The sequence below is a fragment of the Terriglobia bacterium genome (assembly GCA_020072565.1).
GTDB lineage: Bacteria > Acidobacteriota > UBA6911 > UBA6911 > UBA6911 > JAFNAG01.
Genome location: JAIQGI010000028.1, coordinates 1 through 57,671, shown reverse-complemented (window position 1 = coordinate 57,671; position 57,671 = coordinate 1). Strand labels below are relative to the sequence as shown.

At 59.2% G+C, this 57,671-nt stretch carries 54 protein-coding genes and 1 tRNA gene (1 of these 55 running past the window's edge); 31 read left to right on the top strand and 24 right to left on the bottom strand.

Going from position 1 to position 57,671, the window contains the following annotated elements:
* The 4 genes from LAP85_17740 to LAP85_17725 form a co-directional block, all read left to right on the top strand.
* A protein-coding gene (locus LAP85_17740) for an aldehyde ferredoxin oxidoreductase family protein (GenBank protein ID MBZ5498246.1) crosses the window boundary here: on the top strand, window positions 1-489 show its final stretch. Its footprint begins 1,320 nt before the window's first position; only the last 489 of its 1,809 coding nucleotides appear in the window; the start codon falls outside the window, past its left edge; it ends in the stop codon at window positions 487-489.
* A gap of 161 nt (window positions 490-650) precedes the next feature.
* On the top strand, window positions 651-1,862 hold the full coding sequence (locus tag LAP85_17735) for an FAD-dependent oxidoreductase (GenBank protein ID MBZ5498245.1): 1,212 nt from the start codon (window positions 651-653) through the stop codon (window positions 1,860-1,862).
* A gap of 12 nt (window positions 1,863-1,874) precedes the next feature.
* A complete protein-coding gene (locus LAP85_17730; protein MBZ5498244.1) occupies window positions 1,875-2,630 on the top strand; it encodes a HesA/MoeB/ThiF family protein in 756 nt (251 codons plus the stop codon).
* Window positions 2,602-2,880, top strand: coding sequence for a MoaD/ThiS family protein (locus tag LAP85_17725; GenBank protein ID MBZ5498243.1), 279 nt, complete (start codon window positions 2,602-2,604; stop codon window positions 2,878-2,880). Before LAP85_17730 ends, LAP85_17725 begins: the two co-directional genes overlap by 29 nt.
* A gap of 121 nt (window positions 2,881-3,001) precedes the next feature.
* Here the strand turns inward: LAP85_17725 and LAP85_17720 are convergent, their stop codons facing one another.
* From LAP85_17720 to rph, 4 genes are all read right to left on the bottom strand, one after another.
* Entirely contained in the window at window positions 3,002-4,846 is a 1,845-nt protein-coding gene (locus tag LAP85_17720; protein ID MBZ5498242.1) for an asparagine synthase, read from the bottom strand.
* 485 nt (window positions 4,847-5,331) lie between these two features.
* Window positions 5,332-5,408: transfer RNA gene (locus LAP85_17715), tRNA-Pro, on the bottom strand.
* Between the two features lie 245 nt (window positions 5,409-5,653).
* Window positions 5,654-6,268, bottom strand: a complete 615-nt coding sequence (gene rdgB / locus LAP85_17710) for an RdgB/HAM1 family non-canonical purine NTP pyrophosphatase (protein MBZ5498241.1) — start codon at window positions 6,266-6,268, stop codon at window positions 5,654-5,656.
* Between the two features lie 143 nt (window positions 6,269-6,411).
* The gene (rph, locus tag LAP85_17705) at window positions 6,412-7,161 is read right to left on the bottom strand and encodes a ribonuclease PH (protein ID MBZ5498240.1); all 750 of its coding nucleotides are present in this window, start codon (window positions 7,159-7,161) and stop codon (window positions 6,412-6,414) included.
* 212 nt (window positions 7,162-7,373) lie between these two features.
* Between rph and LAP85_17700 the strand changes: the two genes are divergently transcribed.
* Window positions 7,374-8,117 (top strand): rhomboid family intramembrane serine protease, encoded by a 744-nt coding sequence (locus LAP85_17700; GenBank protein ID MBZ5498239.1) that lies wholly within the window; start codon window positions 7,374-7,376, stop codon window positions 8,115-8,117.
* A gap of 195 nt (window positions 8,118-8,312) precedes the next feature.
* On the opposite strand, the gene ftsZ is transcribed toward LAP85_17700, so the two are convergent.
* The 14 genes from ftsZ to LAP85_17630 form a co-directional block, all read right to left on the bottom strand.
* Window positions 8,313-9,485, bottom strand: a complete 1,173-nt coding sequence (gene ftsZ, locus LAP85_17695; GenBank protein ID MBZ5498238.1) for a cell division protein FtsZ — start codon at window positions 9,483-9,485, stop codon at window positions 8,313-8,315.
* A gap of 23 nt (window positions 9,486-9,508) precedes the next feature.
* Window positions 9,509-10,744, bottom strand: a complete 1,236-nt coding sequence (ftsA, locus tag LAP85_17690) for a cell division protein FtsA (protein ID MBZ5498237.1) — start codon at window positions 10,742-10,744, stop codon at window positions 9,509-9,511.
* Between the two features lie 20 nt (window positions 10,745-10,764).
* The gene (locus LAP85_17685) at window positions 10,765-11,706 is read right to left on the bottom strand and encodes an FtsQ-type POTRA domain-containing protein (protein ID MBZ5498236.1); all 942 of its coding nucleotides are present in this window, start codon (window positions 11,704-11,706) and stop codon (window positions 10,765-10,767) included.
* Between the two features lie 18 nt (window positions 11,707-11,724).
* Window positions 11,725-13,095, bottom strand: a complete 1,371-nt coding sequence (murC, locus tag LAP85_17680; GenBank protein ID MBZ5498235.1) for a UDP-N-acetylmuramate--L-alanine ligase — start codon at window positions 13,093-13,095, stop codon at window positions 11,725-11,727.
* Window positions 13,088-14,212: an undecaprenyldiphospho-muramoylpentapeptide beta-N-acetylglucosaminyltransferase gene (gene murG / locus LAP85_17675; protein MBZ5498234.1), complete on the bottom strand. Its 1,125-nt coding sequence runs from the start codon at window positions 14,210-14,212 to the stop codon at window positions 13,088-13,090. The genes murC and murG overlap by 8 nt, the downstream gene beginning before the upstream one ends.
* Before the next feature lie 303 nt (window positions 14,213-14,515).
* Complete coding sequence (gene ftsW, locus LAP85_17670; GenBank protein ID MBZ5498233.1) at window positions 14,516-15,619, bottom strand: putative lipid II flippase FtsW; 1,104 nt, start codon at window positions 15,617-15,619, stop codon at window positions 14,516-14,518.
* A gap of 12 nt (window positions 15,620-15,631) precedes the next feature.
* Window positions 15,632-17,008, bottom strand: coding sequence for a UDP-N-acetylmuramoyl-L-alanine--D-glutamate ligase (gene murD, locus LAP85_17665; GenBank protein MBZ5498232.1), 1,377 nt, complete (start codon window positions 17,006-17,008; stop codon window positions 15,632-15,634).
* A 31-nt stretch (window positions 17,009-17,039) separates the two neighbouring features.
* Window positions 17,040-18,149 carry a phospho-N-acetylmuramoyl-pentapeptide-transferase gene (gene mraY, locus LAP85_17660; protein ID MBZ5498231.1) on the bottom strand — a complete coding sequence of 370 codons (1,110 nt, stop codon included), beginning with the start codon at window positions 18,147-18,149 and terminating at the stop codon, window positions 17,040-17,042.
* Complete coding sequence (murF, locus tag LAP85_17655) at window positions 18,149-19,645, bottom strand: UDP-N-acetylmuramoyl-tripeptide--D-alanyl-D-alanine ligase (protein ID MBZ5498230.1); 1,497 nt, start codon at window positions 19,643-19,645, stop codon at window positions 18,149-18,151. The genes mraY and murF overlap by 1 nt, the downstream gene beginning before the upstream one ends.
* Before the next feature lie 13 nt (window positions 19,646-19,658).
* A complete protein-coding gene (locus LAP85_17650; GenBank protein MBZ5498229.1) occupies window positions 19,659-21,128 on the bottom strand; it encodes a UDP-N-acetylmuramoyl-L-alanyl-D-glutamate--2,6-diaminopimelate ligase in 1,470 nt (489 codons plus the stop codon).
* Window positions 21,129-21,139: 11 nt separating this feature from the next.
* A complete protein-coding gene (locus LAP85_17645; GenBank protein ID MBZ5498228.1) occupies window positions 21,140-23,245 on the bottom strand; it encodes a transpeptidase family protein in 2,106 nt (701 codons plus the stop codon).
* Complete coding sequence (locus tag LAP85_17640) at window positions 23,245-23,670, bottom strand: cell division protein FtsL (GenBank protein ID MBZ5498227.1); 426 nt, start codon at window positions 23,668-23,670, stop codon at window positions 23,245-23,247. Before LAP85_17640 ends, LAP85_17645 begins: the two co-directional genes overlap by 1 nt.
* 61 nt (window positions 23,671-23,731) lie before the next feature.
* Window positions 23,732-24,664, bottom strand: coding sequence for a 16S rRNA (cytosine(1402)-N(4))-methyltransferase RsmH (rsmH, locus tag LAP85_17635; GenBank protein ID MBZ5498226.1), 933 nt, complete (start codon window positions 24,662-24,664; stop codon window positions 23,732-23,734).
* Window positions 24,665-24,733: 69 nt separating this feature from the next.
* Window positions 24,734-25,174, bottom strand: a complete 441-nt coding sequence (locus LAP85_17630; GenBank protein MBZ5498225.1) for a division/cell wall cluster transcriptional repressor MraZ — start codon at window positions 25,172-25,174, stop codon at window positions 24,734-24,736.
* Window positions 25,175-25,501: 327 nt separating this feature from the next.
* On the opposite strand from LAP85_17630, the gene ychF reads away from it, so the two are divergent.
* The 14 genes from ychF (at window position 25,502) to LAP85_17560 (ending at window position 41,523) form a co-directional block, all read left to right on the top strand.
* Window positions 25,502-26,605: a redox-regulated ATPase YchF gene (gene ychF, locus LAP85_17625; GenBank protein ID MBZ5498224.1), complete on the top strand. Its 1,104-nt coding sequence runs from the start codon at window positions 25,502-25,504 to the stop codon at window positions 26,603-26,605.
* Window positions 26,606-26,799: 194 nt separating this feature from the next.
* The gene (locus LAP85_17620; protein ID MBZ5498223.1) at window positions 26,800-29,664 is read left to right on the top strand and encodes a BamA/TamA family outer membrane protein; all 2,865 of its coding nucleotides are present in this window, start codon (window positions 26,800-26,802) and stop codon (window positions 29,662-29,664) included.
* 9 nt (window positions 29,665-29,673) lie between these two features.
* Window positions 29,674-30,375, top strand: coding sequence for a hypothetical protein (locus LAP85_17615; GenBank protein MBZ5498222.1), 702 nt, complete (start codon window positions 29,674-29,676; stop codon window positions 30,373-30,375).
* On the top strand, window positions 30,372-34,295 hold the full coding sequence (locus tag LAP85_17610) for a translocation/assembly module TamB domain-containing protein (GenBank protein MBZ5498221.1): 3,924 nt from the start codon (window positions 30,372-30,374) through the stop codon (window positions 34,293-34,295). Before LAP85_17615 ends, LAP85_17610 begins: the two co-directional genes overlap by 4 nt.
* Window positions 34,296-34,376: 81 nt before the next feature.
* The gene (locus LAP85_17605; protein MBZ5498220.1) at window positions 34,377-35,054 is read left to right on the top strand and encodes a response regulator transcription factor; all 678 of its coding nucleotides are present in this window, start codon (window positions 34,377-34,379) and stop codon (window positions 35,052-35,054) included.
* Window positions 35,051-36,520 carry a hypothetical protein gene (locus LAP85_17600; protein ID MBZ5498219.1) on the top strand — a complete coding sequence of 490 codons (1,470 nt, stop codon included), beginning with the start codon at window positions 35,051-35,053 and terminating at the stop codon, window positions 36,518-36,520. Before LAP85_17605 ends, LAP85_17600 begins: the two co-directional genes overlap by 4 nt.
* 312 nt (window positions 36,521-36,832) lie before the next feature.
* Window positions 36,833-37,156 carry a 50S ribosomal protein L21 gene (gene rplU, locus LAP85_17595; protein MBZ5498218.1) on the top strand — a complete coding sequence of 108 codons (324 nt, stop codon included), beginning with the start codon at window positions 36,833-36,835 and terminating at the stop codon, window positions 37,154-37,156.
* Window positions 37,157-37,171: 15 nt separating this feature from the next.
* Window positions 37,172-37,429, top strand: coding sequence for a 50S ribosomal protein L27 (gene rpmA, locus LAP85_17590; protein MBZ5498217.1), 258 nt, complete (start codon window positions 37,172-37,174; stop codon window positions 37,427-37,429).
* Between the two features lie 109 nt (window positions 37,430-37,538).
* Window positions 37,539-38,543 carry a GTPase ObgE gene (gene obgE, locus LAP85_17585; GenBank protein MBZ5498216.1) on the top strand — a complete coding sequence of 335 codons (1,005 nt, stop codon included), beginning with the start codon at window positions 37,539-37,541 and terminating at the stop codon, window positions 38,541-38,543.
* 41 nt (window positions 38,544-38,584) lie between these two features.
* Window positions 38,585-39,271: a nicotinate (nicotinamide) nucleotide adenylyltransferase gene (gene nadD / locus LAP85_17580; GenBank protein MBZ5498215.1), complete on the top strand. Its 687-nt coding sequence runs from the start codon at window positions 38,585-38,587 to the stop codon at window positions 39,269-39,271.
* The gene (gene rsfS / locus LAP85_17575) at window positions 39,271-39,669 is read left to right on the top strand and encodes a ribosome silencing factor (GenBank protein MBZ5498214.1); all 399 of its coding nucleotides are present in this window, start codon (window positions 39,271-39,273) and stop codon (window positions 39,667-39,669) included. The genes nadD and rsfS overlap by 1 nt, the downstream gene beginning before the upstream one ends.
* 131 nt (window positions 39,670-39,800) lie before the next feature.
* A complete protein-coding gene (locus tag LAP85_17570; protein MBZ5498213.1) occupies window positions 39,801-40,268 on the top strand; it encodes a 23S rRNA (pseudouridine(1915)-N(3))-methyltransferase RlmH in 468 nt (155 codons plus the stop codon).
* 3 nt (window positions 40,269-40,271) lie between these two features.
* Window positions 40,272-40,628, top strand: a complete 357-nt coding sequence (locus LAP85_17565) for a TraR/DksA C4-type zinc finger protein (protein ID MBZ5498212.1) — start codon at window positions 40,272-40,274, stop codon at window positions 40,626-40,628.
* Window positions 40,629-40,725: 97 nt separating this feature from the next.
* A complete protein-coding gene (locus tag LAP85_17560) occupies window positions 40,726-41,523 on the top strand; it encodes a ComF family protein (protein MBZ5498211.1) in 798 nt (265 codons plus the stop codon).
* 118 nt (window positions 41,524-41,641) lie between these two features.
* Here LAP85_17560 and LAP85_17555 read toward each other — a convergent pair whose 3' ends face one another.
* The 4 genes from LAP85_17555 to LAP85_17540 all read right to left on the bottom strand — a co-directional run bounded on the left by LAP85_17555 (window position 41,642) and on the right by LAP85_17540 (window position 44,826).
* Complete coding sequence (locus LAP85_17555; protein MBZ5498210.1) at window positions 41,642-42,064, bottom strand: periplasmic heavy metal sensor; 423 nt, start codon at window positions 42,062-42,064, stop codon at window positions 41,642-41,644.
* A 21-nt stretch (window positions 42,065-42,085) separates the two neighbouring features.
* Window positions 42,086-42,577, bottom strand: coding sequence for a zf-HC2 domain-containing protein (locus tag LAP85_17550; GenBank protein MBZ5498209.1), 492 nt, complete (start codon window positions 42,575-42,577; stop codon window positions 42,086-42,088).
* A 271-nt stretch (window positions 42,578-42,848) separates the two neighbouring features.
* Complete coding sequence (gene queA, locus LAP85_17545) at window positions 42,849-43,886, bottom strand: tRNA preQ1(34) S-adenosylmethionine ribosyltransferase-isomerase QueA (protein ID MBZ5498208.1); 1,038 nt, start codon at window positions 43,884-43,886, stop codon at window positions 42,849-42,851.
* 7 nt (window positions 43,887-43,893) lie between these two features.
* Window positions 43,894-44,826 (bottom strand): YihY/virulence factor BrkB family protein, encoded by a 933-nt coding sequence (locus tag LAP85_17540; protein ID MBZ5498207.1) that lies wholly within the window; start codon window positions 44,824-44,826, stop codon window positions 43,894-43,896.
* 264 nt (window positions 44,827-45,090) lie between these two features.
* On the opposite strand from LAP85_17540, the gene folE reads away from it, so the two are divergent.
* Entirely contained in the window at window positions 45,091-45,645 is a 555-nt protein-coding gene (gene folE / locus LAP85_17535) for a GTP cyclohydrolase I FolE (protein MBZ5498206.1), read from the top strand.
* Between the two features lie 86 nt (window positions 45,646-45,731).
* Here folE and LAP85_17530 read toward each other — a convergent pair whose 3' ends face one another.
* Window positions 45,732-47,006 (bottom strand): hypothetical protein, encoded by a 1,275-nt coding sequence (locus tag LAP85_17530; protein MBZ5498205.1) that lies wholly within the window; start codon window positions 47,004-47,006, stop codon window positions 45,732-45,734.
* 195 nt (window positions 47,007-47,201) lie between these two features.
* Between LAP85_17530 and LAP85_17525 the strand changes: the two genes are divergently transcribed.
* The 7 genes from LAP85_17525 (at window position 47,202) to LAP85_17495 (ending at window position 53,435) form a co-directional block, all read left to right on the top strand.
* Entirely contained in the window at window positions 47,202-47,627 is a 426-nt protein-coding gene (locus LAP85_17525) for an ATP synthase F0 subunit B (protein MBZ5498204.1), read from the top strand.
* Between the two features lie 93 nt (window positions 47,628-47,720).
* Window positions 47,721-48,278: an ATP synthase F0 subunit B gene (locus LAP85_17520; protein MBZ5498203.1), complete on the top strand. Its 558-nt coding sequence runs from the start codon at window positions 47,721-47,723 to the stop codon at window positions 48,276-48,278.
* Window positions 48,275-48,817: an ATP synthase F1 subunit delta gene (gene atpH, locus LAP85_17515; protein ID MBZ5498202.1), complete on the top strand. Its 543-nt coding sequence runs from the start codon at window positions 48,275-48,277 to the stop codon at window positions 48,815-48,817. The genes LAP85_17520 and atpH overlap by 4 nt, the downstream gene beginning before the upstream one ends.
* 122 nt (window positions 48,818-48,939) lie before the next feature.
* Complete coding sequence (atpA, locus tag LAP85_17510) at window positions 48,940-50,484, top strand: F0F1 ATP synthase subunit alpha (protein MBZ5498201.1); 1,545 nt, start codon at window positions 48,940-48,942, stop codon at window positions 50,482-50,484.
* Window positions 50,485-50,499: 15 nt separating this feature from the next.
* Window positions 50,500-51,360 (top strand): ATP synthase F1 subunit gamma, encoded by an 861-nt coding sequence (gene atpG / locus LAP85_17505; GenBank protein ID MBZ5498200.1) that lies wholly within the window; start codon window positions 50,500-50,502, stop codon window positions 51,358-51,360.
* Between the two features lie 85 nt (window positions 51,361-51,445).
* Window positions 51,446-52,855, top strand: coding sequence for a F0F1 ATP synthase subunit beta (gene atpD / locus LAP85_17500; protein MBZ5498199.1), 1,410 nt, complete (start codon window positions 51,446-51,448; stop codon window positions 52,853-52,855).
* A 142-nt stretch (window positions 52,856-52,997) separates the two neighbouring features.
* Window positions 52,998-53,435: a F0F1 ATP synthase subunit epsilon gene (locus LAP85_17495; protein MBZ5498198.1), complete on the top strand. Its 438-nt coding sequence runs from the start codon at window positions 52,998-53,000 to the stop codon at window positions 53,433-53,435.
* Between the two features lie 170 nt (window positions 53,436-53,605).
* Here the strand turns inward: LAP85_17495 and LAP85_17490 are convergent, their stop codons facing one another.
* On the bottom strand, window positions 53,606-54,682 hold the full coding sequence (locus LAP85_17490; protein ID MBZ5498197.1) for a hypothetical protein: 1,077 nt from the start codon (window positions 54,680-54,682) through the stop codon (window positions 53,606-53,608).
* 566 nt (window positions 54,683-55,248) lie between these two features.
* On the opposite strand from LAP85_17490, the gene LAP85_17485 reads away from it, so the two are divergent.
* The 4 genes from LAP85_17485 to groEL form a co-directional block, all read left to right on the top strand.
* A complete protein-coding gene (locus tag LAP85_17485; protein ID MBZ5498196.1) occupies window positions 55,249-55,824 on the top strand; it encodes a hemerythrin domain-containing protein in 576 nt (191 codons plus the stop codon).
* Between the two features lie 8 nt (window positions 55,825-55,832).
* Complete coding sequence (locus LAP85_17480) at window positions 55,833-56,918, top strand: 4Fe-4S binding protein (protein MBZ5498195.1); 1,086 nt, start codon at window positions 55,833-55,835, stop codon at window positions 56,916-56,918.
* Window positions 56,919-57,080: 162 nt separating this feature from the next.
* On the top strand, window positions 57,081-57,377 hold the full coding sequence (groES, locus tag LAP85_17475; protein ID MBZ5498194.1) for a co-chaperone GroES: 297 nt from the start codon (window positions 57,081-57,083) through the stop codon (window positions 57,375-57,377).
* Window positions 57,378-57,436: 59 nt separating this feature from the next.
* A partial coding sequence (groEL, locus tag LAP85_17470; protein ID MBZ5498193.1) for a chaperonin GroEL occupies window positions 57,437-57,671 on the top strand: 235 nt, incomplete at its 3' end.

The window sequence follows — 57,671 nt, the reverse complement described above, 5'->3', positions numbered from 1 at the left end:
GCAACCAGCAACCGCGGCGGCTGCCATGTGCGCGGCTATATGACGGCCGTGGAAATCCTGGGGAATCCGGTGAAGCTCGACAACCTCGCCACAGAAGGCAAAGCGCAATGGGATATCATCTTCCAGAATCTCACCGCTGCCATCGATTCTTCCGGCATGTGCCTGTTTACCACGTTTGGCCTGGGCGGTGATGACCTGGCAGAACTTGTGAGCGCGGCGACCGGCTCGCTGTACACGACTGAAGAGTTCCTCCAGGCAGGCGAGCGCATCTGGAATCTCGAGCGTCTTTACAATCTGAAGGCCGGTTTTACCGCCAAAGATGACACGCTCCCGGCAAGAATGTTGAATGATCCCATTCCCGGCGGGCCGACCAAGGGATACGTAAACCGCCTTGATAAGATGTTGCCGGAATATTACACACTTCGGGGTTGGGACCCTGCCGGAGTACCCACTCAACAAAAGCTGGAGGCATTAGGGCTCAGGGTGTAACAGAGGCTGTTTCCACTATTTTGATGAAAAGCAAACGATCATCGCAGAAAGTGCGGTGGAATGCAGAGAGCTCGGGATTGAGGCCATCTGAGCCCTGCGTCCTCTGCTACCCTCCGCACCCCCCGAGTTGAGCTTTTGAGAGTCGAGGTAGGGAGACGATCTTGCGATATCTGATCATCGGCGGCGGGCCCGCCGGACTTAGTGCGGCGGCCACTCTACGACGCATAGAGGAAAAGAGCCGGGTGACAATTCTGGCCAAAGAGAAATTTCCACCCTATGCCAGGATTGCGCTTCCTTATCTCCTCACCGGGGCGGTGGAGGAGAAACGGATGTTTCTGCGTGTGCCCGCGGGAGTGGAGATGGCTCTGGGCGAGGAAGCGGCTGAGGTGAATCCTGAGAAGCTGGAAGTGAGGACCACCTCGGGAAAGAAACTCTGCTACGACAGACTGCTCATCGCCGCGGGTGCCGCGCCACTCCGGCCAGAAGTTGACGGCAGCCGGCTGCCTTTCGTTTTCACGATTCGGGATATTCCGGATGTGCGGGGAGTCCAGGAACTGCTGAAGGTGAGAAAGACCGGACATGCCGTAGTTGCGGGCGCAGGCCCCGTGGGACTGGAACTCAGCGATGCGCTCTGCAAGCTGGGGTTCAGGATAACCCTCGTGATCAGCTCGGACCGCGTGTTTTCCACGATGCTGGATGAGCCGTCCTCAGCATTGGTGGAGAAAAAGCTCGCGGAAAGAGGCGTGGAAATCCACAAGCGTACGGACATCGTGAGCATCTGCCCGTCCGGTGAAGTCTTCCTGAGTTCCGGGGAGAGAAGATTGTGTGATGCGATCATCTTCGGCAAAGGGGTCACTCCCACTTTGAACTTCCTGACCGGGAGCGGCATCAATATCCGCCATGGTGTTCCGGTGGATGAGCACATGGAAACCAATATCCCGGGCATCTATGCTGCGGGTGATGTGGCCGAGACCAGGGATATCGTATACGGGGAATCCCGGGTCAACGCGCTCTGGCCCCTGGCTTTTGAACAAGGGATGGTGGCGGCATACAACATGGCCTCCCGGCCACTTGCCTATGAAGGCAGCTATTCCCGTAACGTTCTGCGGGTGTTCGATACTTCCATTTGCACGGCCGGCATGGCAAGGGCCGAGGCACCGGAGGTGCGCAGTGAAGGAGGCCCGGGCTTTCATCACAAGATTGTGCTGGATCACGGAATTCTCAAAGGATTCATCTTTGTGGGCGAAGTCAGGAACGAGGGACTCTATAACAGCCTGCTCCGCCGGAAGGTTGACGTCACTCATTGCGCCGGGTCCCTCCTGCATGGGAGTTATGATTATTCCCAGGCTATGAGGAAGTGCACGAGATCCTAGGGAAACACAGCTATGCTGACCGTGTCCGAACTGGACCACTACAGCCGCCAAATTCCCGTGCTGGGCGAGGAGGGACAGGAAAGGCTCCGAAAGGCCTCGATTTTTGTTGCCGGCGCCGGCGGTTTGAGCGCAGCCATATGCGGCTACCTTGCAGCGGCCGGGGTCGGTTGTATCCGCATCGCGGATCCCGACAGTGTAGATATCAGCAACCTGAATCGGCAAATATTCTACCGTGGCTGTGACGTAGGGAAAACCAAGGCCACGGTTCTGCAGGAACGCCTCATTTCGCTGAATCCCCATATACAGGTGCATGCCCTTATCACCAAACTGGACGATGCCAATGCGGAGCAGTTAGTGGGCGATGCTTCGTTATTGCTGGATGCCTTGGACAATTTCCCGAGCCGGCACGTCTTGAACAGGGTTGCGCTGCGCCTGGGCATTCCTCTGGTTCATGGTGCGGTGCGGGAGTTCTACGGACAGGTAACTACCATCGTCCCATACCAGACCCCATGTCTGTCATGCATTTGGGGCGACTATCCTTCGGCAGCGGCCACTCCCATTCTCGGCGCTACTTGCGGCGTGATCGGCTCCGTTCAGGCAACGGAAGCCGTCAAGGTCCTGACAGGGAAAGGGGAGAATCTTTTCAATCGCCTGTTTGTCTGGGACGGTCTGCGGATCGAAGTGGATATTTTTCAGCTGGAGAGGAATCCGGCCTGTCCGGACTGCGGGAGCAGGCGCCATGAACGTGACCGTGAGAACGTTCGCTGACTTCCGCGAGCTTCTGGGGAAGGAGCTGGTGATTTCCCTGCCGGACGGGCAGACTGTGCGCGAGTTGTTGCAGGTCCTGGGAAAGCGGCACGCGGCGTTCTTGCCCGGGATTCTGGAAGACGACGGGCAGCTGAGACCTTACGTCAACATCCTGGAAAACGGCAGGAATGTCAGATTTCTCGACGATCTCGAAACCAGACTGGCGGAGGGGGATATCATTGCCATTTTCCCTCCGGTTGCGGGCGGGTAGACAACTCAGTTCGAATTTGTTGGCCCCTGTTCTTTCCGAACTCGTGTCGGGCGCGCTTTCGGGTGACGCATGAATTGCTGAAACCAGCCGGCCGGCATGGGAGGGGACTGCCATCTCCCTTTCAATCCCGGCGTTTCTGCTCCTGGATCCAGGACTCTGCAAATATCGCCCCCCAGAGAAAGTTCAGGATGGGAAACCTCAACTTCTTTCCATTCGAGGCATCCGAGAGCAACTCTTCCAACACGCGCGCGGGAACGATCCTGGTCACAAAGCCGTTTCTGTTCAGCACAATGTCGCGCACTTTCTGATTGAAATCCCTGTCGGTCAGCCAACGGGCAAAAGGAGGCACAAATCCGCTCTTTTTTCTGTAGATGAACGTTTGCGGCATGTATTCTTCGAGGAGTTTCTTCAAGGGCCATTTAACAACGCCGTTGTGAACCTTGGCATTCCAGGGCAATTTCCCCTGTTCCACCAGAATGTCCTGCCATATGTAAGGGTATACAATCCTGAGACCCAGGCTCTGACCGGTCGATAACGCCTTTGCCGCCCACCTGCGGCTGTTCACATGGAGCAACTGCCTGACGGTTATTCTCGCATGATAGCCGAGCTTTGCTTGCCCTCCGTCGCAGTCGGCAAATACGCTCTCCATCACATCCCCCAGCGTTTCGTCCCATTCCCCGGGTGTTTCCAGGTTCAAATAGTTTACCGGCGCCAGGACCAGGAAGTAGTTCAGCGGCGTCAATTCATGAACATCCGAGATGGCCGCAACTCTCGCCAGTGCTCCCTCCCTGGATTCCCACTTCCAATGGGGTGAATGCCTGAGCAGCGCAGAGATCACCTTCTTGAGGGATCTCGGGAAACGGTGCTTAAGCGCATATTTCGTTTCATTTTGCAGGTCAGGAAATCCGAAACAATCATCACCGCCATTACACTCGACCACGATATCCTGGCCGGTCAGATGTTCCCTTATGTATTTCAAAACGAAGGCCGTCGGCAGACTCGAAAAATCAGAAAAGGGGTGATCCGTCAGGCGGACCACATCGTCCAGGATGTTCAGAGCATCGGATTTCTGCATTACTGCAACCTGCAGTGTGGTCCCGATGCGCTCGGCGATTGCTTTGGCGAATTGCAGCTCCGGATCCTCCGGTCCAAACGCGCAATAAAACGCCCGGAGGCGGTCATTGCTTGCCTGGCTCAAGTAGCAGCCGTATAAACTTGAGTCAATGCCCCCACTCAGCAACATGGCGGGCTGATTCTCTCCCAGAAATCTTGCGGACTTCCGAAGCGCATTCTTGACCGGGTCGAGATTCACCTCGGCGACTCCGGTAAGATCACCGTCATGTTCGAAGGCGAATTGAAACCTGAAAAAGGGAAGGGCCGCCTGCTGACCGGTGTTCACGTCATACTTGAGGTAGTGGGCCGGCGGCACCGCAGCGATGCTTTCGTTGATGGTAAGAGGTTCGGGGATCGCCCCGTACTTCAGCAGGGAGTAGATGCCCAGATAGCTTACATCGAAAGGAACGAGTGACAAAAGGAATCGCAAATCGGAGGAAAAGATGACGCCCGACTTCACCTTGTGATAATAGATCCTCCCCGACCCCGCCCTGTTGGAGACCAGATAGAGGAACTTGTCGGAATCCTTCTTGCATAGAACCGCCATCCGACAGTCGCTCTGGATGGCATTGAAAGCCTCGGTTTCCGATTTTGCAACGGTCTCGCAGAAGTCTTTTTCGAGGCGGAGCCGACGATACTTGCCGTCGGCAGCCGAGGTCACCAATATGTCCTCGCTTAACAGGATTACCTGATCTGCGGCCAGGCACGATGTCTGCTCGCTTCGAAAGGGCTCGTCATAAAACAGGTAGCCGTTGTCCCATGCCTGGATCCTTTTCTGCGAGGGACCCAATTTGTGTGCCAGGCGTCCTTCCATGTCCCTGTCGCAATGGCTGTAGATATATCCGCCGATCATTCCTGCCTCACTCCCTGAGTGTCTGAATTTCGCCCTCGCGAGGTACGCGTAAAAGCCCTGAAAAATGCGGACTCACTCCACCATCAGGCACAAGCTGCGATTGGGCCACGGGACCGAAACCTATTGTTAATCTGTTCATGATCGACAGATGGCGGGGCCAAATCAACAGGAATCAGATTCGATCCGGTGGGCGCTTAGCCCGGATTATTCGTGAATATGCGATCAAAAGAAATTTTCGACGCGGAAAGACGCTGACCATTCGGTTTTGGTCGGCGTGCAAAAGCTCCTGCCAGCGTTTATCCGAGTCCAATTTTGTTGCCTTTCACCGGCGTTTGGTTCTGCTTCACGAATAATTCGGGTCGGAGACGGCGAGAGGCCAAAGGTTCTGATGGGGCCGACGCCAGGCAGCCTGTAGGGGCTCTTACAGCGTTTGCGGTATCGCGCGCGGCCCGGGCAGCGGTGGATTCAGTGCTGACATGGAGGAGTGGTCGGGGCATCCAGATTTGAACTGGAGACCTCCTGCGCCCAAGGCAGGCGCGCTACCAGGCTGCGCTATGCCCCGACCTGAGGAGAAGTTTTCATTCTATCTCAGTTCAAGTCTTTGCGCCACCGGAGCTGAAGACGTCTCGCGGGACCCTCTTCCTGCTTGTGTTGCGTGGCTCACGGTGTTCACTGCAAAGGGAAAATGCGGACTCGGGCTTTGGGAACACAATCCGCTGAGTCGCTGGATCGGACCACGAAAGACACGGAACACGAGTGACCCTTTTCGTGCATCTCGTGGTGGCTTATTTGGCTGCGACTGTCATCTCATCGTCGCCCGAGCTTATCCAGGAGCGCCCTGGCCGCGTGCGCGCGGTGGCTGTGCAGATTCTTCTCCTCTTTGTCCAGCTCAGCGTAAGTTCTCCCCAGCTCGGGTACCCAAAAGACAGGATCGTAGCCGAAGCCTTGACTGCCCCGCGGCTCCGCCGTGATTTCACCACGGCACTCACCTTCCGTTTCGAGCAGAAGGACTCCCCATTGTGCCAGCGCCAGGGCGCAGACGAATCGGGCTGACCGCGATCCCGGAGTATGTTCCAGCTCCGCCAGAAGCTTGCGCACGCGATCCGCATCCGAGGCGCCGGGGCCCGCGTAGCGCGCGGAACCGACTCCAGGCCTGCCGCCGAGAGAAAAGACTTCGAGCCCCGAATCATCGGCAAGGACGGGAAGATCCGTGTCTCGAGAGTAACTGAGCGCTTTCAGGCGCGCGTTCTCAGCAAACGAGCCCCCGGTTTCCTCCACATCTGTCTTGATGGAAAGATCCGACAATCCGATGATCTCCCATCCCGCCGGCTCCATGAGAGCCCGGAACTCGCGGAGCTTCCCTGGGTTATGCGTGGCCAGGACGATGGTCGGAGTCAGGCTCTGATTTTTCACTCTTTTCATTCTGACTGCAGAAAAAAACTCTCGAGGCGAATTACCAAGGCTCGCCGCCTTGCGATCGGGGGAAAAACAAGGCGCAAACGGGCTTGAGCACTCCAGGGAATCTGCCGGAACTCCCTCGATACCTCCGGAGTCTTGAAAAAGACTCACGACCCGCAGAGGCGGCGGAGGTCGATGCCACGCGCCTCCAGGGCCGACCTTTGTGCCCGGATCAACCGCCCGATTCCCAGGGAACCCAGCGCGATCAAAGTCTGCAACTGATCTGCCGTAAACGGCTGTTTCTCGGCCGTCCCCTGGATTTCGACGAAGCGGCCGCTTCCGGTCATGACCAGGTTCATGTCCACGGCGGCGCTGGAATCCTCCTCGTAGTTCAGGTCCAGGCACGGGACCTCGTCGATCATGCCAACGCTGGTGGCGGCGATGAAATCCACAATAGGCGAGTATTCCAGCAGCTTCCGTTCCAGAAGTCTGTTGATCGCGATAGCGAGCGCCAGAAACCCGCCGGTGATGGATGCAGTGCGGGTTCCGCCGTCGGCCTGAATCACGTCGCAATCGACCAGCAGGCTGCGGGTCCCCAGGAGCGGAAGATTGACCACGCTGCGCAGCGAGCGGCCGATAAGGCGCTGAATCTCGACCGTGCGGCCCGACTGTTTGCCGCGCGCCGCCTCACGGGGTGAGCGCGTGTTGGTCGAGCGGGGAACCATCCCGTACTCCGCAGTCACCCAACCCTGGTTTGATTTATAGAGGAAGGGGGGCACCTTGTCTTCGATGCTGCAGGTGCATAATACCCTGGTGTCACCAAGGCTGATCAGCACCGACCCTTCGGCGTGCTTGGTATAATCCAGCTCGATCCGCACTTCCCGCATCGCGTCGGGGTTTCGCCCGTCAATTCTCATGTATTGTCCGCCTTACGTCTAATCGTCAAAGGCGTACATTCTATCATCTCCTGCGCGGACATCGACCATCCGAAAATGGGGCCACGGGGATTCAAGTCCCGCGGATCGTGGCCGCATCTCGCTGAATTTCTTTGCTATTTTTGACCCGAGACCTGTCGCAGGGGCGGAGATCGCCGATTGAATTCCCCCCCAGGTTCCCCTAATATTTGGTCATGCCTTATTATTCTTACAATTCGCCTTCGGTTTCCTTTGGTGGCCCCATAACCAAGAGCATCAGAACGCTGATTGCGATCAACGTCCTGGTATTTGTCCTGCAGTGGTTGACCCGGGCGGCGGGCAGCAGTTTTATCGAAGCATATTTCGGACTGATTCCCTGGCGCATTACCCACGAATTCATGATCTGGCAGTTCGTCAGCTACATGTTTCTCCATGACACGCACCAGTTGATGCACATCTTCATCAACATGCTCACCCTGTACATGTTCGGGAATGATCTGGAACGGGCATGGGGCTCGAAGCGCTTTCTCACCTATTATTTCGTTACGGGAATCGGTGCCGGTTTTTGCTCGTTTCTCTTGGGCGTTAACAGCCCCACCGCCACCATAGGGGCATCCGGCGCGATCTACGGCCTGCTGCTCGCGTATGGGCTGCTTTATCCGAACCGGCTCGTCTACCTCTACTTTCTTTTCCCCATAAAGGTCAAATGGTTCGTGCTCTTCATGGGCGGCCTTGCATTTCTGTTTTCGGTCACCGGAAGTGAACAGGGAGTGTCAAATATCGCGCACCTCGGCGGCATCCTGGTCGGCCTCGTGTTCCTCAAGGGAGGCGCGTGGATCCAGCGATTCCAGCTTTACCACGCCCATCGGAAACGGGAGGAACTGAAGCGACAATTCGAAGTTTACTATGGCGAGGTCAGGCGCAAGATCGACGACAAGAACAAAACCACTATTCATTGACGATTGACCGATGACGACTGAAATGATCGGGATCGATAGGGCAGGTCTCAACTGCTCCCGATCATGATCCCGGCCTTATGCGGGCGTTTTGCCTGCGCCGGCGATTTTCGTGCAGAATGGCCGAACGAAAACGGACGAATGACGATTGACGTTTGGTCCTGATGCCGTAAAAGGCCCGTCAATCGTCATTCTGATCTACTTCTCAGCGCGCCGGCGCAGGAAGGCCGGTTCGTCGAGGTCGTTTTTGATCGATGCCAGTCGATAATCGATCGATTTCTCCGAGGCCGCATGATGTTCGAGCGCGCGCGCGATCCCGTCGCCAGAGGAGCTCAGCGGGATGACGTTGGAAGTCCGCAGCGCCTCGCTTGCGGCTCTGACGTTGAATCCCGTGGCGATGACGGTGATCTTGATCCGATCCCCCATGGTCTCGTCATAGACCGCCCCGAATATCGTATCCTCGGCATTGGCGGCCTCCTCGATGATCTTGGCGGCGGCATCGACTTCCTGCAGCCGGAGGGAGTTGCGCGTCGCCGTTATGTTGATGAGAACGCCCTTGGCGCCCCGGATTGAGGTTTCCTCCAGGAGCGGACTGGCGATCGCGCGCTGAGCCGCTTCCACGGCGCGGTTCTCGCCTTCGGCGATGCCCGTCCCCATCAGTGCCATGCCCCTGCCGGCCATGACCGTGCGGACGTCTGCGAAGTCGACGTTGACCACGCCGGGCATGGTGATGATGTCGGAGATTCCCTGGACCGCCTGGCAGAGGACATCGTCGGCGTAGCGGAAGGAATCCTCAAGCAGAGCGTCGGCGCCCATCGCGTACAGGAGCCGCTCGTTCGGGATGGTGATCAGGGTGTCTACGACCTCTTTCAGCTCACTGATGCCCTGGTCCGCATGGGCCATCCGCTTCTTGCCTTCAAAGTTGAACGGCTTGGTGACCACGCCGACCGTGAGGGCGCTCAGCTCGGTCGCCAGGCTGGCGATGACGGGCGCTGCGCCGGTGCCGGTGCCGCCTCCCATGCCGCCGGTGATGAAAACCATGTCGGCGCCGTCGAGCACCTCGATGATGCGTTCGGTATCTTCGAGCGCAGCCTGGCGCCCGCGCTCAGGGATCGCGCCGCAGCCGAGGCCGCTGGTGAGCTTCGCTCCGATCTGGAGCTTGATGGGAGCGATCGAGTTACGCAGCGCCTGGAGGTCGGTGTTCGCGGCGATGAAATCCACCCCCTCGATTCTCGCCTGGATCATGCGGTTTACCGCGTTACCGCCGGCGCCGCCGATGCCGATCACCTTGATCTTGGCTGGGGGCTGCCTGTCCGTGTCAAAACTGAATTTTGGTGCCGTTTCGTCAAACCGCAGCTTCTCCACTTGCATCTTCTCTCCTTTGACTGGAAATGCTAACTGCCTACCCATGACAGGAATCTGCTTACAAACCAGGGTGTGGTGCTTGCCTTGCCGGGGTGAGTTCTGCGCTCCCCGCCGGCCGGGATCGCGAACATGGCGAGCCCTACGGCGGTAGCGAATACCGGGTGAACCAATTCTTCCGCCAATCCGGGGAGGTTGTGGGGCATGCCTTGCCGCACGGGCATTTCGAGAATCTTCTCCGCCAGCGGAATCATCCCGTCGAGCATGCTGCCCCCGCCTGTGAGCACGACACCGGACACAAGCTGGTCGCCGAATCCGGAATGTCCGATCCGGTCCTTGATAAGCTCCAGCACCTCGACGGCACGTGCTTGCAGGATAGCGCAGACGGTGCGGCGCGGGAGGTCGCGGATCGCGCGCGTGGCGAGCCCGGCAAACTCGATTACCTCGTCGTCGGCGATCTGTTCGACCAGAACGCAGCCGAACTCCTTTTTGATACGCTCGGCCTCCTCGATCGGAGTTCTCAGGCCCACAGCCAGGTCCCAGGTAAAATGCAGGCCTCCGACCGGCAGCACATAGCTGTAGCGGATGGCATCGCGGGTGATCAGCGCGATGTCGGTCGTGCCCGCGCCGATGTCGATCAGAGCCGTTCCCAACTCCTTTTCGTCGGGTGTCAGGACCGCCTGGGCGCTGGCGAGCTGCGGCAGGACGACCTTCCTGACGCGCATTTGCGCCTTGTTCACGGCATTGATCAGGTTCTGGGTCAGCGAGTTGTCGCACGTGACCACGTGGACATCCACATCCAGCCGCAGCCCGGTGAGTCCGACGGCATTGCGGATGTCGCCCCGGTTGTCCAGAAAGAATTCCTGCGGCAGCACGTGGATGACCTCGCGTTCGGGCGTAATGGGAACCGTCTGGGCTGCCCGGATGACCTGAGCGACATCGTCGGCGGTCACTTCATGATGCTTCCCGTTGATGGATACGGCGCCGTGGCAATTGAAGCTCTGAATGTGATCCCCGGAAACCCCGACTATGACCCAATCCACTGAGTGGGATGATTTCAGCTCCGCTTCCTGGGCGGCCCTGCGGATAGCGGAGGCCGCCTCCTCCAGGTTCACGACCACGCCCTTCTTCAAGCCGGCCGATTGCGCGTATCCAATGCCCAACACTTCCAGACAGTCGTCCTGCCGGACGCGGGCGATCAGGCAGCAGACCTTGTCGGTCCCGACATCCAAACCGCAGACAATTCGGTCTTTTTTGCTCACAGCCACGTCAAACTCCCTGGACCCGGTTAATTCCGGATCATCTTTGCCTTTGCGTCCCCCTGCTCATCTGCCGGGTGTTTCAGACGATATACGATCTGACTGTCGAAGCGCAGATCCACGGTCGCGACTTCCTTGCCCTGGGCTTTCAGATCCTGATAATCCGAAAGATTGGACATGAACATCTGGAAACGTTTGAAAAAGTCGCGGTCGCCCAGGAATACTTCCGCGGTATCGTCCACGAGCAGAACCTTTACGTTCGAGGGATCCGAGAGATCGATCTCGGAAATGGCGCGCGTGAAGTCAGGCGAGCCGGCCGCAAGTTCGGTCAGCACCTCGACACCGATGCGCACACGGGACGAGTTCTCCTCCTGGAGTACCTTATAGGCCTCGACATCGTCGCCCCGAAGGCCGCTGAAAACGGGGATGTCGAGCTTGCCATACGCGGGATCGTAGTGATCGAGCAGCACCCCCTCGCTGTCGAGTAACTGAAGCTCGCCGCCGATATCGGCGATCACCGAGGGAACACGCTCCCGCACGTAGATATTCAGGCCCGACGGCAGAATCCGGCGGATTTCCACACTGCGAATCCAGGGCTGCTGCTCCAGATGCGAGCGCAGGTGGTTCAAGTCGATACGGAGGATATTGGTGCTGGCCGGGAAGCTCTGCCGCACAATTGCCTCAATCGCTCCCGGGTCGGAGTGCAGGCAGCCGTCGACGCGGATATTGCGGAGCCTGAACATGTTCGCGGTGTCAATATAGCGATAGGTCGCAAATCCGGCCACGATCGCCAGAGCCACGATGCTCACTGCTGCCAGCACTTTGAATACAGCAAGGAGACGGGCGACCACGTTCCTGCCGCGCGGGAGTTTTTGAGCCGTCATTTTGCGCGCAGGGCGGCCTCTGTCGGGGGGAACGACGACTGCGGGGCTGTCGCTCTCACCGTGCGCCTTGCCGGTTTTGATTTCCATCACACGTCCCTCCGTCCCCTAGGCAATGCTTGCTGCAAGCCACTCTTCTCCAATCTTCCATACGTCACCGGCGCCCAAAGTGAGCAGGAGATCCCCCTGCTGGAGCTTTTCCCGCAGCACCTGTAGCGCAGCGGAGAAGTCAGACGCGTAAGTCACGTCGCGATGGCCGTGGTCTTTGATCAATCCCGCCAGCTTCTCGGCGGTCACCCCTGCGATGACATCCTCACCGGCCGCGTAGATCGGCAGCACGATGACCACGTCGGCGTGGTAGAAGGCGCGTGCAAACTCCTCTTCCAGTGCGCATGTGCGCGTATAGCGGTGGGGCTGGAACACGGCTACGATACGCCGGTCGGATGCGCTGCGCGCGGCACTCAGCGTTGCCTTGATTTCTGTCGGATGGTGCCCGTAGTCGTCCACGATCAGGACCCCTCGGGCTTCGCCCTTGATCTGGAAACGACGATCGGCATTCTGGAAATCGCGCAAGGCCGCCTTGACCTTCTCCACAGGGATATCGAGCTCCAGGCCGATCGCAATGGCAGCGAGCGAGTTGAGCACGCTGTGCTGCCCGGGCACCTTTAGCGACACGGCGCCGAGCGAATTGCCGTGGAACTGCACTTGATAGCAACAGCCGAAACTCCGGAATTCGATGTGTGAGGCGACCAGGTCGGCCTGCTTGCTGGTACCGTATGTGAGAATGCGCCTCTCGACGCGAGGGATGATCGCCTGCACGTTCGGGTCGTCGAGGCACAGCACGGCGGCGCCATAGAAGGGGACCTTGTTGACGAACGCCGTGAAAGCAGCCTCGATTTCCGCCAGGCCGGCGTAGTGGTCCAGGTGCTCGCGGTCGATGTTGGTCACCACGGCCAGCGTGGGGCTGAGCTTGAGGAAGGACCCGTCGCTTTCGTCGGCCTCGGCGACCAGAAACTCGCCCTTGCCCAGCTTGGCGTTGCTGCCGAGCGCGTTGAGCCTGCCGCCAATAACCACTGTGGGATCGTAGCCCCCGCGCACCAGCACAGTCGCGATCATCGAGGTCGTGCTGGTCTTTCCATGGGACCCGGCGATTGCCACTCCGTATTTCAGCCGCATGAGCTCGGCCAGCATCTCCGCCCGCGGAATCACAGGAATCTGGAGTTTCTTGGCCTCCACGACCTCGACGTTTTCCGGCCGCACCGCTGAGGAAGTGACGACCACGTTGGCGTCGCGCACGTTCTCGGCGGCGTGGGCCGCGAAGATCTTCCCGCCCAGAGCCGACAGTCGCTGAGTAATGGGGCTGGGCTTGATGTCGGAGCCGGAGACCTGGTATCCGAGATTGAGCAACAGCTCGGCGATGCCACTCATGCCGATGCCGCCAATGCCCACGAAATGGATACGCTGTATCTTCTTAAACATGACTTTCCCTGCTGCCCCCCGCCATCTGCCCTCTGCGCACTGCAGGCTGCCTGTTGCCTGCTGCCAATTGCTCTATCAGGTCCGCGATCCGGCGTGTGGCCTCCGGCTTGGCCAGCCGCCGAGCCGCTTCCTGCATCCGTTCGACCTCGCCGGCCCGCTCCATGTAATACCGGAGTTCCCGTGCCAGCAGGCCCGGCTGCCATTGACTCTCGGGAATCACTTTGGCAGCTCCGTGCTGTTCGAGTGCGCGCGCATTCCTGGTCTGGTGATCGTCGGTCGCGCCGGGAAAGGGCACGAGGATAGCTGCCTTGCCGGCGGCGGTCACCTCTGCTACCGTACTCGCCCCGGCGCGCGCGAGGAGCAGGTCGGCCTCCCCGAACTGCTGAAAAATGCGCGGGAAAAAAGCCTGCACCTCGCCCTCTACCCCTGCCTCGTGATACGCCCGCCGCACCTCTTCGAGTGCCTTTTCGCCCGTCTGGTGAATCAGGTGCAAGCCCGGGCCGAGCTGCTTGAGGTCGAACAGAGCCGCGCAGACAATCGAATTGAGCGCCCGGCTCCCCTGGCTGCCGCCGTAAATCAGCAGGCAGAGCTCCCCCGCGTGCCGCACGCGCTGCGGCAGGCGCAGGAACTCCTCCCGCACCGGAATGCCTGTCACCTCGGCTTTCTTGCCGAAGAATCTGCCCGCATCCGGAAGGGCCAGCGCAGCACAATCGATAAACGGGGCAAGCAGTCGATTCGCCAGTCCCGGGTAAGCGTTGGGCTCCACAATCAGGGTGGGCTTGCCTAGCCACCAGGCTGCGAGCACTACGGGACCCGACGAATAGCCGCCCACGCCCACGACGATATCAGGTGCGAACCTGCGGATCAGACGCCGCGCCTGCAAAAGGCTTTGGGGGATGAGGAGAAAGTTGCGCACTGACTCCAGACGGCCCACTCTCTTGAGCCCGGCGGATTCGATAAACTCGACGCGAAAGCTCTCCTGAGGCACGATGCGGGCCTCAAGCCCGCGTCGCGTGCCGACGAAAAGGAAGTCGCTGGCGGAGTTGCGCCGCTGCAGCTCCCGCGCCAGCGCGACGCCGAGATATACGTGCCCCCCGGTCCCGCCTCCGGCGATCATAAACCTGCCCGATCCGGCATTTTGAATTTCGGACCTCGGATTCAAAGACATCACAGACACCACATCAAGCTGTTTGCTGCCGCGATCAGGTCACCGCTTCCGGCGGTCGGACCTGAAACGGTTCTGCTCCTGCGCGCCGCCAGCCTCCGCACTGTTACCGGACCGAGCCCTGGAAGGGCAGGCGCACAAAAGCCCCGACGGCGGCGAAATGCGACGAAAACGCCATTGAACACAGATAGCCGCCAGCAAATACCTGCGGGCATCTTCGTTCAAGGGCGGTCTGGTCTCGTTCATGGCTGCGACTCAGCCTTTCTCCACGTAGTTCGATATATTCAGCAAGATCCCCGTTGCCATGAAGTTCAACAGCAGGGAAGAGCCACCCTGACTGATGAAGGGCAGGGCGATCCCCTTGGTCGGCATGAGCTCCAACACCATCGAGATGTTGATGAATGCCTGCAGCACCACCATGAGCGTGATTCCCAGCCCGAGATAAAAGCCGAACAGATCCGGAGCCTTGAGCGCAATCTTGACGCCTCGATAAAAGAAATAGAGGAACGCCAGACAGAGCAGGGTGGTGCCGATCAGCCCGAGCTCCTCGCCGATGACGGCGAAAATGAAATCGTTGTGAGGCTCCGGCAGGAAAAACAGCTTCTGCTTTCCCGCGCCCAGACCCAGGCCCCAAAGGCCGCCGCTGCCGACGGCGGTCAGCGACTGGGAAATCTGCCAGCCGGAACCATGCGGGTCGTGCGAAGCATTCAGGAATGCCGCTATCCTCTGGAAACGGTATGATGGGAATAGCATCACGACCAGATAGAGCACGGGCAATCCGATAACGGCGGCCGCCCCAATGTACTTCCATCCGAGTCCTGCGGTGAACAGCAGCACCGAGACCATGAAGATGACGCACAGGGCCTGGCCCAGATCGGGCTCAACCGCGATCAAGGCGCTGAAAAAGAGCACAACTGACAGGCAGGGGAGCAGCCTCTCCCTGAGGCGGTTGATCTCAGGTTCGTACCGGTGCAGGAAAGCGGACACAAAAACCAGAAGCACCAGCTTGGCGATCTCGGAAGGCTGGAATGAAATCATGCCGTAGCGCAGCCAGCGCTGCGCGCCGTTAACAGCGGGCTGAGTCAGAACAAACAGCAGGCTTGCGGCGCTCACAATCAGGAGGGCTGTAATGAGTTTCCTCTTCTGCCAGACATGATAGTCCACGTTCATGAGCAGGACCATCATCACGTATCCCACCGCGGCCCAGACCAGCTGCCGCAAGAAAAAATATGCGGACATGCCGTCATGCTGGGTGGAGGCCGGCACAGAAGAGGCGCTATACACCATCAGCAGCCCGAAAATGGCGAGCACGGTAGCGGTGATGAACAGGGGCCGGTCGCTGTTCGCTTTGTATGCCATAATTTTCCCCGCTTATTTCCGGACCAGACGGAGCACTGCTTCCTTGAAGACTCGGCCGCGGTGCTCATAGTTCTTGAACATGTCGAAGCTGGCGCAGGCAGGCGCGAGCAGGACAATATCTCCCGGGGACGCCCTCCGGCAGGCGAACTGCACGGCATCGGGAAGGCTCTCCGCTTCGCTGGTTTCCACGGCGTCCGACAGCGCCGCCCGGATCTTGCCGGCAGCTTCTCCAATTACAATCAGATGTTTCACGCGCTCGGCAACCAGGGGGCGGAGCGGCAGGAAATCACCGCCCTTGTCCCGTCCGCCTGCAATCAGCACAATATTGCGCGGAAAGGCCTCCAGGGACTTGATGGTGGCGTCGACGTTGGTCGCCTTCGAATCGTTGAAGTACTGAACCCCGTCGAACTCCCCGACAAACTCCAGGCGGTGTTCGACTCCCGCAAAGGCACGGACCACCCCGGCCAGGCCGCCCGGCGCCGCTCCTGCAAGCAAAGCGATGGCGCAGGCTGCCAGGACATTCTCGAGATTGTGGCCGCCTTTGAGACGGATTTCCTGGGCAGGGAACAGGTCTGTGTCGTGGTGGCCATCGCGGTAGACCAGACGTCCGCTTCTTACGAAGGCGCCTCGTGCGACCTCGTGGCGACGGCTGAACAGCACGGGTGTCGAAGAAACCTGGGCTGCCATCGCCGCCGTGCGCGTGTCGTCATCGTTCAGCACTGCGAAATCCGAGACGGTCTGATTCATGAAAATGCGCTGCTTGGCGCCGATATAGCCGGCGAAATCGCGGTAGCGATCCAGGTGGTCCGGGGTCAGGTTAAGAATGGCGCCCACGAAAGGGCGAAACGCCTGGATACTCTCCAGCTGGAAACTGGAAAGTTCCACGACGTAAATGTCAGCCGGCGTCGATGCCGAGACCAGGCCGATGAGCGGATTGCCGATGTTTCCGGCAACAAAGCCCCGGAGCCCGGCTCCGCGCAGCAGTTCCGCCACGAGCGTGGTTGTCGTGGTCTTGCCGTTGGATCCGGTGATGCCCAGAATGGTTCCCTTGAGATGCCGTGAAGCAAGTTCGACTTCCGCCAGCACAGGAATCCCGGCCTTGCGAGTCTCCTCGAAGAGCGGATGCGCCAGCGGCACCCCCGGGCTGATGACTGCGAAATCACAGTGGGTGAAGCTCCCGGGTTTGTGCCCCCCCAGCTCGAGCACCAGCTCGCCGGAGTTTTGGGCGAGCTTCCGCAGGGGAGCAAGCGGGATTGTAAGCGCTTCTTCGCTTTTCGCGTCGGTAAGCACGACGTGCGCGCCGCGGGAGAGCAGAAACTCGGCCGAGGCGACGCCGCTGCGCGCAGCGCCCACCACCAGGACCTTCTGCCCAAGATAGGGTTTGTCCATCTCCCCACTCATTTCACAACATCCTTGCACCTCAGCGCAGCTTGAGCGTGCTGAGGCTGAACAGCGCAAAAACAATGGCCGCAATCCAGAACCGGATCACCACCTGACTCTCGCACCAGCCGGCCAGTTCGAAGTGATGGTGTAGCGGCGCCATCCGGAAGATGCGTTTTCCCGTGAATCTGAAGGAAGCGACTTGCAGGATGACGGACAGCGCCTCCAAGACGAACACTCCGCCGATCATGGGCAGCAACAGCTCCTGCTTGATGAGAACCGCCACGGTGCCGATCGCTCCCCCCAGAGAAAGGGATCCGACGTCACCCATGAAGATCTGGGCCGGATGGGCGTTGTACCAGAGAAATCCCAGGGTGGCCCCGACCATGGCCCCGCAGAAGATCGTCAACTCGGCGGCGTACGGGTTCTTGATCAGGTCCAGATACTCCGCAAAGCGTGCGTGGCCGCTCACGTAGCACAACACGGTGAGTGCTGCAGCAGCAACGATCACGCAGCCGGACGCGAGGCCGTCGAGGCCATCGGTCAGATTGACCGCGTTGGAAGAACCCACGATGATGAGCAGCACAAAGAAGGTCAGCGGCAGCAGGAACGGCCCGAAATACCAGATGTTCATCTCGGGCGTGAAGTTCTTGAAAAAGGGGACGCTCAGCTTGGTGCTGTATAATCCCACGCCGGCGAGATAGTTCAAGGCAACGCACACGCCCAGGCCGATCAGTGTCTGGTAAATGAGCTTCTTCCTGCCGGTGAGGCCAAGCGAGCGCTTGCGCACGATCTTGAGATAGTCGTCGGTGAATCCCACGATCCCGAACAGCAGCATCGCGATCACGACGATCCAGACATAGAGGTTTTCCAGGCTGGCCCACAGGAGCGTCGGCACCAGAGTTCCCACGAGAATCAGGATCCCGCCCATGGTGGGGGTGCCGGCCTTGTTCTGATGAGAGGAGGGCCCATCCGTGCGAATCTGCTGGCCCAGATGGAATTTCCGCAGCCGTGCAATCAGCCACGGGCCGAGCAGGAGGCACATCAACAGCGCCGTCAGGCTTGCGGCAGCGGTCCGGAAAGTGACGTACCGGAAGACGCCAAATCCCGGTATGACCTGCCGCAGTGCGGGGAGCAGATAATAGAGCATCAGCCGACCATCTCCGTATATCCGGTGCGCAGAGCCTGAACCATCTTTTCGAGGTGGACGCCGCGCGATCCTTTAATGAGCACCAGGTCTCCCGGCTGCACCTTGCGGTAGATGAAGTCGATGGCCGGATTGATCTCGGTAAAGAAGTGAACCTGGGTATCGGGCATCCCCGCCGCCACCGCACCACGCGCGATTTCGCGGGCAGCACCTTGCACGCTCACGATGATGTCGACACCGCTTGCGGCGGCACGTGCGCCACACTCGCGGTGCAGCGCCTCCGATTCCCTGCCCAATTCCAGCATTTCTCCGGCAACCAGGATGCGCCGGCGATAGCGGGGGATCCGGGAAAGGGTTTCGATCATCTGCATCAGCGCGCGCGGATTCGAATTGTAGGAGTCATCCATCACGGTGAACCCTTCCCGGAAGATCAAGATCTGTCCCCGCATATGAGCCTGGCGCAGATGTCTCAGGCTTTCCACGATCTGCTCGATGTCGATCGTGTAGCGGCGGGCGAGGGCAACTGCGGGGAGTGCGTTCATCACATAATGGGCACCGCACAGAGGCAGGATCGCCCGCCGGCCCGCGCCCTCGCAGACCAGACGGAAGCGGGTTTCCATCAGGCTCGTGATCTCGATGTCTTCCGCGCGCACGTCGGCGGAAGAAGCGATCCCGAAGGAGACTTTGTCACCGGAAAAGCGATCGGCAATGCCGCGCACCAGCGGGTCGTCGGCGTTGTAAATCAAGGTCCCGCCGGCGGCCAGCCCCTCAGCCAGCTCGCTCTTTGCCCGGGCGATGGCCTCAATGGAATCGAAGAACTCGAGATGTACGGGAGCTACATTCGTGATGACGCCTGCATCGGGCATAGCGATCCGGCACATCTCCGTGATCTCGCCCGGTGCGCTCATCCCCATTTCAAATATGCCGATGTGGTCCTCGGGACTGAGACCGAAGATGGCAAGCGGCAGACCGAAAAGATTGTTGTAATTTCCGGGCGAGCGGTAGACGCTGAACTCCGTCTGCAGGACCTGGGCCATGAACTCCTTCGTGGTGGTCTTGCCCATGCTCCCGGTGATGCCGACCAGGCTGCCGCGCCATTGGCGGCGCACGTCGGCAGCAAGGTCTATCAGAGCCTCATGCGTGTCCTGCACCCGCAGCAGGATCTTATTGGCGGGGAATCCTTCGGGAATCTCATATCCGAAGTCGACGACAGCGCCGGAGGCTCCTTTCTGGAGCGCGGTGTCGATATGATCGTGACCGTCATTGCGGGTGCCGCGAATGGCGAAAAAGAGGTCGGACGGGCGCAGCGTGCGCGTATCGATCGAAATGCCCGCCAGTGCGGCGCCTTTCGATCCCGATACCAGCACTCCCCCGGTGGCGGTTTCCACCTGTGCCACAGTCATGTGAGCCATAACCAAATCCATCAAGATTGCGGTTGAGGGCCGAATGCCGCCGTACTTCCGGTCATGCACGGTCAGGTTGTTGATATAGCTCGCCACGGTCTCAGTCTCCTTATACGTTCATCAACTGGTGAATGAGCTCTTGTGCGACGGCTCGATCATCGAAAGGAAATACGTTCGTCCCGATTATTTGATAATCTTCATGGCCCTTGCCGGCGATGATGACGACGTCGCCCTCGCGCGCCAGGGCCAGCGCGGACCGGATGGCCTCACGGCGGTCCGGCTGCAGCTGAAAGGGCGCCCGGCCACGCTTCAGGCCGGGTTCGATCTCCGCCAGTATCTGCAAAGGATCTTCCGACCGTGGGTTGTCGGACGTGGCGAAGACGACATCGCTCAACCGTGCTGCAATCTCTCCCATCAAGGGGCGCTTCTTGCGATCCCGATCGCCGCCGCAGCCAAAGACGGTAATCATGCGGCCATGGGTGAGTTGCCTCACCGTTTCCAGGAGTTTCTCCAGCGCATCCGGCGAGTGGGCATAATCCACGATTACGCTGAATTCCTGGCCGCCCTGGACCGGTTGCAGGCGCCCGGGCACACCACTCAATGATTCGATCCCCTGCCGGATGCTGCGCGGGTCGATGCCCAGGCTGAAGGCCGCGCCTGCAGCAGCCATGATGTTGTAAATGTTGGGGCGGCCCACCAGACGGGCGTTGATGGCCAGCTCGCCACGAGGCGTCGCGAGACGCAGGTCGGTGCCGTCGATACCGGTCCTGCTCGCGAGGACACGGAGCTCGGCGTCAGCGCCGAACCCGTAGCGCAGGACCGGGGCGCCCACCTCGGCGGCAAGCCGTCGCCCGTAAGGGTCGTCGCTGTTTATGACCGCCGTTTTGATGCCGTTCCCACCTTCGGGCATGAACAGAAGTCGCTTGGCCTCGTAGTAGGACTCCATGTCGTGATGGAAGTCCAGGTGCTCAGGCGTCAGATTGGAGAACACGCCGACAGCGAAGCTGGTGCCGTAGACGCGCTTCAGCATCAGGGCGTGGGAAGAGACCTCCAGGGCGCCGTGCGTGCAACCGGCCTGCCGGGCCTGCTGCAGAAATGCCGCCAGATCGCTGGCCTCCGGCGTCGTGTGTACGCTGGGGAACGGCCGGTCTCCGATCCTCATCCCCAGCGTGCCGATCAGGCAGCAGCGCAGACCAGCCTGGCGAAAGATGGCATCCACCAGACAGGCGGTTGTAGTTTTGCCGTTTGTGCCCGTGATCGCGACCAGCTCGAGTTGCGAGGCCGGGTTTCGGAAGAGCGCGCGTGAGGCTTCCGCCAGAAACCTCCGGGAATCTGTCATCTTCAGGATCGGAATCCCTGGTTTGGATGCGAGCTTGTGATCCGACGCCAGCGCGACTGCGCCCCTGGCAAGCGCCTCTTCGATGAACAGAGCCCCATCGGTTTTTTCCCCTTTGAGCGCGACAAAGAGGTCTCCTGCCTTGACCTGGCGGGAATCGTAAGAGATGCCGAGGACCTGCACGCGAAGATCGCCCTCCCCGCTGACTCCGGCAATCGTGTCGACCAGTTCCTGTAACAGCATTTTCCAACACCTCAGCGCCTGCCGGCCTCAACCCGCTGTCTTGCCCCGGTAGCCGTCCCGCCTGTGGCGGCGGAAGGCTGGTGGGGAGGAGTGGATTTGGCGCGCGCGAAAGTTACGCTGCACGTGTCTCCTGCGGGGACCAGCGTACCCGCAGGCGGCAGTTGGAAGACCGCGGTGCCTGTGCCGGAGGTCTGGACCTTGAGGCCCAGCTCCTGGCAGCGCTCGACGACGGTGCGTTTCGACATGCCGCTGAAGTCCGGCACCGCGACACTGGCAGAGGCCACTCGTACCGTGATGACACCGTCCTGCTCTGTTCCATCCTTGGTTCCCGCGGGAGCCGTAAGGGGAAGAACAGGCGTGGCGTTCGGGCGGAAATCCTCCGCGTCGACGACAATGGACGGGTCGAACTTCGGCATTTTCACGGGTACCGTCTGGTCGGGAGGAACGCCAAGCTGAAGCAGTGCCCCCTGAGCGATCGCGCGGAAGACCGGAGCTGCGACGGCTCCCCCGTAATAGCCGCCCTTGGGCTCGTCGATCTGGACGAGCACCGTGATCCTGGGCCGGGGCAGGGGAGCAAAGCCGATGAAGGAAGCAAGATACTTGCTGTTGGAATAACGGCCGTCGATGATCTTCTGGGCAGTGCCTGTTTTTCCGGCGGCTCGATAACCTTCCAGGGCCGCGGCCCTGCCGGTGCCGCGCAACACCACCCCTTCAAAGGCATCACGCACCGCCGCAGCTGTTTCAAGCCGCATGATGCGCGTGCTCTCCGGCTCGTGAACTCTCACCAGATCGCCATTGGAATCGATCACGCGGTCCACGACCGACGGGCGGACCAGATAGCCGCCGTTGGCGATGGCGTTGATAGCGGTCAAAATCTGCATCGAGGTGACACCAACTTCCTGGCCAAACGAGATCGCCGCCACGGACAGGGCAGACCACTGGCTCATATCCCGGACCAGACCCACGCTCTCGCCCGGCAAATCGATCCCCGTCCTTGAGCCGAACCCGAAAGTACGGAGGGCCTCATAAAGCCGCTGCTCACCGAGAAGCAGTCCCAGTTTTGCTGCCCCGATATTGGACGAGTGTTCGAGGACTTCGTTGAAGGTCAAGATGCCATAGGGCTGGTGATCGTGGAAGACGTGCCCGCCGATGGTCATCGAACCCATCTGGCAATCAATTGGCTTGTCCGGCCACGTCAGCCCAGCTTCCAGGGCGGCGGTGGCAACCACTACCTTGAAGGTGGATCCAGGCTCGAAGAAATCCGAAACCGCGCGGTTACGCCAGAAATCGGGCGCATATTCATTATACGCGTTACAGTTGAAACCTGGATAGCCTGCAAGTGCCAGGATTCGACCCCGGTCGGAATCCATCACAATGGCCACTCCGGCACGGGCGTTCGCATCTTCGACTCCTGCCGCCAGCTCGCGCTCGGCAATGTATTGGATCGACTTGTCGATGCTGAGGACGAGGGAGTTCCCCTGGACCGGCGGTTTCTCGACCCGGCCCCGGAAGGAACGCCGGCGTGCATCCACATCGAAGGAGATCTGCCCCTCGGTTCCCTTGAGCTCATGGTCGTATTGCAGCTCGACCCCGGCGCCGCCATCGCCGTTCAGATTTGCGAAACCCACTACATGACTCGCGAGCTCGCGGTTGGGGTAGACGCGCATGCTCTCTTCCACCAGATAGATGCCATCAATACCGAGCGCCTCGACCCGCCCCTCGTCCTTTGGATCGATCCTGTGTTTCACGAACATGAAATTCTTGCGCGCAGGATTCCTCATCCTCGCTTGCAGCTCCCCGGCATCCATGTTCAGGATCGAGGCCAGGCTTTTTGCGGCCGCCGGGATGTCGTGGATGCTGCGTGGTGCAGCTACGACCGTACTAACTGTGACACTGCTGGCGAATTCATCCATGTGGCAATCATAGATGACGCCGCGGGGCGCTTTGATGAAACGGGTCACCTGCTGCAGCAGCGCCGCCTGCTGTGTAAACTCCTCGTGACGAAAGACTTGGAGCTGTACCAGGCGGGCACCGATGAGCCCGCACCATAGGAAGATGCCGCCGATGACTAGAGCCACCCTAACCGGATTGGAGCGCTTCCTTGGTTCGGCCATCATCAGTTGTTCGCAGAAGATCTCCTCGGTTGGACACCTGTCGGTTGCGCATTGACCAAGGCCAGAGCCGCAGGCCGCGCGTCAAGCTCCCGAAATCTCGATACGATCCGCTGATAGGGCCCGAGGGGCTGCATTGCCAGCTCATTGCGGGCAATGAGGTCGATGCGCTCGGGGTTCTTGAGCGTCTCTTCTTCGAGAATCAGGCTGATCTGCGTGCGCGTCAGTGACTCCTCGGTTACCTTGAGATTCTGCACCGCATAGCCCAGGGCGACAATCCGGCTCCGGATCCAAACGTAGCCGACAAGCGCCCCCGCGACCATAAGAATGCAGAGCATGCTTGCCAGGAGATCCACCAGACTGCGAGTGTCGGGCCTGTGCGGGATCCTGTAGTTTCGCGTCTCTGCTCCAGCGGACCAATCAGTCATCATGTTTACAGCCTCCTCGGGTTGGAGGGGCGGTTAGCCTGAAAAGAACCGGTGCTACCCACTATCAACTGCGCTCGAGCGCCCTCAGTTTTGCGCTCCGGGCACGCGGATTGGTTGCCAGCTCGGCGTCGCTCGGGGTGAGGGGGCGGGAAGTGATGACTCGAGCGCGCTCCTGCAGGGGACAAGTGCACAGAGCCGGAGGGCGCTCGCAGACGCAGTTGCCAGACAGCATGCGGAAAGACCTTTTCACGATGCGGTCTTCCAGAGAATGAAACGAAATCACCACCAGCCTGCCGCCAGGCTTAAGGAAGGAGAGGATATTGGAAAAGAAGTCCTCCAGGCCTTCAAGTTCCTGGTTGACTGCAATGCGCAATGCCTGGAAGGTCCGCGTCGCGGGATGAACCCTGCGTGCGCCCCGGCTCCTGACGGCACGGCTTACAATCTCAGCCAGGTGAGAACACCGCGTGATGCGCGCTCCCTCACGGGCCGCAGCGATCGCAGCGGCGATCCGGCGCGAGAACCGCTCCTCTCCATAGCGGTAGATGAGATCGGCGAGCTGCTCCTCAGGCAGATCATTCACCAGATCGGCCGCCGTGAGCCGCTGGGTGCGATCCATGCGCATGTCCAGCAGGTCTTCGCTCTGGAAACTGAACCCGCGCTCGGGCAGCAGAAGCTGGTAGGAAGAGACACCGAGGTCCACCAGGATGCCGTCGATCGGCCGGATCCCCAGGTTGTTTAGAACCAGGGGGAGGTTTTTGAAGTTTTCATGCAGCAGGCGGGTGCCGTCCGAGTAGGGCTGAAGGTGAAGCCGGGCCTTCTCCAGGGATTCCTCGTCGCGATCAAGCCCGATCAACATCCCTCCCGGCTGGATCTTCTCGAGGATTGCCCAGGCATGGCCTCCCAGACCCAAAGTCGCATCGACGAAGACACCCCCCGGCCCGCACTGGAGGAGTTCGAGCACCGCCTCCCGCATCACGGGCAAATGCTCAGGTGCTATGCCGTTCGATGAGTTGCATGCCATACCGGCCTGCCAGATCGCTCTCACCATGCCTCCCAGCCCCCTGCGTCAGATGCCCAGCTCCGCCAGCCTCTCCCACTCCGAGTCGCTGAGAGGCTCTGATTTGACTTTCCCGCGAATGACCTCGTTGTTCCACACCTCTAAATGATCGTTCTGCGCCACCACTCTGACGTCACCGAAGATCTGGGCATCTTCCCGCAGATCCTGGGGAATGAGAATGCGTCCCTGCGGGTCCATCTGCGCGAGAATGCCGTAATAGCTCGTGATTTCGAGCAGCTTCTGCTTCGCCTGATCCATGCGTGGAGGTGCCTGAAGTTTCTGCGCGATCTGCTCCCAGACGGGAATCGGATAGATCTGGGCGCACTTGCCGTTGGTGCTCGTGACAAAGTAGGTGTTGTCCTCCGTCTCAGGCAGATCGCGACGGAACTTGGCCGGGATCTTCAGGCGGAATTTGTCGTCGATTTTAGCGGGACAGCTTCCCCAGAGCATGGGCCCTCAACAACAGCAATGTTGAACTTCTGGAAAGAACGTTGCTAACGGGGAAAGTAGATCCAAGCGACCCCTGTCAACCACATCGGACCACTTTGGACCACGGTGAGAAAATAAAGCTCCCCTCGGAATATGTCAAGCAAATCTTTCGATTATTTACACTTTTAAAGCATTTTGGGGCCTCTTGGCGAAGGAATGTCGATTTTTTTAATCTTGGCAACTACCCGCCGGCCGTGAATCCACCCGGAAAATGAGAAAACGCGTATTCCTGTCGCCGCATTTCTTTCGTGTTAAGATAATCCGCCGTTTCCGTGGGGAGGAAAGCGAGTGAGAGTCGGCATCGTCGGGCTACCGTTGGTAGGAAAGAGCACCATTTTCAATTTGTTGACGCACGGGCATGTCGACACGTCATCGTGGGGCGGCGGCAAAGGCGAGGCCCACATCGGCGTGGCCCAGGTGCCGGACCCAAAACTGGTGCGGCTGGGAGAGATCTTCCGTCCGAAAAAAATCACTCACGCCACGGTCGAATATGTCGATCTGCCGGGCCTGGCCCGCGGAGAAAGTAAGGCGGTAGAGTCGCGCGAGATGAGCACCTACCTCAACAGCCTCAAGAATGTCGACGCGCTGGTGCAGGTGGTGCGTGCCTTCGCGGATGAGAACATCCCGCATCCGGAAGGGAGCATCGACCCGCTGCGTGACATCGCGCTCTTCGAGCTGGAGATGATTTTTTCCGATCTGGCGATTATCGAGAAGCGGCTCGAACGCCTTTCCAAGGATCTGAAAAAAGCGAAAACACCCGAACTCGAGCTGGAGAACGCAGTGCTCGAACGCTTCAAGGCAGCTCTGGAGCAGGAACGGCCCCTGCGCGATCAGGCATTGACCGAGGAGGAGCACAAGAGAGTCAGAGGTTTTACCTTCCTGTCGGCGAAGCCCATGCTGCTCGTCCCCAATCTCGGCGATCAGGACATTGCCAGGATACCGCATGTGATTCAGGAGTTTGGATTGCAGAGGCAGGCGGCGCAGAGGGGCATCGGCATCACTGCGGTGTGCGGAAAGATCGAGGCGGAGATTTCGGCTCTGGCTGAGGAGGATGCACGCCTCTTTATGGAGGATCTCGGGCTTCCGGCAAGCGGTCTGGCCCGGATCATTCAGGAGTCTTATGCGCTGCTCGGATTGATTTCCTTTTATACGGCCGGAGATCCGGAAGTCCGGGCCTGGACCATCCCGCGCAACACGTCGGCGCTGCAGGCTGCCGGGGTCATTCACAGTGACTTTGAGCGGGGCTTCATCAAGGCGGAAGTCGTCGCCTACGACGACATGATCCAGCTGGGCTCCTTCGCGGCGGCGAGAAACAAGGGTGTGCTTCGCCTGGAGGGGAAAGACTATCTGGTCCGGGAATGTGATGTGATTCTGTTCCGCTTCAACGTGTGAGTGGGAAGGGAGGAGGTTAAGAGTTGGAATCCGATGTCCGGAGACAAACGACCGCGGGCAGGTCCCACCCCGCAGTGATCACCGTCTGCGGCCGGTTGCCTGTATGCGGACTCCCGACTCCTCACTTCAGCCCGATGTGATATGCTAGTTTTGATCCGCCATGGAACCGAGCCTCCGTGGGATCCACAAATGTCATGCGCGACTCCGAACCCCTCATCGGCGCCCTCATATGTCTCGCAGTCGTTCTGACTGCGCCTTGGGCGGCAGCTTTCGATCTTGCGACTGACGCCGAGCTGTTCGGCAAAATCATCCTGAAGATCGAGTATCTGAATGCCGACTCAGACCGGCCTCTGGAGCATGCTCACTACGATCGCATCATCCCCTTGAGGGAGAGCCGGCCGCTGACGCGGACTGAATTGAAGGATGCGATTCAGGCCCTTTACGACACCGGAAGCTTTTCGGACATCGCCGCTATCGCAGTCCCCGAAGGAGAGGGGGTCAAGCTCCAGTTCCGCCTTCGCCTGAGCAGGTACTTCAACCGTTTTTTTGTCCCGAAGGGCATTGACCTGGGAGGCCGGTCCCCGGCGGAGGCCATGGGGCTCCCGGTCGGGGAGCGTTTTTCGGCGCAGAAGCTGCAGCAAGCCACGCAGGCGGTGCTGACCTTCATGCGCGAGAAAGGATACTACCAGGCGGAGGTGACGCCGCCCGCGCCGCCGGACGGAGACAGCGAACTGGTGGACACCACCTTCGATGTCCGACCTGGTGAGCTGGCTACGGTCCGATCCCTGGTGGTTCAGGTCGAGCCCGAGCAGGAGCGCATCGCGATCCGCAAGCGATTGGGATTGAAGGAAGGGCAGCCGTACCGCCGGGATCGCTTCCTCAAGCGCCTCGATGGCTTGAAGAAGTATCTTGTTGGCCGAGGTTTTCTCGAAGCCGAACCCACACTCAAGGAGTCCTACGAGCCCGGCGACAACTCGATTGCTCTCGACCTGACGATTGCCAACTTCGGGCAGGTGCGCATCGCGGTGGAGGGCTTCAAGATCCCGAAAGACGAGCAGCGCCGCTTGCTCCCTGCCTTGTCGGGCGAAGGGTTGCGCCCCGAGTTGCTCGAGGAAGGGAAGGCCAACCTGCAGGAGTATCTCGAGGAACGAGGGTACCCGGAAGCGACGGTGGAAATCCAGGAGAGCCGGGATCACGCCGGAGTGCGGCTGCTCCGTTATGTCATCGATCGGGGCCGAAGCATCATCGTGAGCGAGGTCAGGTTCCGCAACAACCGGGCGCGCACAGATGCGGACCTTGTCAAAGCCATCCAGATCCAGCCATCTCACTTGCTGCGCAAATCCGCCTACAGCGTCGCGAAGCTCGACTCCGACGTGGAAGCCCTGCAATCGCTGTACCGTACCGCCGGCTATCTCGAAGCGACGGTCGTGCCCCTCGTCGAGCTGCTGAAGGATGGAGAGAAACTCCGGATTACCTTCGAATGCAACGAGGGCGTCCAGGCACGCGCCAGGTCGGTAACGATTGTGAGCAGCGAAAGCCTGCAGGCCGCAACGCTCGCGGCTACATTCACAGCGGGCCATAGCCTGTCAGTGACGGCGCTCGCGGTCACGAGCGCGGCAAACCAGCACCTGCCTGCCCCCGCGCTCGCGGTCAAGATGCGCTTGAAGGAAGGGGGACCTTACTCCCCCAACCTGGCGGAATACGATCGCCAGGCTATCCTGGCGGCATACAATGACGCGGGATTTCTGCAGCCGGCCGTAAGCTACCGGATCGACGATTCCGACAACAGCGACAAGTACGCCGTCACCTTCCAGATCACGGAGGGGGAGCAGTCTTTTGTCGACAAGATCGTGGTCCTCGGGAAAGAACGGACGAGGGAATCGGTCATCGCAAAGCGAATCAAACTGAAGCAGGACGGGCCTCTCAGCCTGGGTAAGATGCTGGAAACGCAGCAGGCCCTTTACAGTACAGGTGTTTTCGACCTGGTACGGGTGAATCCTCAGAATCCTGAAAGCGCCGCCCCGTACCAGAACGTCATCGTACGCGTGCAGGAGGCCAGGCCGCTCACATTGCGCTACGGTTTCGGCTACCAGGAAAGGGAAAAGGTGCGCGGGATTCTGGAAGTGAGCGACCTCAACATCTTCGGCCTGGGGCAGAGCGTCGACCTCAGTTTGCGGGGGAGCGCCATCGAGCAGGCCGGGATCCTCAGCTTCAAGCAGCCGCAGGTGCGCTTTCTGCCGGTCGATTCCTACATGACCTTCTCCGGCTCAAAAAAGCAGCAGATCAGCTTTGACGAGAGGCGCCTGGATCTGTCCTACCAGTACAGTCACGCGATCAGCAATCACACCTGGAACATGCTGCGCTATAGTTTTACCAACGTGCGCGTGTCCCAAGTGACGCCGGATCTTCTGCGTGAGGAGACACCGCGAAATCTCTCGACCATCTCGGCATTCTATGTCAACGACACACGCGACAATTACCTGGACCCCATAAAAGGTTTCTTTACCTCGACCGATCTCGGTTTCACCTTGAATCATGGCGGCCATGGTTATTACGCATCCCTCTACACCCAGAACAGCTACTACCGGAAACTCAAAGGACCTCTTCTGATGGCCTCATCCTTCCGCATGGGCCTGCTGTTCCCGATCGCCGGGGATACCAGTGTTCCCGTGGGTGAGAGGATTCCCATCAGTGAAAGGTTCTTCGCCGGCGGCAGCGCGAGCCTGCGCGGTTTCTCGACCGACCTGGCCGGCCCCTTGGGTCTGAACCATGAGCCCATCGGCGGCAACGCCCTACTGATTGGCAACCTGGAGTTGCGTGCTCCCATGGTGAACCCGTTGGAGCTCGCGGTCTTCTATGACGGCGGCAACGTCTTTTCGAGTATGAGCGCGATCCGGCTTTCCGAGGTCAGCCATACGGTCGGAGTCGGGCTGAGAGTGAAAACGCCTTTGGGTCCCATACGCATCGACTACGGCGTAAACCTCAACCTGTCCGCGACTCTCCGATCACTCGGATATAAACAGGGACATTTTTTCCTGACCATCGGGCCGCCTTTCTGAGGAACGGATATGAAGAAGCTCTGCATCATTGCCGTGGCAGCCGGCTGGTTAGTCGCAGCCAGCCCCCAAGCGCGCGAGGTGCGCGCCTCGGCCCAGGAAATCGACCGGTTGCTGGCTGCCGTGAATGGAAGGGTGATCACGGAATGGGACCTCAGACTTGCGCGCACGCTCAACGCCATTCTCGAATTGGGCCGGAATGTCGCGCCGCAGTCACGACAGAAGGAACTGGATCGGCTCATCAATCAGGAGCTCATCCGCCAGGAGATGGAGAACTTCCCGATCGGGCAGGCAGACCGGAACAATCTCCAGGTGGAGATTCAGGACAAGATGACGGGTCTGAAGAATGCCTATGCGGAAATCGGAGGGCTGCCCGCGCTGCTGCGGCAACTCGGTCTGCAGGAGGATGAGCTGGTCTCCTATATCGACTTGATCGCACTCACCGAGAAGTTCAGCAACCTGCGCTTCGGCCCCTTTGTAACCGTCTCCGACGCCGAAGTGGAGGCCTATTATGGCGAGAAGCTGTTGCCGGTGCTGAAGAAGTCCGGCCTCGCCCCGCCTCCGATGGCCGAAGTGGCGGCGACCATCACCGACACTGTGAAACAGGAGAAAATCAGCTCCGCTATGGACCAGTGGATTGAAAACATCAGAAACCACTCGCACATTGAGATCTTCGGCAATGCCCCGCGCCTACCGGAGAAAGAACGGTCATGAGAGTAAGGCCCCGCACGATGATGATCGCGGCTGCCGCCCTGATCCTGCTCGGCCTCGGGGCTGCCGAAGTTATCTATCTGCGCTCCGCGCGCTTCCAGCAGCGCGCGCGCGCCGAGATCATCACCCGTATCGAGCAGGCGACCGGCCTGCATGTGGGGATGGACCAGTTTTCCTTGAATATTTTGCGTGGCAGGTTCTCGGTAACCCGGCTCGAGTTGGGATCCCGGAAGAGCTTCGGTCTTACTGTCGACGAGGTCTCAGGTTCGCTTCGTCTGGCCGCCTTGTGGCGGCCCAAGATCGATCTGGATGAGCTCATTTTGATACGGCCCCACATGTCGATCGTGCCGCAGCCGGGCGGGCCCCCCTGGAGCATGGAACCGGTAGTCCGCAGATCGCTCGAAGTCGCGGCCCGCAAAGCTACGATCCAGGATGGCTGGGTGGAGTACGACAACCGGCGCATACCACTGGATCTTGCACTGGATGCGCTGGAATGCACGATACAGTATCAGCCCAGCCCGCAGAGCTATGCGGTGCGGGTCGCCTATAAGAACAGTCCGCTCCTCTGGTCCGGCCGAAAGTTCGTCTACGACCTGGACGCGCACCTGAACCTTTTGCCTACCGGCCTCGACATCGTCGAGTATCAAGTCCGTGAAGACAAGAGCCGTTTCAGCGGCAGCGGCACTCTCCGGAACTGGAATTCCCCGGCATTGGAAGCGCATGCGGTGGGGACCCTGGCTGGGGAAGACGCCTATCTCCTTTCTCCCGACATCAAGGACGCCCGCGGCATTGTGAACGTTGACAGCAATATTCGCTGGGATGCCCGCGGATTTCACATGGCGGGACGGTTCCAGGGGGATGCCACCAGCTACCGGCAGTCTGTCGCCCGCTCGCTCACGGGATTGTTCGAGGTCAAGGACGATGTACTCATGCTTCGGGAGGTGCGCGGCCGGGTGGGCGACGGCAGCTTCCGGGTCGAAGGCGCCGTGCAGCTCAAACCCTCGATTCCCGCGCCGCACCATATCAGAATCTCCGCGCACGACATCGTGATCCGTGACGCCTCCGGAATCCTGGACTTGCGCACCCTGGCTCTGGAAAACAGCGTCGATGCCGAAGTTGTGCTCGAATGGCGCCTCGGTCAGCGGGACCTTACCGCGGAGGGATCCGTTAACCTGCATGGGCTGCCGGATGCAGCTCCCGGATCTGAAACCAGGACGGCGCTGCAGGGGACTGCCGAGTTCTCATTCCGTGACCAGGCCTGGTATGTGAAAAGGGCGAGCCTTTCCTCCCCAGGCACGCGCCGCATGGAGATTGCGGGCCTGGATCCCGAACGAGCCCGCGTTCAACTGGATACGGAACAACCCGCGGAGGTCTTCCGTATTCTCCGCGGTTTTTCCCAATCCCTGGAAGATCTGTTTGCCGGCAGGCCTGATTTGATGGAAATCTCCGGCAGCTACCATCTTGATGGCGACGTCCTCCTGCGCCCGACTGAGCCGATGGGTTATGAGGGGCAGGCATCGGTCACCAAAGGGCGCTGGCGTACTTACAGCCTCGACAGCCTGAGCGGCACGGCTTCCTGGGACGGGTCGAGGCTCCGGCTGCGCTCGATGAATCTGCTGAAAGGGAAACAATCGGCCGAGGGCGAAATCCGGATCGATCTGCCGCAAGGAAACGCCGGTCCTGAGCTGGCTTTCAACGGGAAACTCCACCAGATCTCACTCGCCGCGCTCGGCGAATTCGGGATCGATCTCCAGGCACAGATCACGGGCGCCTTGAGCTACCAGGGCTCGATCTCCTACCAGCGGGGCACGATTCAGGGAGACGGACAGCTCCAGGTCGAAAGCGGCAGTTTAAGCGGGCAGTCATTTGATTCGCTGCGCGCGCGGGTGCAAGTCAAAGGCCAGGAAATCAGTATTACGGACGGCCAGGTCCATCGTGGAGCGGCTGTGATGAGCGCGCATGGCAGGGTCAACCTGGAAACGCGGCAGGTGAACCTCGTAACCCGGCTGGAAGAGCTGCCGCTGCTGGCGATTCCGGAAGTCAAGGCCAGCGGGGTGGCTGTGGACGGCCGCGTAACGGCTTCAGGCGAGATCCTCGGAACACTGGATCAGCCCGAGGTCAGGGGGGGCGATGTTCGTGTCCAGGGCCTGCGCCTTGCGGGTTGGGAGCTGGGGAAGGGGAGAGCGACCGTGGAGTTGCACAACCGGATCCTGACGGTGAAGGATATCGACGTTCAATCCGAACTCGGCAACTTCCGAGGCAACATCAGCATCAGGACCGATCCAGGATACCCGGGCACGGCAACGCTGAGCTTCAGCGACTGGAACGTAAAGAAGATCCTCGCGGAAAATGCCCCTGCGCTTTTCAGCGATCTGAACACCGCGCTGCACGGCACTCTCGTGATCGAAGGGCCTTTTGCCGACTACTCCAAGCTGCACTACCGCGGGGAGATGGATGGTGCCCGTTTCAAGGTCCACGGCTATGAGCTCCACAACGACGGCATGATGCGCTTTTCGGGTGACGCTGCGAAGGTGGTGGTGGAGGAGGCTCGCCTGATGGGGGAAGGGAGCAGTCTGGCACTCGAGAAGAACGGAGTGATTCCGTTCGACTCGGATCATGCGGCGCTCAATCTGCACCTCACGGGCAAGCTCAATCTTGTGTTTCTGGATCGCCTGGCCGCCCAGATCGGAGTTTCCGGCTACGCGGCTCTTGATGTCAGCATCACAGGACCCTGGCGCGCTCCCGATGTGATCGGCAGGGCTACGCTCGAGGACGCTCGTGTCGATTATGAGGATCTGCCATACAAGTTTTCTGGGCTGCGCGGAAACATCATCTTTTCGCGGGACATGATCAGGCTCGAGAATGTGACCGGGGCGATCGCTACCGGCACCATCCAGATCACCGGATCCGTCGAACATCAGAATGCCAGGTTGCAGGGCATCAATCTCCAGGCCTCCGTGCGCAAGGCGCGCCTGCGTTACTCGAAGGACCTTGTGGCTACCATCGACGCCGATCTGAACATGAAGGGGCCGCCGGAAGCCCAGGTGCTGGCTGGCGATGTGACGGTCCTGCGCGCAGAATACCTGCGCGATTTCAGCCTGTTCGAACAGTTCATTAGCCTGCCGGCGGGACCGCCGGGGCCCCAGGTCAAAGATTCCCCGTTTGCCGGCACCCGCTTGTTCATTTCGGTTCATTCCCAGGGCGGGCTGTACATCGACAACGAGCTTGCGCGGGTACAGGGGAACATGGCGCTGACGCTGCGCGGCACCTTCGCGTATCCTTCCCTGACGGGCCGCGTGGAAGCCACTGAAGGGGCCATCTTTTTCCGCGGGAATCGCTTTGACATCGTGCGGGGTTCGGTCGATTTCGTGGACCGCAACCGGATCAATCCCGTGCTCGATATCAGAGCGGAGGCGGACGTCCGCAGTTACAGAATCCGCCTCGACGTCAACGGCGATCTGGAGCACCTGGGCAAGAGCGGCCTGACCGTATCCTCGGATCCGCCTTTGTCGGAGGTCGACATTGTCGCGCTCCTCACCACGGGCAAGTCGGACGATACGCTGACAACGACGACCGAAAATCCGCGGCGCCAGTCGGAAATGACCGGCCTGAGCGCGGCCAGCATTCTCTCGGAACAGATGACTTCAGTAGTGGGCAAGCGGGTGGAGCGCATCTTCGGGCTCAGCACGTTCCGGGTTGATCCCTTCCTGGCGGGTGCGGAGAACGATCCTACAGCCCGCGTGACAACGAGCAAGCGCCTGTCCAAGGACCTTGCGGTCACATTCTCGCGCAATCTCTCCACCAACCAGGAACAGATCGTGGTGGTCGAGTACGATGTCGGCAGGAACCTGACGATTGTAGCGACCCGCGATGAGAGCGGAAAATATGGCATAGACTTCCGGCTCCGCAAGCGCCTTCGGTGAAAGCTATTACATTTTTCCAATCTACCGAGTAAAATGGAGGGTTCGGCCGTATGAGCGGCTGCCAACAATGAGGTTTGATTTATGAGAATTCTCGTTATCGAGGATGAAAGTAAGGTTGCCAATTTTGTGAAAAAAGGGCTGGAGCAATCCGGTTACGAAGTGGACGTGGCAGCCGACGGCGAAGAGGGCTTCGACAAGTTCCGTGCAATTGACTATGATCTCGTCCTTCTTGATCTCATGCTGCCGAAGATCACCGGGTGGGAGCTGATCCCGCTGCTCCGCAAACGCAAACCCACGCTCCCGATTCTGGCCGTCACTGCGAAGACGGCAGTGGAAGATCGTGTCCAGGGTCTCAACCTGGGCTGTGACGATTACCTGGTCAAGCCTTTCTCCTTCGCCGAGTTGCTTGCGCGCATCCAAGTGCAGCTCCGGCGCGGCATCACTTTGGGAACCGCGGAACTGCGCGCCGCAGACCTCGTGCTCGATCCCCTCAAACGCAAGGTCACGCGAGCGGGCAAGACCATCGATCTCTCCAACAAGGAGTTTGCCCTTCTGGAGTATCTGCTGCGCAACAAAGACGAGATCGTGACCCGCAACATGATTGTGGAAAATGTCTGGGATTCCAGCTTCGACAACTTCACCAACGTCGTAGACGTCTACATTAATTACCTGCGCAACAAGGTGGACCGCGGCTTCGACCAGCAACTCATCCAGACCGTTCGTGGTGTCGGCTACACCCTCCGGAGCTCTGCATCGTGAATGTAAGGACTCTTCGTTTCAAGCTCAGCTTGACGAACGGCCTCTTCATCTCCATCTTTTTTGTACTCTTCGGGTACGTGCGCTACCAGACCTTCGCCTATCGCGCCGAGCGCAGTTTCGAACGGAGCATGGGGCACCAGGCGGACTTCTTTGCCAAAAACATCCGCGCCACGCCCGATGGGTTTGACTGGAAGACAAGCGTGGCTCCGGCCGACGTGCTGGCGCTGGACACGATCCGTCCCTTCTTTGTCCTGACGGATCTCAGCGGACACGTGCTGCGTGAGGAGATCTACGGCTGGTACATCAAAACCATGTTGACGGGGAAGGACCTCGAACACGTCCTGCACTGCCAATCCGGCTTCAGCGACGCCGCAGGTAACGATGGCCGGCGCTTCCGTTTCATCAACAAGATCATGCCTTCGGAAAACGGGCAGACCGTGGTCCTGCACCTCGGAAGACCGCTGGATCAACTGACCGAACTGCTGGACGAGTACATGCGGATCTATTTGTGGTCGGTGCCTCTCGTCCTTATCGTTGCCGGCGGGGTCGGCTGGTTTCTTGCCGTGCACGCACTCAAACCTTTTGAGGAGGTGGCGAAGACGGCAGAGCAGATCACCTTGGAGAAATTGAACACCCAGATCGTGAACGCGCGCAAGGAGGAGGAGGTTCAGAGGCTGGTGCAGTCGTTCAACTCGATGGTGGCGCGCCTGAGCCAGTCGTTCGAGCAGATGCGCAAGTTCAATGCCAACGTCGCGCACGAGCTGCGTACGCCCCTGGCGATTCTGCAGGGTGAGAGCGAAATCGCGCTGAGGTCGGGATCAATTACGGAGGACATCCGCTCCGTCCTGATCAGCAATCTGGAGGAGCTCGGGCGCCTGACCCGGATCGTAAACGATATTCTGACGCTCTCGGAAGCCGAGGCAGGCGCACAGGTACTGGAGAAAAGACCTGTCAATCTGAAACCCCTGATCGGCGACCTGGCGGACCAGATGCAGCTGCTGGCCATGGAGCGCAACATCAAGATCGATGTTCAGGATCTTCCGGATGCCATGGTGGAGGCGGATGACCTGTGGATGCGCCGCGCCGTGCTCAACCTGCTCGACAATGCCATCAAGTACTCCAGGGACGGGGGGAGAATTCTCGTCTCCATGACCAGCGACAAGGCCAAGGTGCATATCAGTATTCGCGACGACGGCATCGGTATAGCCAAGCAGGATCTGCCGTACATTTTTGATCGCCTGTTCCGGACTGATCCGGCGCGCAACCGCAACAGCGGCGGTTCAGGACTGGGTCTGGCGTTAGTCAAATGGGTGGTTGAGGCCCACAACGGGCAGGTTCAGGTATCCAGCGAACCCGACCAGGGAGCCGATTTCATCGTCGAGCTTCCTCTGCTGCCGGCCGGGTTCAAAAGTGTTGCGGCCAGAACGACGAAGACAAGCCACATAACGCAGAGCCCCACACTTTAGCGATTGGCATAAGGGCCGGGCACGAATGACAGTGCGGGCATTGCCGCACCCCAATAATCTCAGCGCAGAGCTCCTGAGATCGCAGAGACCGCGGAACATCCGAGATTCCTGCCCGCGGCGCAAGGCTATAATGGCTGGTGTTCGGAGAGCACGAATAGAAGGCAGAATCGCCGAAAGGCGATAATGCGCTCATCCAAACCCGATTGGCATGCTTCGAGGCTGCCTTTTGCCCCCTTGAGCCTTACCGGTTTGTGTTGTATTTTGACTCAGGCTCGACGTATAGTATATGTTTTGTCACAGGAGGTCGGGACCGTGTACGCAGTCATCAGAAGTGGCGGCAAGCAGTATCGGGTTGCTGAGGGTGAGGTGGTTCGCCTGGAGAAGCTCGAGGTTGAATCGGGCTCCGTGGAGTTCAAAGATGTGCTGCTGGTGAACACCGGCGAGCAGACTCTAATCGGTCAACCACTGGTGGCAGGAGCGACCGTCACCGGCACGGTCGAGGGAGAGGGGCTGGAGGACAAAGTCCTGGTTTTCAAATACAAGGCGAAGAAGCAATATCGCCGCACCCGCGGGCACCGGCAACCGTTTGCGAAGGTGCACATCGACAAAATCAGCGTCGCAGCGAAAACGGCGTAATCGGCAGAGGGTAGCATGGCACACAAGAAGGGCGTGGGTAGTTCCAGAAACGGTCGTGACAGCCAGTCCCCACGGCTGGGAGTGAAGCGTTTTGCAGGTCAATCGGTGAGCGGCGGGACCATCATCGTGCGGCAGCGAGGGTCGAAATTGAAACCGGGGCTCAATGTCGGGATCGGCCGTGATGATACCCTGTACGCTAAGATTTCGGGAATTGTCAGGTTCCAGAACCGGGGACGTTTGGGTCGTTTTGTCCATATCGAGGCGGAGTCATAACCACCAGGATCTCGCGGTAACAAGTGATTATTAAAACAGGACCCCCCAGTGGGGTCCTTTTTGTTTCTATGTCGTCTGGGACCCGGACGAACAAGCACCAGGTTTCATGATGTTTATCGATCGCGCCAAGATTACCGTATATGCCGGTAACGGCGGCAACGGCTGCATGGCCTTCCGGCGCGAAAAGTTCGTGCCGCGCGGCGGGCCGAGCGGCGGCGACGGAGGCAAGGGGGGAGACGTTTATTTCGAATGCTCCGAGCGCGTCAATACGCTCCTGCATTTCCAGTATAAGAGGGTATTCAGGGCCGGGCGGGGCCGGCATGGGGAGGGCTCCCGCCGCCACGGCAGGGACGGTGAGGACATTACCATTCTGGTGCCTCCAGGGACGCAGCTCTTCAAGGAACCCGAGCATATTCTGCTCAAGGACTTCGCCAGGCCCGGCGAACGGTTACGGGTCGCCGAAGGAGGCAAAGGCGGCAGGGGCAATGCGCAGTTCGCCACCCCGACCCATCAAGCCCCGCGCCGTGCGGATCCGGGGCGTCCGGGCGAGGTGCAGGAGCTGGCGCTCAATCTGAAGCTCATCGCCGATGTCGGCCTGGTAGGATTCCCCAACGTCGGGAAATCGACACTGATTTCGCGCATCAGCTCAGCGCGGCCCAAGATCGCCGATTATCCCTTTACCACCCTGGTGCCCCATCTCGGAGTGGTAGCCCTCGACGATTTTCACACCTTTGTGGTTGCGGACATACCGGGACTTATCGAAGGGGCGCACGAAGGGCACGGCTTGGGTGACCAGTTTCTGAAGCACGTGGAGCGCACCAAGATTCTGGTGCACCTTGTTGATGTCAGTCAGCCCGAGCGGGATCCGGTCACGGATTACAAGACCATCATGCGCGAGTTGATGCTTTTCAACGAAGAACTGGCGGCACGCAAACAGGTGGTGGTGGCGTCGAAGGCGGATGCGCTGGCCGATGCGCGCAAGCTTACACGGCTGCGGTCGATGTGCACACGACGCCGGATACCCTTTCAGCGCATTTCTTCCGTCACCGGGGAGGGTATTCCGGAGTTGATCCGGCTCTTGGACAGTCTGTTGGCTTCCGCCGCCGGCGTATAATCCCGCAAGCCGGTCCGGCGCGGACGGAGAGGAGGTTCGATTTGACGGCAAACAGGATCGGCGTCCTGGGCGGAAGCTTCAATCCCGTGCATCTGGGACACCTTCACCTTGCACAGCTCAGCCGTGAGATCTTCGGACTTTCCCAGGTCCTCTTTGCCGTGGCTTCCGTGCCGCCGCACAAGCCGCCTCAGGACTTGATCCCGTTCACGCACCGCTACGCGATGGTGGCCCTGGCGACCTCCGGTCTCGAGTACCTCGTCCCCTCCATGGTTGAGCTCGAGCCGCCTGCCAGCCCGTATTCGATATCAACACTGGCCAAGCTGGCGCGGCGGTTTGGGACGTCCGGCAAGGACCTCTATTTCCTGGCCGGGGGGGATTCGCTTCTGGATGTGGCGGGATGGCACAATAGCGAAACTCTTCTGATGTCGAACAATTTTGTTTTCGTCATGCGTCCCGGCGTGAATGCGCCGGACCTGCGAGCCGCTCTGCCGCAGGCTGCAGCTCCGCACGTGGTTGATTGCAGGGGGCTCGACTCCGGGAGCATGCGGCGCCGGGTTGCCGCGGAGTTGGCGACTCCCGAGTGCCGCATCTTTCTGGTTGATGCCGGCGCGCCTGATATCGCCGCTTCGCAGATACGCAAGCTGGCTTCCCTGGGGCAGAGCATCGGCCACCTAGTGCCGGCTTCCGTACACGAATATATCCTTAAACTTCATCTCTATGGTGAATGATGAACGAAGCTTTGAAGATTGCCATCAAGGCCGTGGACGACAAGAAGGGGATCGACATCGTGGCTCTGGACATCTCTGCCGTGGCCACGTTTGCCGACTGTTTTTTGCTTTGCTCCGGCGATTCATCCCGCCAGATTCAGGCGATTGCCAACGAAGTGGAGGAGAAGCTGGCGGCCAACGGGCACCGTCCTGCCCACGTGGAAGGTTACAGCAACGCGGAATGGATTCTGATGGACTATCTCGATCTGGTGGTCCACATTTTCTCCAAAGAGGCCCGCGCCTATTACGATCTCGAACGTTTGTGGCGGGACGCCAAGACGATCGACGTTGCCAAGCTGCTCGAGCAGGGTGAGCCGGAGGTCGTGCCGGTCCGGCGGCCCCGAAGGCGCCGGTCCTGAAAATTCGATTAGTGCTCCAAAGCCATGCCACGAATGTCACGCTCTCGTGGTTCGGCAACCGGTTGAATTAGCGTGGGGCTTCCGGTAAAATTCGGCGCCTCGTGAGGCCTATGCGGATAAGGGTCTGTTGGGTGGGCAAAACGCAGAATGCGCCGATAAAGTCTTTGGTGTCGGATTACCTGGGGAGATTAAGCCACCTGGTTCCGATTGAAACTGTCGAGGTGCCCGACCTCTCCAAGCGACGGAGCCTCAGAGGCGCTCCTCTTCTGGCTGCGGAAGGAGAGGAATTCGCCCGTGCTCTCACGCCTGACTGCCGCAAGGTTGTGCTCGATGAGCGCGGAACGCAGTTCAGCTCCCCGGAATTTGCCCGCTGGCTTGAGGCGGCGCAGGTCCGTGGGACCAAGGAAATCGCCTTCATCATCGGCGGGCCTGATGGTGTGGACGGCGCTCTGCTGGAGCAGGCTCACCTCAGGTTGTCCCTGGGGAAAATGACCTGGACCCACGAGATGGCCCGGGTGCTGCTGCTGGAACAGATTTATCGTGCGCTCAGCATCCTGCGGAATATTCCGTATCATAAACAGGCGAGCGGGAGAAGGTGATTCATGGATGAAAAGAAGTTGGAACATTTCAGGGGGAAGTTGGTGCAGAAAAAACTCTCGCTCACTAACATGGTCATGCGCACCGAAGGCTACGGGCGCGAGAAAGAGCCAGCCATTCAGGATGTTGCCGATATGGCCGTCGAATCCTACACGAAAGAGTTCATGTTCGGCAAGAGCTCAGGCGACCGGGCTACGCTGGCGAAGATCAATGAGGCCCTGGAACGTATTGAGGACAAGTCGTATGGGACCTGTGTGCACTGCGGTGATCCGATTCTGCCGAAACGGTTGGAGGCGGTGCCGTGGGCTCTGTTCTGCATCCGTTGTCAGGGCTTGCAGGAAAAAGGCCTGCTGAGGGAGTGAATCTGGATTGCGTTACCAGGGGGGCATTCCGCTACTCCAGTTGTCGCCCTCAGCATAGTGCGGGGATTCTCGAAGGTCGGAATGTCCCCTTTTTCACATGGTCGATACGAGACTACTTCTGCCGACGAGCCGGGATCTCCCGTCCTCCCCGATCCGTCGCATTGCCGACGGCGTCCTCAACCTTTTCTACCCGGAATCGTGCCTCGTCTGCTCCACCCCCATCTCCCGTGCCCAGGACTGCGGCATTTGCCCGATATGTTGGGAAAAGGCTCTTCGGCTGCGCATAACTGGTGCAGCGTGCCCCCTGTGCGGACTCCCTTATCGAAATTTTGGAAGCGAACCGGCGCATTTGTGCGGCAAATGTACCCTGCGTCTGCCCCCCTACTCGGGCGCCCGCGCCTTCGGCTGCTACAGTTCTGAACTGAGTCGTGTCATCCAGGCCCTCAAGTTTGACGGCCGCCGGAACCTGGCAAAGCTGCTTGCGCCGCTGCTGGCATCGACGTTTCTGGAGTCATGGTCGCCGCAGGAGATCGACCTTATCGTGCCGATTCCCCTTCATCCCAAACGCAGACGGGAGCGCGGTTACAATCAGGCTGCTCTTCTGGGCCGGTCGCTGGCCCGCCTCGTCGGACTGCCGTTCTGCGACGACGCCTTGCTGCGGGTGCGCAGCACTCTGCCCCAGGTCGGATTGAGCGATTCTGAACGCAGCCAAAACGTCGAGCAGGCCTTCCGCTGCGCCCATCCGGCTGCGATCAAAGGGAAGCGAGTGCTGCTGGTCGACGACGTCATGACAACCGGCTCAACGGTCGCAAGTGCCAGTGAGGCTCTGCTGTCGGGAGGTGCGCTGCGGGTCTCGGTCCTCACCGTGGCCCGTGCGGTTGCCGGATCTGAATAGCAGCAATCATCAAACGCAGGCAACGGCACCACGAAATTCACGAAACGCACGAAAAGAGTTTTCGTGCGTTTCTCGGCCGCTCTCCCGCGCGGCCTATGAGTCCGAAGCCGTGTGCGCGTTACTTGGAGGGATTGGACTGTTGGGGGGGCGTGGGGTCGTGCGTATGATCCCGATGCCGGCTGTCCATTTTTTCGAGTGTGTCGTCAAAATGCTGCCGCTGGTCAGGACGCAGGATTGCGCGGATCGCCTCGTTCGTTTCGGCGCGTAGCTTTTCGTACTGGGGTCGATATTGCACGGACAGGGCATTGAACCGTTCCCTGCTTTGCTGCCAAATGACCCTCAGCTGTTCCTTCTGGCGGGCGTCAAGATTCAGGCTCTGCGCCATCTCTTCGACGATGTCATGCCGGTTAGGCATCCGCGGCCTTTGAGGCGCGGAAGAGACGAAATGGTTCTGATAGATGTAGTGCGTTACGCCACCCGCCACGCCCCCCAGCAGAAAAATGGACACCAGCAGGAGAGCTGCGCTCGTCTTTGATTTCATTGCTTGCAATCCTCGGCGTGTTTACTTTTTGGGTGCGCTGAGGCTGGGGCCCGATGGTTTTTCCGCCAGAGCGTGAAGCACGCTCTCGTCGGTGATGTCCTCTGCGATTACCATCCGGCTGGTGCGATCTGACGCTATGAATATGCTGTCATATGCCTGGTAAAGATCCATTCTCGGACCACGAAACTCGAGATAAGCAAAAAGAGAGATGATTACCAGTGTGACCGTGGCCATGGCCGGAACGATCTGCCTCGACAGACCCAGTATGATCTGCCAGATGGTGATGGCTTGCTCCTCCCTCTCCAGGCGAGCCTTCAGCCGTGCATAAAAGAAAGGCGAGGGTTCCAGTGCCGGAATCGATCTGCCAATGCGCCGGGGGAGCGTCAGCAGCTTCCATTCTCTGGTGCATGAGAGGCAGCCGGTCAGATGCGCGTGAAGCTGCTCGCGCTCCTGCGGCGGAAGCTCATCATCCATCAGCCGGAACAGCCAGCTCCGAACGGTGCTGCATTTCATCTGCGGGTCCCCACTTTGCCTCATCACTTGCTACTACGCCATATCGGGCAAGATATTTCATTTCTTGACCTTCGATTTTATCCGCAACTCCCTTGCCGCGCTACCTCAATCTCCTTCTGGTGCCGGGAGACAAGGGTTGAAACTCTGCCACGGGCGAGCAACCACCAAAATGCTGAGGTCAATGCAAGCCAATAACCAATTTGTAATCAATATTTTGCATCCTTTCCCCTTTCCAGCCAGGCACCTCGGCGAGCGAATCCCGCCGCACCGGCTAGAGGATGAGCATGCAATCGCCATAGCTGAAGAACCGATATTCTGCCGCGACTGCCTGGCGATAACAGTCGAGCATGAATTCTCGTCCTGCGAAGGCACATACGAGCATGAAAAGGCTCGAGCGGGGCAGGTGAAAATTCGTGAGTAGGCCGCCGAGTGCGCGGAACTGGAACCCGGGATAGATGAACAGGTCACAGAATCCGGAGGACCCGCGTTCGAGATAATTCTCGCGCCGCGCCAAATGCTCCAGCACGCGGGTTGTGGTAGTGCCTGTAGCGACTAGGAGCCGGCCGTCGGACCGATGTTTTCTGATGGCGGCCGCAGCGGCATCGGTCACCTCATAGTACTCAGGCTCCAGCCGGTGCTCCTCGATTTCCTCGCACCGTACCGGCTGGAATGTTCCGTAACCCACGTGCAGCAGAATCTCGCACAGCGGGACTCCCCTCTCCGTCAGACGGCGTAGCACCTCGGGAGTAAAGTGCAGTGCCGCCGTCGGAGCTGCGACCGATCCCGATTGCCTGGCAAAGACTGTCTGATAACGCTCACGGTCCTGCGCGAGATCCTCTCCTGCTTCTCTCCGGATGTAAGGCGGCAGCGGGGGTTCGCCCAGTCTTTCGAGGCTCTCCCACAAATCCACGACCTGAGTGAAATCAATGAGGCGGCTGCCATCGGCCCGGATCTCGCGAGCCCGTGCCTCCAGGTCGCCTATCCGCAACTCCTGGCCGGGATTAACTTTCCGCGCGGGTCGCACCAAGGCGAGCCAGGAGGCGGGCGCCTCTTCCCGCACCAGCAGAACCTCAATCCGCTCTTGTCTGCCGGGCCGCTGCGCCCACAGTCGCGCGGGGAAGACTCGTGTGGTGTTTATGACCAGAAAATAGTCGGGGCCTAGAATCTCAGGAAGATCGCGAAAAATCCGGTGTTCCACTGTTCCCGTCTCTCGCCACACCACCATCAGTCGTGAGCGATCGCGCTCCGGAAGCGGATGTTGAGCAATCAGGTGGTCCGGGAGCGGGTAATCAAAGGAGGAGAGTTTCACGTGCGCATCAACGCCTGGAACGCGGGAAATTCCGGACATTCCTCTCCCGCGGGCGGTTGTCCGCGGGGGCGGATTCCGGACTCGCCCCTTTGAGTTGCTGTTCCGGCCGGTGCAATTTGGCCGAGAAATTCGCGCCATAAAGGGTGATTAGGCTCGAGGTATAAACCCAGGTCAGCAGGGCGATGATGAAGCCCGTCGTTCCATAGACTTTCTGAGAATCAAATGTCGGCACCAGCTTCGAGAATATTTTCCAGTCGGCTTCCCAGAGCGAGGTCGCGACGATCGCCCCCGAAAGCGCTTCAAACCAGAGAACCTTGCGATCGGGCATCAACTTGTAGATGCAAAAGAAGACCGCAATCGCCATCACGAATCCGGCTGCCAGAATGATCCATGCCCAGATGGTATTGATGAGCTGGTCTTTGGCAAATGCAGGTACGCGCTTGTCGGCCAGGGCATGCTGAGCGTTCACTACCAGGGTAATTCCTGCCGATGCCAGCAGCATCGTGCCGCCCAGTACCAGGAGCGCTATGTTGCGCAGCCGGCTTTCCCAGAACGTCCTGCGCCTGGGGACTTCCCAGGCGCGATTCAACGCATTTTCGAGGAAGGTAAATATCCAGGTGGATCCCCAGATCACGACGATAAAGCACGCCAGAAACAGGAGCGGGGATGGATCCATCAACTCCAGCAGGTTATTTTCCAGGAAGCCTTTTGAGCCCGGAAAGAGTTCGACGATCCTCTGCACTACAGGCAGGTGTAGTTCCCACATTCCGAGAATAAAAAAGGTGATGTGAAACAGCACGAGGATGGCGGGGAACAGGACGAAAAGACTGAAATAGGAGATGGCCCCGGCGTCCTTTGGAACCTCATGAGTCCACATGGCTCGGGCTGCGTCGACAAAGGCTGTGCCCACACGCTGGAGCCCGGATTTTGTTTTGGACATAATCATTAAGTCTAGTGATTTTGTGGCATTCTGTAAATAGTCTACGCCGGCGGGTGTGGAGCCGAAGAGGTCGACATAAGACAAGCCTATGGTCTGGAATAAGTATCGGAGGATCTTTGACTCCGGGTTTGACTTTGACAACCGGGGTGCCGGAAGCCTACCATTATCGTTCAAGCGTTGGCTCTCATTGATTAAGTTGTGATTTATCTATGGGTTAGGATTAGCCGTTTTTTCGGCCCGCGCATCAGGCCAAGCGAGTGATCCATGAAGAAGCTTGTTCGTGAACTCCTGCTTGAAATAGGTGAAGATCCGGAACGTGACGGCTTGAAAGGGACACCCGACCGCGTCGACAAGGCCCTGCGTTTTCTCACCAGTGGGTATTCTCAGGATGTGGATAAGGTGCTGAACAACGCCTTGTTCGATGTCAAGTATGACGAGATGGTCATCGTTTCAGACATTGATTTTTTCAGTCTGTGCGAGCATCATCTCCTTCCTTTCTTCGGCAAGGTACACATCGCTTATCTGCCCAACAAGAAGGTTGTCGGCATCAGCAAGATGGTGCGCCTGGTCGAGGTCTTCAGCCGCCGGCTGCAGGTTCAGGAGCGTTTGACGACCCAAATCGCTGAGACCATCAACCAGAAGCTCATGCCCCACGGGGTTGCCGTGGTGATCGAAGCCCAGCACATGTGCATGCAGATGCGGGGCGTCGAGAAGCAGAACAGTCGCGCCATCACCAGTTCGATGCTTGGGACCTTCCGCACGCTTCATGAGACGAGGATGGAGTTCCTCAATCTGATCCATAAAACGCAGCACGATTGATTGAAGCCGCGATACACAAAAGACACGAAAGGCCTTTTCGAACCTGGTGTCGTTGTTTCAGGTTTCGTGTAGCCGCGCCGGCCTGCTCATCGCGAGCTGCCCGCGCGCCCAGCCTGCAGCAACGGGACGCCTCGATAGATCTCGCAAACCATCAATACATACATGGGCACATACTCGACCAGCAATACCCAGGCCGGCTCATAGACCGGGTGATATGCGTATGCGAGATAGGAGAGGAAGCAGGCTCCTGTCCAGTAGACCATGAACGCGTAAGGGAAAAATGGTAGTGCCAGCGCGGCCCACGAGATATACCAGGGATGAACCGTTGTGGCGAGGCACAGATCCGCAGTCATGATCCAGAACCCTGCGTGCAACAGGTCGCGCGCGTTGCGCACTGGAAATCGCCAGGCAATCCATACACTGATCAAGACAAGGACAGCCGCGAGATACGGCCCTGTGAGCTTGTCCCATGCCTGACCATAAAACACGTGTCCCAGATGGCGAAGCAGATAGTGAATACCGGCGTTAAACTCGAAGAGCCGGTAGTAAAGCCTGAGCGATTGCAGATATGGGATCCATCTTCCCGGCGACAGGTACAGGAGCACTCCGGCGCCGGCAAACGAGAGGCAGATCGCACCTGCCTTCCACCCGATCCGGCGCACCAACAACGGCAGCCAGAGGGCAGGATGCAGTTTGGCGAGGATCGCGCCCGCGAAGCTCGCCATTGCCCGGAACCTTCCGGATCGGTGGATCAGGTAGACCGACAACAGAATGAGAAACATCATGCCGCTGTCGGAATGGCCGGAGTACGAAAATTCAAAAATGAAAAATGGATTCCACGCCATCAGCAGCAACGGCTGCAGGCCGGCCTCAAAAGCGACCAGTAGCCTCCACATCAGCAGCAAGGAAGCGAACTCCAGCAGGCTGAAGAACGCCTTCATGGGAACGACGGCAGCGCCGAACAGTTGATACGAGAGGCGAAACAGAGCCTGCGACAGAGGCGGGTAGACCGTTATGTAGGGCTTGGAATTCACCATCGGATAAATACGCTGATCGCGGAATTGCTCCAGTTCCGGGGCGTCCGGCGGGTACCGGTAAGGATCGATGCCGAGGGAAGCCAGTCTTCCATCCCACAAGTATCGATAGACATCTTCGCTCTCGCCCGGTGCCGCAGGGAGCACGCTCAGGCGGAATAGAAGTGCAAAGCCCAGCACGCACATCACGCCGCTGCGGCCTTTGACAGGGCAACGGAAGAAACTCCAGATGCAGACGCCGAAAATTGCCAGCATCAATGAGACGAAGAGGCCGCTATGGGAGCGCAATGGGATCAATTTGTAGCTCAAGACCCAGAGCGTTTCCATGATGCCGCCGAGCAGGAAAATGCGAGCTAAGTGATTGAGCACCCTGACAATATATCACCGCTGGCTGTCGGGGGAAACTCCTTGACGATCGTATGACCCTATGATACTTTCTGCAGTTTCTAAGTGACTCCATTAGTATTGGAGAGCGCTGAGGTCCTGACGAAGAAACGGCATTCCTGAGCCCGTGCTGCCCTTATGATCAGCTTAGATTGGTCGATAGTACCGGCGATCATCATATTCGTCCTCACGATCCTGGCTCTCAATTATCTCCTTTTTCGCCCCGTGCTCAGGGTTCAGGCAGAGAGGGAAAAGAGAACCACCGGGCTGATGACGCAGACCCGACGGGATCTTGATCACCACCTGCAGTTGTTCGACCAGTATCAAGCGACTATCAAAAACGCCCGCATGGAAGGGTATCGGCTGATAGAGAAGGCACGTTCTGAGGCTTTGCTCTATCGAAGCAGTACGCTGGAAAGCGGCCGAAACGACGCCGAGCAACTGATCCGGGAGGCTCGTGATTCGATCCAAAGCCAGGTGCTGGCGGCGAAAGTGAGGCTGGAGTACGAAGCCCAGGAAATGGCGCGCCGCATCGCTTCGGCCATTCTGCAGCGGTCGGCGTGAGATTCCTTTCCGCGCCGCCGGGAGTCCGGCAGTCAGGCACCCTGGAGCTGCATCAGCGAGAACTCAATGAGACTTCAGTCAGGTGGATTGCGGATGGCTTTGCTTCTCGGGGCGTTGGTGTGTCTCACCATCCCCGGAGGCGCCTGGGCCGCGGAGAACGAGGGAGGCCGATCCGAATGGTGGCTCATGCTCGGCAAGCTGACCAATCTGGTGCTGGTGATCGCCGTTCTGGTGTGGGTGGCGCGCAAGCCCTTGGCAAATTTCTTTGCCGGCCGGTCGCAGGCCATTCGGGATCAGCTCGAAGAGGCCCGGAAGGCGCGTCTGGAAGCCGAGGCGCGGCTGGCGCAGATAGAATCGTCCATGAGCTCCCTCGACGATGAACTCAGGACGATCAGAGAAGCCGCAGAGCGGGAGGCTCAGGAGGAGTATCAGCGCCTGGTCGCTGTTACGGAACGGGATGCCGAGAAAGTCGTCGAGCGGGCAAGACGTGAAATCGACGGCATGACGCGCGCAGCCCAGCTCGAACTGAAGGAGCATGTTGCCGAGCTTTCTGTTCAGCTGGCGCAGCAAAAGATCCAGGATGAAATGACGGAAGATGATCGCAAACGGCTGTTCGCGCGCTTTGTCGCCAGGGTGGGAGGCCGCGAGTGATACCCTCAGCGGTTTTTGCACGCTATGCGCGTGCCCTGGCGGATGTGGCGCTGGCAAACGGCGAGGAAGCGGAGGTGCGGCGCGATCTCGACACCTATCGGGAGATCTTCCGGCAGGTCCCGGCGCTGTTGGAAGCCCTTGACAGCCCGGCGGTCCAGCACGAGGCCAAGGGAAAGGTGCTCTCCGGCCTGCTGGCGCGTTACCCCGTGAGTCAGACGGTACGCAATTTCCTGCACATCCTGCTCGACCATCACCGCATCCTCTACTTCGCGGCGATTTGCGATTGTTATGTCAAGACTGTCAACGAGCGGAAGGGAATCGTCGCGGCACGTGTGACTTCGGCCGGTCCTTTAGGTGCGCAAGAGCTGTCTGCCCTGCGCGACAGCCTGATGCGGGTGACGGGAAACCAGGTGACCCTTTCGGCAGACACGGATCCGGGCCTGCTGGCGGGACTGATTGTCCAGATCGGCAGCACAGTCTATGACGGATCGATTCGGGCGCAGCTCGAGGAAATGCGGCGGCGTCTGACGCGTGAGTGAACAAGAAAATATGGCAACGAATATGCGACGAAATCCTCGGGGTACGGCGACCTCCGGGCTGCCAGCCATGACAAACCAGGCGGCAGCCTGCTGCCGCACCCCAAGGCAATGAGGGACCAGACATGCAGATCAATGCCGACGAGATAACCAAGATTCTGCGCGAGCAAATCAAGGACTACGAGTCCAGCGTGGTCGTCAGCGAAGTGGGCACCGTGATATCGGTGGGGGACGGCATCGCGCGCATCCACGGCCTCGAAAAAGTGATGGCCGGAGAGCTCCTGGATTTTCCCCATGGAGTCAAGGGAATCGCGCTCAATCTGGAAGAGGACAACGTGGGTGCGGTCCTCTTCGGCGAATACACCATGATCGGCGAAGGCGACACGGTCCAGCGCACCAACCGCATCATGAGCGTGCCCGTCGGAGAAAGCCTCATCGGCAGGGTGGTGAACGCTCTGGGAGAACCGCTGGATGATCGAGGTCCGATCATCAGCGATGCGTTCGCGCCGATAGAGCGCCTGGCTCCCGGTGTCGTCGACCGCCAGCCGGTCAAGGAGCCTTTGCAGACCGGGCTCAAAGCGATCGACGCCATGATCCCGATCGGGCGCGGCCAGCGTGAACTCATCATCGGGGATCGCCAGACCGGCAAGACCGCGATCGCCATCGACACTATCATCAATCAGAAAAACACCGATGTGATCTCGATTTATGTCGCTGTCGGGCAGAAGCGCTCCACGGTCGCGCAGGTGGTGAAGACCCTGACAGACTACGAGGTCATGGACCGGACAATCGTGGTCTCCGCTTCCGCATCCGACCCTGCGACCATGCAGTACATCGCGCCCTATTGCGGCTGTGCCATGGGCGAATACTTCCGCGACCGGGGCAAGCACGCGCTGGTGATCTATGACGACCTGTCCAAGCATGCGGCTGCCTACCGTGAGATCTCGCTGTTGCTCCGCCGACCCCCCGGGCGCGAGGCGTATCCGGGCGACGTCTTCTATCTGCACTCCAGGCTGCTCGAACGCGCCGCGAAGCTGAACGAGGAGAACCTCGGCGGCTCGCTCACGGCGCTCCCCGTCATCGAGACTCAGGCGGGAGACATATCCGCCTACATCCCGACGAATGTCATCTCGATCACCGACGGCCAGATCTTCCTGGAGGGGGATCTGTTCCATGCCGGCATCCGGCCGGCTGTCAATGTCGGGAATTCCGTGAGCCGCGTCGGCGGCAACGCCCAGATCAAAGCGATGAAGCAGGTCGCGGGCACGCTGCGACTCGACTTGGCGCAGTACCGCGAGCTGGCCGCCTTCGCCCAGTTTGGTTCGGACCTGGATAAAGCCACTCAGGCTCAGCTGGCGCGCGGCGACCGCCTCACGGAGATCCTGAAGCAGGATCAGTACCAGCCTCTCGACGTCGTGCGCCAGGTGATGATCATTTTTGCCGGCACCCAGGGTTTTGTCGATGATCTGCAGGTTGGCGAGATCCGGGCTTTCGAAAAGCAGCTGTACCAGTTCATGGAGACCGTGAAAGGCGCACTGGTGCGGAAAGTTGCCGAGGAGAAGGTGCTGAACGAGGATTTGCGCGCTCAACTTCTGGCTGCCCTGAAGGAGTTCAAGGAAAAATATGTTGCCGAGCGAGGGGGCGCCGCAGAAAGGAAAGCTGCCGGCTAGGCGTCGGACGGGACTATGGCCAACATTCGGGACATCCGGCGCCGCATCCGGAGCGCCAAGAACATCCAGCAGATCACGCGCGCGATGAAGTTCGTCTCCGCGGCCCGGCTGCGGAAGGCCCAGGAACGCGTGATCGCCGCGCGGCCCTATGCGCGGCAGATGCTGGCGGTGCTCAACAGCCTGGCGACGCGAGTGCCTGAGCAGAAACACCCCCTGCTCGCACACCGCGAGGGCAACAGAATCGAGCTCGTCGTAATCACAGCCGACAAGGGGCTCTGCGGCGCCTACAACACGAACATCGTCAAGCATGCAGTCGAGTTCATCGTCGAACGCTCCGATGCCGCCGTGGATCTTAACATCCTGGGCAGGCGCGGCCGGGATTTCTTCCGGCGCCGCCCCTATTCGGTGCGTCACGAAGCGATCAACGTGCTCCAGAAGCCGAGCTTCGCCGATGCCGCCGCCATTGGTCGGGACATCATCGAGGAGTTCGTTCAGGAGAAAAAGGACCAGGTCTGGCTTCTATACAACGAATTCAAGTCGGTAGTACAGCAGCGCGTGGTGGTGGAACTTCTCCTGCCGATCAGGAAACTCGAGGGTCTGGAGGAGGCTCATCCCGTGGAATACCTGTACGATGAACCTCCCGAGAAAATCTTCAAGAACCTGCTGCCGCGTCACGTGGAGTCGCAGGTTTTTCGCGCCCTGCTGGAAGCGGCTGCCTCGGAGCAGGGGGCACGCATGACCGCGATGGATGCGGCCACCAAGAACGCCTCCGAGATGATCGACAGCCTGACACTGCATGCCAACAAGGTGCGCCAGGCCGGCATCACCAAGGAGTTGATTGAAGTCGTCAGCGGCGCGGCCACCGCTGGATCCTGATCCGATCCGGCCGGTTCGATCGCGCGACGAAACGACACGCATCCCGCCCACAGGAACGCGGGCGCCACAAGCGCGAGGAGAAGGAATGGATAACAAAGGCAAGGTGGTACAGATCATCGGACCCGTCGTAGACTGCGAATTCGAGGAAAGACATCTTCCGCCGATTTACAACTGCGTCATTATCGAGGGGGATAACCCGATCGGGCACATCCGGGTCACCACGGAAGTCCAGCAACATCTGGGTGAGAGCCGGGTACGGTGCGTGAGCATGCAGCCCACCGACGGCATGGTACGCGGCATGGAGGCGATCGATATCGGCGCCCCCATCACCGTGCCGGTAGGGCGCGGAGCGCTGGGCCGCGTAATGAACGTCATCGGCGAGCCGGTGGATCAGCTCGGCCCGATGCAGACCGACAAACGCTACCCCATCCACCGTCCCGCCCCCACCTTCGAGGAGCAGAGCACCGAGACCCGGATGCTGGAGACCGGCATCAAGGTCATCGACCTCCTCGAACCTTACGTTCGCGGCGGCAAGATCGGCCTGTTCGGCGGTGCGGGCGTCGGCAAGACGGTCATCATCATGGAACTGATCAACCGCATCGCGACCCACCATGGCGGCTTCTCCGTGTTTGCCGGGGTGGGCGAGCGAACGCGCGAGGGAAATGATCTGTGGCTGGAGATGAAGGAATCCGGCGTCATCGACAAAGCCGCCCTCATTTACGGGCAGATGACGGAACCACCCGGAGCACGGCTGCGCGTCGGCCTTACCGGGCTGACGGTTGCGGAGTATTTCCGGGACGAGGAACACCAGGACGTGCTCTTGTTCATCGACAACATCTTCCGTTTTACCCAGGCAGGTTCTGAGGTCTCGGCTCTGCTTGGGCGCATGCCGTCCGCGGTGGGCTACCAGCCGAACCTGGCCACGGAAATGGGCGAACTCCAGGAGCGCATTACCTCCACGAGGAACGGCTCCATTACATCGATCCAGGCGATCTATGTGCCTGCGGATGACTATACCGATCCCGCCCCCGCGACGACCTTCTCACACCTCGATGCGACCACGAACCTGGAACGTAAGATCGTGGAATTGGGCATCTACCCTGCCGTGGATCCTCTCGCTTCGACTTCGCGCATTCTCGATCCGCGCATAATCGGGGATGATCACTATACAGTGGCACGCGAGGTGAAACGGATCCTGCAGCGCTACAAAGACCTGCAGGACATCATTGCCATCCTGGGCATCGACGAACTGGGCGAGGACGACAAGCTTACCGTCAGCCGGGCCAGAAAGATTCAGAAGTTCCTCTCCCAGCCCTTTTTCGTCGCCGAACAGTTTACGGGCATCAAGGGCAAGTATCTGTCGATCAAGGAGTGCATCGAGAGCTTCCGCGGCATCTGTCGCGGCGATTATGATCACATTCCAGAACAGGCATTCTTTATGGTGGGCGGCATCGAAGAAGTCCTGGAAAAAGCCAAGCAATTGTCGGCTGCATGAGAAGCCAAAGTCAGGAGTCAGGAGGACTGCTGAGTTAACAGATATTCGACCGGAGTGCGGAGCGCCGGATCAGTAGTGAGAAATGAAGGCGGAATCGCACCGTCTCCATTCTGACTCCTGACTCCTGACTCCCGAGTTTCCTATGGCCCTTCCCGAAAAAATCCGTCTGGTTATTGTCACGCCGGAGAAACAGCTCTTCAACGGGCTGGTTGATCAGGTCAGCATCCCATCCAGCCAGGGATATCTGGGAATCCTGCCCGGACACGCACCGCTCCTGGCAGAGCTCGGCGTCGGCAACATCAGTTACCAGATCGGGGATCAGTCGGAGTTGTTTTTCTGCTCCTGGGGATTTGCCGAAGTCCTGCCGGATCGTGTGGTGCTTCTCGCGCAGGCTGCTGAAGCGGCCTCAGAAATCGACTTCAACCGCGCCGAACAGGCAAAATCAAGGGCGCAGAAACGCCTCAGTTCAAAGGACCCCAACCTGGATTTCGCCCGCGCCGAGCTGGCACTGCTCAGGGCGATCTCACGCCTGGATGCCGCCAAACAGCATCTGCGTACGCACAGAAGCCCCGGCCGCTAGCTGCCTGAGAGGAGCGAGGCCCGTAACCGCGCCCTCGATGAGGATCGCTTGCCATTTGGTTTTGAGATTTATTGGATCCTCAAATAAAAAAGGGGACGTTCCGAATTTCCGCGAGACTCGCAGCTCGGGGCTCACACGCGAAATTCGGAACGTCCCCTCGTCAGGCGACACTACTGCGGTTTTTTCCTGTTATCCAGATAAATTTGGTTTCTTTTAATCACTTTGTCGAAACCAACCAGAGTGCCGGCATGTTGTGACTTGTAGAGTTCCTCTGCATGAGCCTTGGCCTGCACTTCAAATTTGCCATGGAGCAGATATGCCCTGACATAGGAATCGATGGCATTGTCCACATCGTTTTGCGTCCATTGGATTTGACCAATGTAATAGTAGGCGGCATCGTAATCTTCGATTTGGAGCGCTTTGTCAAGCGCCTGCATGGCATCGGCATATTTCTTTTGTCCATAGTAATGCATACCAAGAATGTCATAGCAGCTCTTCTTGACGGAGGGGACGGCTTTGCTCCATTCCGCCTCCGACATGGAGGCTGGTTTCTGCGCACCAGGGAGTGCCTTGATGGTTTGTTGGGCATATTCGGCAGCTTTCGCAAGGTCATTTTTCTCGGCACACTCAACCATGAGCTGTACCCTGATTTGAAGATCATTGGAGTATTCGGGATACTGGAGCAGCTTCTGCGCCCATTCAGTCTTTTTTTCTTTGTTCCCCAGTTTTACGTAAGCCTGGTAGATCGGCAAAGCTAGGGCGGCGCTTGGAGTCTGGGCGTAAAGCTTTTCCCCGTACTCGACAACCAACTGGCTCTTTCCGAGCGCCACGGCGGCATCCATGAGGTATGCCTGGGTCTTCATATCGTTCGGATTCAGTTTGAGCCATTGCTCAGCCAGTGGTTCCAGGGTCTTGTAGTCGCCGGCGTGGTGCAGGTTGTACAACAACATCTCGTAGAGATTCGTGATGTTGGCCTTTAGTGGTGATTTCGGGTATTTCTCCATGAAAGCAAGTACCATTGCTGCCTGCTTGACCGGATCCTTTTCGTCTCTTGCTGCTTCCCATGCGTTGAACTCTTCTTCCGTGGGCTCCTGGTCTGTCTGCTGAACCTGTTTCTGTTCAACAACCTTTTTCTGCGGGGGCGGATTCTGGGCTTGGCCTGTGGTTTGAGCCCAGATGAGTTCCGCGAACAACATGATTGCACCTGCCAGGAGAGCTAGCAGCGCGCCCTTCAAGTATCGTTTCATGGATGATACCCCCTTCGTTATCAGCGACCTCGCGCATTCTAAAGGAATTCAAAAAACCAAATCAACTAGATATTTCCAGGTTTTGAGCAGAGATGCATTTATTGCCTGAGCCAACGGGATCCCTCGCCCTGAGATAAAATTGCATTTCCAGTTGATTCCCCTTTTATGATGCCCCAAATGTGCCGAAGTTTCGGCCGGGCCTCGAGTTCCTCGAGGTTGTCAATAGCAAAGACCTGCCAATCCAAGTTGCTTAGACACCGTTAAAATTGCCCGGTTCCCACTTCCTTGAAGTTGCGCGGGACCTGCCTGCTCCCCATGAGGCCCCGGATACGGTTGGCGCCCGATTTTTGGCTGTATTTGACAATCAGATTCGTGGACGTCTCAATAGAGAACTCAGATTGGGCAGAGGCCCTTGCGGACCCAGGGTTTCATTCCCGCGCGGATCCACGCTTGAAGAGTCCGCCCATTTTCGCAGGAAAGTTTTTTTCACATAGATATGGACATTAAGGTCCACATATCTTATATTGTGGCTTGAAGAACTGTGAACCGGAAAGGAGATCTGGCTTATGAAAACCGCAACATCCACACTACGCACGGAACATGAGGCTATCCTCAGCATGCTGGAGGCGACCGAGGAGGCTGCCCGGCGCGCGGAACTGGGCGAGCCCGTGTCTGCAGGCACGCTCGCCGGCCTGCTTGAATTCTTCAAGGTATTTGCCGACCGATGCCATCATGGGAAAGAGGAGGAGTTGCTCTTTCCACTTCTCGAACGCAAAGGGATGCCCCGCAACGGCGGACCGGTCGGGGTCATGCTCGTCGAGCACGAGCAGGGAAGGGCGCTCATGCGCCGGATGACAGCGGCCCTGGAGGAACTTACAGCCGGAAATGCCGGTGCGTGCAGGATCTGGGCTGAAGCCGCGCGCGCATACTCCGCCCTGTTGCGCGCGCACATCAACAAGGAAAACAACATCCTGTTTATGATGGCGGAGCGCCTCCTTTCGGAAGCAGAGCAGGCCGAACTGGCGGAGGCGTTCGAGAAACTCGAGGCCGAAAAGATTGGTGCCGGCACTCACGAACGCCTGCACGGCTCGATGAAGGAGCTGCGCGCGGAGATCTTCGCCCCAGTCCATGCCGCCCGGTAGGAAGACTCATGGCGACCGTGCCCACGCTGAATGAAGCCGAACAGAAAGTCCCCCTGCCGGCGCGGCTCCGGGCTGTGCCACGCAAAAAGCTGGTGCGTCGGCTTGCCGGGGACCGCTCGCAGGCGCTGCGCTTTGCCGTGCAGGCGCTTTTCGCTCTCCTGAATGCCGCCATAGGCTTCCAGTTCTATCGTTTCGCCCGTTATTTTGAGTCGGGGGGACTTTCCGCGCGCGTGACGCGCCCGGCAGGAGTGGATGGCTGGCTGCCGATCGGCGGCATGATGAATCTCAAGTATTTCCTGGCGACCTGGACCTTCCCGCGCGTGCACCCGGCCGCCATGGTGCTGCTGCTGGCATTCCTGATCATCTCCATCCTTTTCCGGAAGGCTTTTTGCGGCTGGCTCTGCCCGGTCGGAACCCTCTCCGAGGGCCTGTGGAAACTGGGCAGGAAATATCTGAAGATGAACTGGCGCTTGCCGCGTTGGGTGGACTTCCCGCTGCGCAGCCTGAAATACATTCTGTTAGGGCTTTTTGTTATTGCAGTGGCGGGGATGTCGGCCTCCGCGATCCGGGCGTTTCTCGAGAGCCCGTACGGCGAGGTCTCCGATGTGAAGATGCTGAACTTTTTCCGCTATATGGGATCCACCACAGCCATCACACTGATGGCGCTGGTCGTGCTTTCTGTGCTCATAAAGAACTTCTGGTGCCGATACCTCTGCCCTTACGGCGCCCTGATGGGGCTGGCATCATTGCTCAGCCCGACCCGGATCCGCCGCAATCCGGACCGCTGCATCGATTGCTCCAAGTGCGCCCTGGCCTGTCCGGCGCTCCTTGCCGTCGACAAAGTAATCACGGTCAGGTCGGCCGAGTGCACAGCGTGCATGGAATGCGTTGCTGTCTGCCCGGCCCAGGGAGCGCTCGAGATGTCGCTTCCCGGCCGGCGCACCCTCCCGCCATGGGCGCTCGCCGCCGGCATCGCTGCCATCTTTCTCGGTGTTGTCATCGTTGCCAAAGCAGCCGGCGTCTGGCAGACCAATATCCCGGAGGCCGTCTATTTCCATCTCGTGCCCCGGGCACAGCAATTCGTTCATCCTTGAACTGTGCGTCGGCTTCGACACCGGTTTTGCCTCCCGCCGCGTGCTCACGACCGGTTTGACAATTCTTCTTTTTTGCTTATATTATTAGCACTCGTTTCGGTCGAGTGCTAAACGGGTTGTGCCGAAACATGAGGCTCTTGATAGAAAAGGAGATCTAACACTATGAAAGTAAGGCCTTTGCACGATCGAGTACTCTTAAAGCGCTTTGAGGAGAAGGAAGTGGTTAAAGGAGGGATCATTATTCCTGACACGGCCAAGGAAAAGCCGATGGAAGGCGAGGTGATCGCAGTGGGACCGGGGAAAATGCTGGATGACGGCAAGCGGTCTCCTCTGGATGTCAAAGCGGGCGATCGCGTTCTGTTCGGCAAATATGCCGGGACTGAAATCAAGATCGATGATGAAGAGTACGTCATCATGCGCGAGGAAGAGATCCTGGCGGTATTGAGAAAAGAGAAATAACCGCAGCAAGGGATCACAGGAATTGAAACCCAAGGACGAAAGAAAAGGAGTGAGAACTCATGGCTAAGGATATCGTACATGGTGAGAAATCGCGCCAGGCTCTGCTGAGCGGCGTGAATCAGCTGGCGGACGCCGTAAAGATCACGCTGGGGCCGAGGGGCCGGAACGTGGTACTGGACAAGAAATTCGGATCCCCCGTGATCACGAAGGACGGGGTGACGGTCGCCAAAGAGATCGAGCTGAAGGAAGGCTTCGAGAACATGGGCGCGCAGATGGTGCGTGAGGTCGCGTCGA

Excerpts from the sequence above, each read along its gene's own strand:
- LAP85_17550 (MBZ5498209.1), bottom strand. The coding sequence starts at position 42,577 with ATGAAATGCAGCACCGTTCGGAGCTGGCTGTTCCGGCTGATGGATGAT.
- murG (MBZ5498234.1), bottom strand. The coding sequence starts at position 14,212 with ATGATCGCCGGAGGCGGGACCGGGGGGCACGTATATCTCGGCGTCGCG.
- groES (MBZ5498194.1), top strand. The coding sequence starts at position 57,081 with ATGAAAGTAAGGCCTTTGCACGATCGAGTACTCTTAAAGCGCTTTGAG.
- LAP85_17555 (MBZ5498210.1), bottom strand. The coding sequence starts at position 42,064 with ATGAAATCAAAGACGAGCGCAGCTCTCCTGCTGGTGTCCATTTTTCTG.
- murC (MBZ5498235.1), bottom strand. The coding sequence starts at position 13,095 with ATGTTTAAGAAGATACAGCGTATCCATTTCGTGGGCATTGGCGGCATC.
- LAP85_17490 (MBZ5498197.1), bottom strand. The coding sequence starts at position 54,682 with ATGAAACGATACTTGAAGGGCGCGCTGCTAGCTCTCCTGGCAGGTGCA.
- LAP85_17560 (MBZ5498211.1), top strand. The coding sequence starts at position 40,726 with ATGGTCGATACGAGACTACTTCTGCCGACGAGCCGGGATCTCCCGTCC.
- rpmA (MBZ5498217.1), top strand. The coding sequence starts at position 37,172 with ATGGCACACAAGAAGGGCGTGGGTAGTTCCAGAAACGGTCGTGACAGC.
- rsfS (MBZ5498214.1), top strand. The coding sequence starts at position 39,271 with ATGAACGAAGCTTTGAAGATTGCCATCAAGGCCGTGGACGACAAGAAG.
- rdgB (MBZ5498241.1), bottom strand. The coding sequence starts at position 6,268 with ATGAAAAGAGTGAAAAATCAGAGCCTGACTCCGACCATCGTCCTGGCC.
- LAP85_17630 (MBZ5498225.1), bottom strand. The coding sequence starts at position 25,174 with ATGCTCTGGGGAAGCTGTCCCGCTAAAATCGACGACAAATTCCGCCTG.
- LAP85_17530 (MBZ5498205.1), bottom strand. The coding sequence starts at position 47,006 with ATGGAAACGCTCTGGGTCTTGAGCTACAAATTGATCCCATTGCGCTCC.
- LAP85_17720 (MBZ5498242.1), bottom strand. The coding sequence starts at position 4,846 with ATGATCGGCGGATATATCTACAGCCATTGCGACAGGGACATGGAAGGA.
- LAP85_17610 (MBZ5498221.1), top strand. The coding sequence starts at position 30,372 with ATGAGAGTAAGGCCCCGCACGATGATGATCGCGGCTGCCGCCCTGATC.
- ftsW (MBZ5498233.1), bottom strand. The coding sequence starts at position 15,619 with ATGGCATACAAAGCGAACAGCGACCGGCCCCTGTTCATCACCGCTACC.
- mraY (MBZ5498231.1), bottom strand. The coding sequence starts at position 18,149 with ATGCTCTATTATCTGCTCCCCGCACTGCGGCAGGTCATACCGGGATTT.
- LAP85_17640 (MBZ5498227.1), bottom strand. The coding sequence starts at position 23,670 with ATGATGACTGATTGGTCCGCTGGAGCAGAGACGCGAAACTACAGGATC.
- obgE (MBZ5498216.1), top strand. The coding sequence starts at position 37,539 with ATGTTTATCGATCGCGCCAAGATTACCGTATATGCCGGTAACGGCGGC.
- murD (MBZ5498232.1), bottom strand. The coding sequence starts at position 17,008 with ATGGACAAACCCTATCTTGGGCAGAAGGTCCTGGTGGTGGGCGCTGCG.
- LAP85_17700 (MBZ5498239.1), top strand. The coding sequence starts at position 7,374 with ATGCCTTATTATTCTTACAATTCGCCTTCGGTTTCCTTTGGTGGCCCC.
- folE (MBZ5498206.1), top strand. The coding sequence starts at position 45,091 with ATGAAGAAGCTTGTTCGTGAACTCCTGCTTGAAATAGGTGAAGATCCG.
- LAP85_17480 (MBZ5498195.1), top strand. The coding sequence starts at position 55,833 with ATGGCGACCGTGCCCACGCTGAATGAAGCCGAACAGAAAGTCCCCCTG.
- ftsZ (MBZ5498238.1), bottom strand. The coding sequence starts at position 9,485 with ATGCAAGTGGAGAAGCTGCGGTTTGACGAAACGGCACCAAAATTCAGT.
- LAP85_17685 (MBZ5498236.1), bottom strand. The coding sequence starts at position 11,706 with ATGGAAATCAAAACCGGCAAGGCGCACGGTGAGAGCGACAGCCCCGCA.
- LAP85_17525 (MBZ5498204.1), top strand. The coding sequence starts at position 47,202 with ATGATCAGCTTAGATTGGTCGATAGTACCGGCGATCATCATATTCGTC.
- LAP85_17495 (MBZ5498198.1), top strand. The coding sequence starts at position 52,998 with ATGGCCCTTCCCGAAAAAATCCGTCTGGTTATTGTCACGCCGGAGAAA.
- LAP85_17620 (MBZ5498223.1), top strand. The coding sequence starts at position 26,800 with ATGCGCGACTCCGAACCCCTCATCGGCGCCCTCATATGTCTCGCAGTC.
- LAP85_17615 (MBZ5498222.1), top strand. The coding sequence starts at position 29,674 with ATGAAGAAGCTCTGCATCATTGCCGTGGCAGCCGGCTGGTTAGTCGCA.
- LAP85_17725 (MBZ5498243.1), top strand. The coding sequence starts at position 2,602 with ATGAACGTGACCGTGAGAACGTTCGCTGACTTCCGCGAGCTTCTGGGG.
- LAP85_17485 (MBZ5498196.1), top strand. The coding sequence starts at position 55,249 with ATGAAAACCGCAACATCCACACTACGCACGGAACATGAGGCTATCCTC.
- atpG (MBZ5498200.1), top strand. The coding sequence starts at position 50,500 with ATGGCCAACATTCGGGACATCCGGCGCCGCATCCGGAGCGCCAAGAAC.
- LAP85_17650 (MBZ5498229.1), bottom strand. The coding sequence starts at position 21,128 with ATGCTGTTACAGGAACTGGTCGACACGATTGCCGGAGTCAGCGGGGAG.
- rph (MBZ5498240.1), bottom strand. The coding sequence starts at position 7,161 with ATGAGAATTGACGGGCGAAACCCCGACGCGATGCGGGAAGTGCGGATC.
- LAP85_17645 (MBZ5498228.1), bottom strand. The coding sequence starts at position 23,245 with ATGATGGCCGAACCAAGGAAGCGCTCCAATCCGGTTAGGGTGGCTCTA.
- LAP85_17605 (MBZ5498220.1), top strand. The coding sequence starts at position 34,377 with ATGAGAATTCTCGTTATCGAGGATGAAAGTAAGGTTGCCAATTTTGTG.
- LAP85_17565 (MBZ5498212.1), top strand. The coding sequence starts at position 40,272 with ATGGATGAAAAGAAGTTGGAACATTTCAGGGGGAAGTTGGTGCAGAAA.
- LAP85_17520 (MBZ5498203.1), top strand. The coding sequence starts at position 47,721 with ATGGCTTTGCTTCTCGGGGCGTTGGTGTGTCTCACCATCCCCGGAGGC.
- LAP85_17540 (MBZ5498207.1), bottom strand. The coding sequence starts at position 44,826 with ATGTCCAAAACAAAATCCGGGCTCCAGCGTGTGGGCACAGCCTTTGTC.
- LAP85_17730 (MBZ5498244.1), top strand. The coding sequence starts at position 1,875 with ATGCTGACCGTGTCCGAACTGGACCACTACAGCCGCCAAATTCCCGTG.
- atpD (MBZ5498199.1), top strand. The coding sequence starts at position 51,446 with ATGGATAACAAAGGCAAGGTGGTACAGATCATCGGACCCGTCGTAGAC.
- atpA (MBZ5498201.1), top strand. The coding sequence starts at position 48,940 with ATGCAGATCAATGCCGACGAGATAACCAAGATTCTGCGCGAGCAAATC.